Consider the following 57,335-nt stretch of genomic DNA (forward strand, 5'->3'; position numbering starts at 1 on the left):
GTGTCGGCAGGAAGCCAACGGCGCAGGCGTTGAAGACGGGGTGCCGGTGGCGGCGGCAGTTCGCTGTCCTGGACCTGGCTGCGCCAGTCGAGCGTGGGGATCTCCGCTTCCGTTACGGCAGGCAACCCATCCTCTGACTGGTCGATCGAACCATCGGGCAGCGAATCGACGCCATAGCGATGCACCCACTGCAATTCCAACAGGGCAGCAGCGCGGTGGTCACCGCGATCCCGGCACGAGGCCAGCAGGCGCTTGAGGGTGTCCTGACGCTGATGGGGTTGGCGAAACGGAGAATCGAGCACGGAATCAGGCGAGCTTGCGGTTCAGGAGGGGGCGGATCAGCAGGAACAGCCCAAGAGTGAGGCCAGCGAGGACCAGCAGACAGGTGGTGCCACTGACGGGCCCATAGGGCGCCTCAAGCAACACATTGGACAGGTCGAGGGGACCGGCGTAAGCGGCCCGAATCGGTTCAATCGCGAAGGTAAGCGGATTCAGGGCTGCAAGCCAGCCCATCCAGGTGGGCATGAAAGACAGTGGCGCCAGAGCAGTGCTCGCAAACAGCAGCGGCAGGTTGGCCACGAAGATCACCGCGATCAACTCGATATGACCCGGCAGGGCGAACGCGAGGCCCAGACTCAGCGCAGTGACCGCAAACACCAGCATCAAGAGCGTGAGCATCACCAGCCCCAGGCCAGCCAGACCGGGCCAGCCATAGCCGAGGACAGCGGCCATCAACATGATCGCCAGGCTCTGCACCAGGCTGAGGGTGGTGATGTAGAGCACCGAGGCCAACACAATCGAACTGCGACTGCGCAGGGGAGCGACGAGCAGACGGTTGAGAAACCCGAATTCACGGTCAAACATCACCGGCAAACCGGCATTAAGTGCGCCGCTGAAGGCGGTGAACACGATCACGCCAGCCCCGAGAAAACGTCCATAACTCATGCCGCCGGGAAGCAACCCTTCCGGCGCACGCGAAAACAGAGCCCCGAACAACACCAACCAGATCAGGGGCTGCAGGATCCCGGCCACCAGAGTGGAGGGTCTGCGCTGCAACTGCAGGAAAAGGCGACGGGTGAGAGCCGCTGTTTCCTGCATCAGTTCAGAGAGAGCGGAAGGGTCAGACGCGGTCATCGCAACAAGGGGAGAGGTTCGAAGTGGGAGAGAACACAGCCGCCTGGGCTGTCAACGCATGGCCTGCTTACGCTCTTGCTTTGGATCACGCTGACCGGCCACAGCCAGTTCCGCATCCATCAAGGTGCGGCCGGTGGCCTGCAAATACACATCATCGAGGCTCGGGCGGCTCTGGGCCAGGGCGAACACAGGGAGCCCGGCGGCGTCGAGCTCGGCACGCAAGCGCGGCAACACCTCCTCGCCATCCACAACCAGATTGAGCGAATAGCCCTGGGAGCGATTGACCACGATCCGACGCACCCCCTCCAGGGGTTCCAACAGGGCACAGAGGTGGTTCGCCTCCGAAGGATCACTAAATTCCCTGACGCGCAGGGTGACCCGATCCCCCCCCAGTGCCTGCTTCAGAGCCTCAGGCGAACCCTCCGCGATCACTCGCCCTGCATCAATGATCGCCATCTGATCGGCAAGCGCTTCCACCTCCTCGAGGTAGTGACTGCTGAGCAGCACGCTGGTGCCCTGATCCCGCAGGTCCCGCAGCACCTGCCAGATCGCGGCCCGACTCTCGATATCCAGACCCACCGTGGGTTCATCGAGCACCAGCACCCGGGGACGGTGAAGGAGGCCGGAGGCCAGGTCGAGGCGACGGCGCATCCCACCGGAATAGGTCCCGCAGCGCCGGTCGACCCACGCCTCCATGCCCAGACCATTCACCAGCTCGTCAATGCGCCTGTCCCGTTCCCGTCTTGGCAGGTGGTAGAGATCGCCCTGCAGTTGAAGTAATTCGCGGCCGGTGAGGATCTTGTCGATCGCCACCTCCTGGGCGACATAACCGAGGAGACGACGCACAGCGCGAGGATCGGTCAACGCGTCAACCCCCGCCACCCGCACGCTGCCGTGATCAGGGGCGAGCAGGGTGGCGATGATGCGCAGGGTGGTGGTTTTGCCGGCACCGTTCGGTCCCAGCAAGCCATACAACGCTCCCTCTGGAACCGAGAGGGAGAGACCGTCGAGGGCCTTCACCTCGCCATAGGCCTTCTCCAGTTGAACCAGCTCCAAGACAGGCATCGAGCCGTTGCTGCAGGAATCTTGACGGAATCTAGGCAGCTGGCCCGAGGCCGCCGCCCAGCATGGCCTCCAGCACGCTGCGGACCTGCAGATCGAAGCTGGCCGCACCCGACCAACGGCTGAACACCAGCAGCAGACAGATGCCGAAGAGGTAAAGAATCGACCAACGGAAGAGGCCTTTGGCCCGCTCCAGACTGTCGGGATCGGAGGCAAGATTGCCGACCATCTGCAGCAACCGACCGTTGAAAGGAAGCAGCAAGAGGCCATAAAGGAGACCGCCCTCAGGGAGGGCCAGCACTCCAAAACCGCTCAGCACCACCGTGGCCCAGCCGTAGTGGCGGATGGCCCGGGCGGTGACGGTCGACCCCTTGACCACCGGAAGCATGGGGATCCCCACCGCCCGATAGTCCTCACGCAGCAGGAGGGCAAGGGCCCAGAAGTGGGCCGGTGTCCACACCATCACCAGACCGAACAGCCACCAGCTCCCCAGGCCGACGTGGCCGGTGGCAGCTGCGGCCCCCACCAGGGGTGGGATGGCGCCTGCCACACCGCCGATCACGATGTTCTGAGGCGTCCTCGGCTTGAGCAACGCGGTGTAGAGCAGCACATAGCTGCAAAGCCCGAGCAGCGAAAGACCCGCGGCCAGACAATTGACGCCACTCACCAGCAACACGGCTGCTGCGAGCGTGCAGGAAACCGCGCCGGTGAAGGCGGCTGCCGGCGACAAGCGACCCGAGGGCAGAGCCCGGCCGCTGGTGCGCTGCATGCGCCCATCCAGATCTTGCTCCCAGAGGCAATTGAGCACGCCCGCCGCAGCCGCCGCCAGGGCACCGCCGCCAAGGGTGCAGGCCAGGCGAGGCGAGGAAAGCGGCCAGCCTTCCGTGAGAGCCATCCCTCCCAGGGTGGTGGCGAGCAACAGGGGAATCAGCCGCGGTTTGGCCACCTCGAGCCAGGCGGGCAACTTGATCCGGCGCCTGGACGGCACCACCTGCTCGCGGCTGATCGCCACGGCGGATGTCTGAACGGAACTAGCCATGCGCAGGCTCCAGAGAAGAGGACTCAACAACGACTGGCAGCGGTTGCTCCGACGCCGCCTCGGGACGACGACAGAGCAGGGCCGCCAGCAGGGCAACCAGAAGAGAGGCGATCAACTGATGGGCCACGGTGACCGCGGGCTGACTCAGCCCCAGGCGCAACGTGAGAACCCCCAGCGCGATTTGAGCCCCCACCAGGCCACTGGCGAGAAGCAGCAGGGGCCATTGACGACGAGCCCAACCGCCGGCGAGGAGGGCGACGGCCGCCAGCAACAGCACGCTCAGGGCCGCCGGAGTGGCGAAACTCCGATGCCAATGGAGCCATTGGCAGGACTGGCCTGCCTCAAGACAGCGCTGCGCCGCCCAGGAGGTGGACATCCGAGCACCGAGCAGGCACTGGCCCATCACCGCAGCGAGGCTGATCGCCGCAAGCACTCGCCACCAGAGCGGTGCTGAAGCGGCACTGCTGTCGGCTGGAGCGAGAAGCAGCTGACTGCACCCACTGACGATGGCCACCAGGGTGAGGGCCAGGAGCAGATGGGCGGTGACCACCCCCGAGGGCAGAAGCTGCAAAACCGTGAGAGCCCCCAGACCGCCCTGGGCAGCAACGAGCACAAGCAGAAGGCCGCTGATCGGAAGCAGCCAGCGGGGCAATTGGGCCCGCCACCAGGCGGCGGCAGCGAGCTGAACCACCAGCGCGATGCCGATCACAAAAGCATCGAGGCGATGAAACCACTCCAGAAACACCTGAACGTTCATCTGACGCCCCGGCAGGAAGCTGCCGTAACAGAGCGGCCAATCGGGACAGGCCAGACCGGCCTCCATGACCCGGGTCGCTCCACCGATCACCACAAGGGCCACGAGGGCGACGACCAGATGGGTGCTCAGAAGAGCGAGGCGGTGACGAATGGGAACCAGGGGTGTGCTGACCAAAGCCATCGCGTTGCCCAAAGGCAACTGGAGTGTGTTCGGAACGTAGCGATTGGATTCCGGCGCGCACGTTGTGTGGCTTACTGCAACACAAACCCGGCGCCAACATCTCGCTTCCCTGACAGGCCACCCCATCCCTGGGCATCCATGCACACCAAAACCAGGGGATTGAAGTGGATGACGCGCCACCAAGCAGAGGATTTTCCACCCCTCTTAAGAATCAGAACGTGGTGAGGGCATCACCTCCTCCATAGCCTGAAACCATTCACGGACTCGCCGTGCCGATCCCTTCATCGATCATCACACTGGTGCTGGGAATGGTCCTGGTGCTGGGAGGGCTATGGATTGGCCAGAACGTCAATCTTCTGCCGGTTGATGCCAGCGCAAATGCGCCGATTTACGACGAACTCTTTCGGGTTCTCTTCAGCATTGGCGCGATTCTGTTCCTTGGCATCCTCGGCCTGGTGATCTTCAGCCTGATCCGCTTCCGCCGCCGCGAAGGTCAACTGGCCGATGGCCTGGCGATCGAAGGCAATCTTCCCCTGGAAGTTCTCTGGACAGCCGTCCCCGCGATCGTCGTGTTGTTCATCGGCTTGTTCAGCTACGACATCTATGAACGCATGGGAGGGATGGCCCCCCTGGGACATGACGCCATGACCCATGTCAGCGCCAACGCTCCCAGCAGCGATCAAAGAGTGTGGGGAGGGATCGGCACACCCACTCTCAGCACGACAACGGAGGCCGCCCTGGCACCCCCACTACCGGTGGAGGTGACGGCCATGCAATTCGCCTTCCTGTTTCGCTATCCCCAGGGCGATTTCATCTCCGGTGAGTTGCATGTGCCCGTCGGTCAACCCGTGACGCTGGCGATGGAAGCGAAGGATGTGATTCACGCCTTCTGGGTTCCTGAATTCCGCTTGAAACAGGATGTGATCCCCGGCCAGCCAACCGTCCTCAACTTCACGCCCACACGCGCCGGTCGCTATCCGATTGTGTGCGCAGAACTCTGTGGCCCTTATCACGGCGGCATGCGCTCCACCGTGGTGGTCGAAGACCAGCAGGCCTACGACGCCTGGTTTGCCCAAAACGACAAGCTTTCCGCCACCAACACATGACCGCCACCCTGACGCCCCAGGCCGAATCATCCCAGCCGCCCTCCCTGCAACCGCACGGCTGGCTGCGCTATCTGAGCTTCAGCGTCGATCACAAGGTGATCGGGTTGCAATATCTGGTGTGCGGCTTTGCCTTTTACCTGATCGGCGGTGCCCTGGCTGGAGCCATCCGCACGGAACTGGCCAGCCCCCTCTCCGACTTCATGCCACGCGAGGTCTACAACCAGGTGCTGACGCTGCACGGCACGGTGATGATTTTTCTGTGGATTGTCCCCGTCGTGAATGGAGCCTTCGGTAATTATCTAATTCCCTTTTACGTGGGAGCCAGAGACATGGCCTTCCCCCGCCTCAACGCGGTGGCCTTCTGGCTGATTCCGCCTGCGGGTCTGCTGCTGATCAGCAGTTATTTCATCACAGGTGCTGCCCAATCCGGCTGGACGGCCTATCCACCGCTCAGCCTCACGACCCCAGCCAGCGGCCAGATCATCTGGATCCTTAGTGTGCTGCTGTTGGGGGGAAGCTCCATTTTCGGTGGCATTAATTTCATCGCCACCATTCTCAAGCTGAGGCGGCCTGGGCTGAAGCTGATGCAACTGCCGATGTATTGCTGGGCGATGCTCGGCACCAGCATCCTGGTGGTTCTCTCCACGCCGGTTCTCGCCGGAACCCTGATCCTGCTCAGCCTCGACATCGTGGCCCACACCGGCTTTTTCAACCCAGGGATGGGCGGCAATGTGGTGGTCTATCAGCATCTGTTCTGGTTCTATTCTCACCCCGCCGTTTACATCATGGTGCTGCCAGCCTTCGGCTTGGTGAGCGAAATCCTGCCGGTGCACTGCCGCAAACCTCTCTTCGGATACGCCACGATGGTTGTCTCCATCATGGCGATTGTGGTCCTGGGTCTTGTGGTGTGGGCTCACCACATGTTCACCAGTGGAACACCACCCTGGATGCGCCTGTTTTTCACCATCGCCACAGCTTTCATCGCTGTGCCCACAGGCATCAAGTTCTTCAACTGGCTGGCGACGCTCTGGGGAGGCCGGATTTCACTGAACAGTGCCGTGCTGTTCTCCTGTGGCTTCATCGTCAACTTTGTGCTCGGAGGCATCACTGGTGTGGCCCTGGCCCAGGTGCCCTTCGATGTTCATGTGCACGACACCTATTTTGTTGTTGCCCATTTTCACTACATCGTCTATGGCGGCTCGGTGTTTGTGATCTTTGCCTCCATCTATCACTGGTACCCCAAGGTGACTGGTCGCATGCTCAACGAGCCGCTGGGGCGCCTGCACTTTCTGATCACCTTCATCGGCTTCAATCTCTGCTTTGCGCCCCAGCATTGGCTCGGCCTAAACGGCATGCCCCGGCGCGTCGCTGAATATGACCCCCAATTCGCTTTCATCAACCAACTCAGCAGCGTCGGCGCCCTGTTGATGGCGATCAGCACCCTGCCCTTTCTCTGGAACGTGATCGCCAGCGCGTTCCAAGGTGAGATCGCCGGCGACAACCCCTGGCGGGCCCTCACGCCCGAGTGGCTCACCAGTTCGCCACCCCCGGTGGAGAACTGGCGGGGAGACGCCCCCCTGGTGACCGAGCCCTATGGCTATGGCGTCGCCGCCGATGAACTCGATCTGAAGGCCGCCAGCGGCCGTGACCTTTGGAGCAGCGGACGATGACCACCCTCAATCCATCCCAGTCTGAGCTCGATCACGCCGGGGCCAGCGCTGAGCACCACGCCGACCATCGGATCTTCGGTCTGGCGACGTTCCTGGTGGCCGATGCGATGACCTTCGCCGGTTTCTTTGCCGCTTATCTCACGTTCAAAGCCGTCAATCCTCTCCAGCCCGGGGCGATTTACGAACTGGAACTGCCTTTGCCGATCCTCAACACCGTGCTCCTGCTCGTGAGCAGCTTCACGTTTCACCGGGCCGGCGTGAACCTGCGACGGGGCATGAGTCAACGCTGCCGCCAGTGGCTGCTGCTCTCGGCCGTACTCGGGCTCGCCTTCCTGGCCAGCCAGATGGTGGAGTATTTCACCCTCCCCTTCGGCCTGACCGACAACCTCTACGCGAGCACCTTCTACGCCCTCACCGGCTTCCATGGCCTGCACGTGACCCTCGGTGCCCTGATGATCCTGATCGTGTGGTGGCAATGCCGCACGCCGGGGGGCCGGATCACAGCCGACAACCACTTTCCGCTCGAAGCGGCAGAGCTCTACTGGCACTTCGTGGATGGCATCTGGGTCATTCTCTTTGTGATCCTCTACCTGATCTGAACACCGCCAGGGCAAAGTCGCAGGATCGCTTGCCTGGCTTGCGATCGAGGTTCAGAATTCTTGCAACATTCACCGTAGAGATGCTGGTCGGCAAGGAGCTTCTCGACAAGGCGCGCGCACTCAGCAATCGCCCAGAGGATGAGATCGCGAGAGGCTGCGGCTACGTGGGCCCCAGCGGCCGCCTGCTTCGCAAGAGCTTTTACCGGGCCCTCGTGGAAGCGAAGGGATACAAGCTGCCCACCTCTGGGGCTGGCGCTGGTGGTGGCACCCGAGGCCGCCAAGCTGAATTCCGCACCCGTGTGCATGGCAACGGCAATCTGCTCATCGGGCATGCCTACACGCGACGGCTCGGACTAGAGCCGGGCCAGGAGTTCCGGATTGAACTGCATCGGGACTCGGGCTCGATCTGGCTGCTGCCACTCGATGAGCAAGACCTCGATGGGCAAAACGACCACCCGGATCAGAGCGACGAGGCTGCGCTCTGATCCGGGTGGTTGGTCATCAGGCGAGTGCCGGAGGATCCTGATCGTCATGGATGGCCGAGCTGAAGGCGATTAGCTCGATGCCGCTGAACAGGAAGCTGATGCCCACCAGGGTTCCCAGCACCCACAACAGCCCCCAGAACTTCAGGGTCACGATGAGGAGGCCCAGGATGAAGGTGATCACACCATTGGCGATCGCCCAACCGGCACCGGGGCGGTTGCTGTTCGCCAGACCGGTGAAGAAGGCCACCACGCCCTCAACCAGGAAGACGATGCCGATGGCCAGGGCGAAAGCGGCCACCTGTTCGGCGGCCTCAGCCGGATCGCGGAAATTGCCGATCATCGAGGCACCAGCAACGATAAACAGGGTGGACACCACCAAACGCCAGAAACAGATCCAGCGCCCCATGCGGCCGGAACGGGCCAGATTGCTGATCCAGCCAACGACACCGCCCACGAGGAACAGCACCGCAATCACCCCCGTGGTCCAGAAAGAGGCCACCACGGGAAACACCAGGGCCAGAATGCCCAGAACGATCAGAAGAATGCCTTCAGCGATGGCGAAGGCCTTGAAGCTGCCCAAGGAATCCGGGCGGTCATCACCGGTCATGAAAAGTTCGGAATGAACACCCCCTGCAAGGTATTGATCTTTGCTCCAGGAGACCAGGGTTTGTGATCGTTTCTCAGCTCCAGCCCTGCCGGGCCAACCATTCGGAGCTGATCACCTGGCTCCCATCCGCGTGGGATGGCTCGGTTGCCAACAGTCGCTCGGCGTAGCGAGCGATCACATCCACCTCCAGATTGACCCGATCGCCCACCCTGAGGTGGTGCAGGGCGGTGGTCCGCCAGGTGTGGGGAATCACAGCGATCCAGAACTGCCGCCCCGCCGCCGCCAATCCGGCCACGGTGAGGCTGATGCCGTCCACGGCGATGCTGCCCTTCTCGCAGATGTAGCGCTCATGGCCTGGCTCGTGCCAGCGCAGCTCCAGCCGCCAGGACTGGGGCAGGGCCTCAATGGCCATCACCTCGCCGGCGGCATCCACATGGCCACTGACCAGATGACCCCCAAGCCGATCAGATAGCCGCAGGGCAGGTTCCAGATTCACCACCCCCCCGCGCAACGCCTTGGGGCCCAGCGTGGTGCGCTCCAGCGTCTCCTCGCTCACATCGGCCAGAAAGCCATCCCCCACCAGGGAGGCCACCGTGAGACACACCCCATCGACGGCGACGCTATCGCCAAGCTGCAGTGGGGCGAACGGCGCGCATCCGTGCACAAGCACCTGGGAACCACGTCGTTCCAGCCGGCCCACAGCCTGCACGAGCCCCGTGAACATCCTCTCAACCTGTGGCTGCTGACCTGGTCATAATCAAACCAGGGGCAGGAGTGACAGTGGTCGAAATGCATGTCGCCGGGATCGCCCTGGATGCGGCCAGTCGCAGTCCGATCGTGCTGCTGCGGGATCCGGCCGGACGGCGCCAGGTGCCGATCTGGATCGACCAGGCGCAGGCCCACAACATCATGGCCGGGCTCCAGGGGGAGCCAGCGCCCCGGCCCCTGAGCCATGACCTGATGGTGGCCCTGCTCGAGGCGGGCGGCCTGGAGCTAGAGCGGGTCATCATCCATGCGATAGAAGACAACACCTTTCGGGCCGTGTTGCGCCTCGAAGCCTCGACAGAGAAGAGCGAAGAGGCTGACAGCAACAGCACTGAACGCAGCCCACAACCCTCCAACCAGGCCATCACACCATCAGAGCCGACAGGCCCAACCGCTGGAGTGGAAGTCGATGCCCGACCCAGTGACGCGATCGCGCTGGCGGTGCGCACCGGCAGTGGCATCTGGATGCTAGAGGAAGTGGTGGCGGAAGCCTCGATCCCGGTCGATGCCGATGCCGATCACGAGGAACAGGATGCCTTCCGACGGTTCCTTGATCAGGTGAGTCCGGCTGCGCTCGTGCGCCATCTGGAATCGCGCCGCCCCGATGACGGCTCCACCTCGGAGGAGTCATCTGAACCGTGACGGCCACGCGTCGGCCCTTCGGCCGGGGACCGGCCGTGAGCCTGTTCACGCTCGGCACGATGCGGGCCCTGGCCTCCCAGGCACAGATGGATGCGGTGGTGCGGGCCGCACTCGAGGCCGGAATCAACCATCTGGAGACGGCCCCGGCCTATGGCCCGGCGGAAACCTTCCTGGGCGCTGCCCTGGCCAGGCTCGAACGGCAGGGCCGCAGGCCTGACGGGGGGTGGGTGGTCACCAGCAAGATCCTGCCGGGAGTGAGCTTCAGCGAAGGTCGCTCCCAGCTGCAAGCGAGCCTGAAGCGCCTGGGCTTGCACCATCTTCCGAACCTGGCGGTTCACGGCATTAACCGGCAGGAGCACCTTCTGTGGGCCCAGGACGGCGAAGGCCAACAACTGCTCCAATGGGCACGCGACTCCGGCCTGGTGGGGCAGGTGGGATTCAGCAGCCATGGGTCCCATGCCCTGATCGCCGAGGCGATCGCCAGCGGGCTGTTTGAGTTCTGCAATCTGCACCTGCATCTGCTCGATCCCAGCCGCATGGAGCTGGCTCACGACGCCCTGGCCCGAGGCATGGGCGTCCTGGCGATCTCTCCGGCTGACAAAGGAGGGCGGCTGTGGGACCCGAGCCCGACGCTCTGCGAGGACTGCGCTCCTATCCCACCGCTGACACTCGCCTATCGCTACCTACTGGCGGCCGGCATTTCCACCCTGACCGTCGGCGCCACCCAACCGCAGGACCTTGACCTCGCCCATCGGCTTGCCAAAGCCAGCGGCGCCCTCAGCCCGGCGGAACGCAGCGCCCTGACCCGCCTGGAGCAACGCCGGCGGCAGCGACTCGGGCAGGAGCACTGCGGCCAATGCCGCTCCTGCCTGCCCTGCCCCAACCAAGTGCCGATCCCGGAGCTGCTGCGCCTGCGCAATCTTCGCCTCGGCCACGACCTGCAGGCCTTCACCCAGGAGCGCTACAACCTGATCGGTCGAGCCGGGCACTGGTGGGAGCAGCTCGATGCCAGCGCCTGCCAAGGCTGTGGCGACTGTCTGCCCCGCTGCCCCCATGACCTACCGATCCCCGATCTGCTGGCCGAGACCCATCGCTTGCTGGCAGCGCCGCCCCGGCGCCGACTTTGGGGGTGAGCGCCAGCCCTCAAGGAGCGGCCTGGCGCCAACGGCGGCTGAGCTGCGCACGGGCTGCGTCCTGGAGCGGCGGCAGGCTCCAGCAGCGCTCCCAAACCGGCTGCGGTGGGAGCACGAGCGACCGCAAACTGCCAGGAATGACCTTGGCCTGGGCCTGAAGTTGCTGGAATGGCAACGGGGGGCGCCATCCCCGTGCCAACAGCTGCCCGAGCAGGGGGGCCTGCCAGGCCGCCTCCACCCAGGCCTGGGGCAGTGGTTCACGACTGGTCGCCGGCCGCAGCAGCAGCGTCCAATGCAGGGGCGCCCCACTGCGGGGGAGCACGGCATGCAGGCGGGGATCACGCCGAAGCGAGGGCACACAGCGCTGCAACGGCAGCACTGCCACCCTGGCCTTCCCCTGCAACAACCAATTCAGCGCCTGGCGATCGTCGAGCGTGAGGGCAGCACGGCGCAACCTACCTAGGCTCTCGGGCTGATCAAGACGATCGGCAAGCTCAACCACCACCCTGGGGCTGGCCGGCAACACCACCTGCCCGCGCAGGCCGGGATCGAGCAGCACATCCCAGCCCTGTTCGGCGGCGCCTCCAAGCCAGTCGCTACCCCGGAAGAGCATCACCCAGGGGCTGACGCCAACGGGCAGCACCCGAGCGGCACGCACAGGCCCCAAAGCGTCAAGAAAACGCCCAGCCTGGACTCCCAGACGCCCCTGCAGGGGTGCCGCGTCCACCGGTTGTAGCGCCTCATCGGTGAACTCCGGCAACCAACCATCACCGCAGGCGAGCAGATCGGCCGACGGCTCGATCCGCAGGGCCGCCCGTGAGGAGCCAGACTTCGTCTCCAGGGGCTGAAACCGCCAGGGGCGGGGTAAGCGCCGGCGCCACAGAGGGGGGAGCGTTTCCGGTGCTGCCTGGAGCAGGGGCTGCGCCGGGCCGCGGGCACAGCCCCCCAGCAGCCCCAGCCCCGCCGCCAGGCCGAGCTGCAGCAGATCACGACGCCCCAGCCTGGCCTGCTCGGTGTGATGCAACCTGCTCATGGCCAGACCTTACAGGCGTTGCAGTGCATCCAAGGCCTGGTCGCAGTCGCGGCGCAGCAGCTCCAGGCTGCAACCTCTCAACTGGGCCAGCAGGGCGAGAGCACCGGCACCCACGCCCTCCTTCACATAGCCGCGTTCGTAATCGCGCAGAGCCTGATGGCGACTGTCATGGAAGCGAAGGCCGCTATGCAGGGCCAGGATCTCCACCGACAGAGCCCTTTCGAGGCGGGCCAACAGCTCAGCAAGGGCCGGCCGACCGGCCAAGGACTCTGCCGCCAACCAGGCCGTGGTGCCCAGGGTCACCCCAGCCGTCAGGGCGGACCTGTCGGCCCTGGGGAGGGCCCGCAGGGCCAGGGCGAGGACCGCCAGCATCTGGCTGCCGCCGGCCAGCAAAACCGGTTGACCACTCTCCATCGCCCCCAGCAGCAAGCCCGCAGCCACCGCCTGAAATGGATCACCAACGGCGGCCAGAATCGCCTGAGGCGAAGGATCAGGCCCCAAGCCTGCCCGTTGCAGACCAGCCTCCACCAAGCGACGCTTCAGCTGCATGGGCGGATGCAGCGCACTTCCACTCACCAGATCAGCGACGGGCAGGCCGAGGGCGGTCAGAGCCGCCTGGGCAGTGCTCGTTCCGCCGGGAACGCATTCAGCGAGCACCAGCGGCCGGCGCAGGGAGCGGCCAAGGCGCACCCCCCTCTGCCAGAGCCGTTCCACCCGATCGGGAGCCATCGCCCGTCCGCTGCTCAGACAGGCGGCGGGTCCGCAGTCGCAGGCCTCCAGGCGCAGATGGGGGAAGGGGGGCTGCTGTTGCAGGCCAACCGCGGCCACCTGGGGCCTCAGGCCGAGCGCCTGAGCTGCGACCCAGCTGATCAGCGCCGGGCTCACCCCCGCCGGCAGGGGCGGCAGGGACCAGCGGGGCCGGTGGCCGGGGCCGTAGAGCAACAGCTCGGCATCGGCAAGCGCGGTGTAGCGACGGGATGCGGCCGAGGCACCGGCCGCCGAAATCCCCTCCACTTCAGCCGTGGCCGTCGCGGCCAGCACTAGCAGAAGATCGGGCTGAACCTGAGGATGGCGCCAGGGGGCGAGCCGCTGCTTCAGCGCCGTTGCCTCCGGATCAGGCCACACCCGGCCAGCCGTCATCAGAGGGGATCCAGCGCCACCAGGCCTTTCAACTGTGGCGGCGGCTCGGGCAGAGGGGAGCGGAGCCGCGGGAAAATCCAATAGGCCAGGGCGTGCAATGCCAGCACGTACACCAACTGCTGAAAGAGCACCAGGCCCAGCGCCATCAACTGCACCTCCAACAGATCGGGAGCCAAGGGAAGACGAAGCAGATCCACCAGGCGATCGAGCAGACCAGCCCCCGCCCTGGTGATCACGACCCAGAGGTTCTCACCCACCAACAACGAGAGGGCCAGCACCCGCACGAGGAAGCCGATGGCGCCCAGCAACAGGCCGACACCCCAGCTCAACCACCAGCTGAACCTCCGGCTCCAAGCCCAGCCCAACCAGAGCGACAACAGGCCATAGGGGAAGAGCATCAGGGGGCCACGGACCGGCCCCATCAGCGCCGTGAGCAGGAGCAGGGCCACCGCCACTCCCTCAAGCCCGGCTTTCCAGCCCCGACGCAGCACCAGCAGGGCCAGGGGCAACGGCAGCGCCAGACGGAACAGGGCACCCCCGACCGGCAGGTAATAAAGAGCCAGCCAGATCAACGACGCCGCCGCCGCCAGATAGGCCGTTTCCATCATGCGAAGCGCCTGGCGGCGGCTCATGGACGGCGTCGCCGGCGGTGCAGGCGGTGGCGGGGTCATGGCGTTGCAGCAGGGGATGGCGTGTCGCCTGAGGCTGGGCCGCCGGCGGGACTGATCCGTTCGATCGTCTCCACTTCAAACGGAATGCCGGCCTCCCGCAGCGACCGGGTGACAAGCTCAGCCGGTGCGGCCGGATCCGCCCCCGACAGACGAATGGTGATCCGATAGGGCTGGGGGTTGACCGTTGAGGGCTTAGCTGGCGTCTGGGTTTTGGCGGTGTTGGCCGGCTTGGCTGTGCCGTCTGGCTTGGCTGTCGCCGCTGCCGTGTCCTCGCCCGACCCCCGCTTCTGCGGGTCGGGCTCTTCAGGTTTCGGCTGCTCCTGTTTGGGCTGGGCGTTGGCCGTGGCGGCGGGAGGAGCCGGTGGAGGGTCAAAACTGTCGGCCAGCTGCCGACCAAACGGCGTGGTGCTGCAGGCCTGCAACACCAGGAGAATCGGGATCCAGAGGCCGACACGGCGCGGGGCCATCAGCTCTCCCCGGGTTTGATCACCCGCACGGCGCTGGCCCTGAGGCGCCCGGTCTTGGTGGTGGCGGGTGGTTTCTTGGCTGCGGGTTTGCGTGCCGCCGCCTTGCTTCCGGTGGTGCTTTTGGCCGTGCTGCTCTTGGTGCTGGAGCGCTTGCTGGTCTTTTTGCTGGCGGCCTTGGCTTCCAGCAATTCCACCGCTTCCGCCAGGGTGATGGCGTCAGCGCCCTTGCCCTCTGGCAAGGACGCATTCACCTTGCCCTGTTTCACATACAGGCCGTAGGGGCCGTCGAACACTTGCACGGTCTCCTCGCTGCCTTCGGGCTTGCCAAGGTCCTTGAGGGCGGTGCGTCCCCCACGCCCCCGCTTCGGCATCGCCAGCAACTCCAGGGCGCGACTGAGGCCCACCGCCAGCACATCGTCATCGCCCTTGAGTGAGCGGTAGTCCTTCTCACCCTTGCCCTTATCCCAAACCACGTAGGGGCCGAAGCGGCCGAGTCCGGCCTGAACACGCCCTCCCTCGGGATGCTCCCCGAGCAACCGCGGCAACCGCAGCAGACCGAGCGCATCGTCGAGGCTGAGATCCTCCGGCTTCACTCCCTTGGGCAGAGACGCCCGTTTCGGCTTCGGGTTCTCATCACTCACCTGGCCGCGCTGCACATAGGGGCCGTATTGACCAAACAGCAGATACACCAGATCACCGGTTTCCGGATCTTCACCCAGGGCTTCGGGGCCGTCGGCCTTCTGCTTGAGGATGAGTTCAGCCTTGTCGGCATCGAGATCGGCCGGCGTGATCTCCTGGGGCAAGGTGGCCTTGATCAGCTCCTCCTCGCCGTCGTCTCCCACCCGTTTCGCCTCCAGATAGGCGCCGAAGCGGCCGATGCGCACCACGCAGGGCAGCCCCTCCAGGTCGACCGTGCGGGAGGCACCGGCATCAATGTCGCCCTCACGCTTCTGAACCTGGGATTCCAGCCCCTCCTCACCCTTGTAAAACCCTTCCAGGTAAGGCAACCACTGCACCTTGCCCGTGGAGATCTCATCCAGGGTCGACTCCATCCGAGCGGTGAAGCCCGTATCGACGAGATCGGGGAAATGCTCCTCCAGCAGGGCGGTGACGGCAAAGGCCGTGAAACTCGGGGTCAGGGCATTGTTCTGAAGTGAGGCATAGCCCCGGTCGACGATCGTGCCGATGATGCTCGCGTAGGTGGACGGCCGGCCGATCCCTTCCTTCTCCAGCATTTTCACGAGCGACGCCTCGCTGTAGCGAGCCGGGGGTTGGGTCTGGTGACCGAGGGCCTCCACCTCGCGGGGCGTGGGCGCATCACCGGATTTCAGAGCCGGCAGCAGCACCTCCTGGCCTTCCAGAGCCGCATCGGGATCATCGCTGCCCTCCACGTAGGCGCGGAAGAAACCAGGGAAGTCGATGCGTTTGCCGGTGGAGCGAAACCGGGCGTCCGCCACCTGCAGATCCACCGTGAGCATGGTGAGCCGAGCTTCCGCCATCTGACTAGCCACCGTGCGTTTCCAGATCAGCTCATAGAGAGCGAGATCGCGACCATCCAGACCGGTGTCCGCAGGCGCGCGGAAGGTTTCACCGGAAGGCCGAATCGCCTCATGGGCCTCCTGGGCGTTGCGGGCCTTCGTGCTGAACTGCCGCGGCGCCTTGCTCAGATAGTCCTTGCCGTAGCGATGCTCCACGCAATGACGGGCCGCGCTGATCGCCTGCTCGGAGAGGTGCACCGAATCAGTGCGCATGTAGGTGATGAAGCCCCGTTCGTACAGCCCCTGGGCACAGCGCATCGTCTCCCGTGCCGACAGCCGCAATTTGCGGTTGGCCTCCTGCTGCAGGGTGCTGGTGATGAAAGGAGGCACAGGCCGACGCACCGTGGGCTTCTCCTCCACCGACTCCACCCGCCAGGGAGAGGTCTGAACGATGTTCACCAGAGCACGGGCCTCAGTCTCACTGAGCAGCCGCACCTTGCTGCCCTCCTTGAGACCGCCGGTCGACTCATCGAAATCCTGACCGGTGGCGATGCGCTGGTTCTCCAGATGGGTGAGCTTGGCGTCAAAAGCAGACCCAGCCTGCTCCAGTTGCGCCTTCAGATCCCAGTAACTGCCGCTGCGAAAGGCACGACGTGCCCGTTCCCGCTGCACCAGCAGGCGCACCGCCACCGATTGCACCCGACCGGCTGAGAGGCCCCAGGCCACCTTCTTCCACAACAGAGGCGAGAGGGTGTAGCCCACGAGGCGATCGAGGATCCGCCGGGTTTCCTGGGCATGCACCAGCTCCATGTCCAGCTCGCGGGTCTGCTCCAGAGCCCGGGAGATCGCCTCCTTGGTGATCTCGTGAAACACCATCCGCTTCACAGGCACCTTGGGTGCCAGGAGCTGGAGCAGATGCCAGCTGATGCTCTCCCCTTCCCGGTCTTCATCCGTGGCGAGCAGCAACTGGTCAGCGCCTTTGAGCGCGTCCTTGAGCTCTCGCACCACCTTTTTCTTGTCCTTCGGCACCACATACAGCGGTTCGAAGTCTGCCTCGGTGTTGACACCGAGATTGGCCCATTTCTGACCTTTCTGGGCGGCTGGAATCTCGCTGGCGTTATTGGGCAGGTCGCGCACATGCCCCATGGAAGCCTCCACCCGATAGCCCTTGGGCAGAAAGCCACGGATGGTGCGGGCCTTGGTGGGGCTCTCAACAATGACCAGGGTGTTCGCCACAGGCGGCAGGTATCCGTCCCCCTTCTTTATCGCACCATGGTTCCCACTGCAGGGAATGGCGGCCTGGGATGGTGGCCCGGACGCGTGAGCGTGTGCAGCCGGGCAGCGCAGCTACAGTCGCCGCACGGACGGATCCCAAGCGAGTCATGCCCGAGCTGGGTGCACTGTTTCTCTCCACCCAGGCGATGGCCGCTCCAGGGGAGTTGATCAATCTGGCCCTCAATGCTGGAGCCGTGGCTCCTGAGGGCGCTGTGCTGGTCGCCATGCTGGCCACGCTGCTGGTGGATCTGGCGGGCGAACGCGTGGCCGTGCGCTGGGTTCCACCCATTTGTTACGTCGGCCTCGGCACCGCCCTGGTGCTGCTCGCCCTGCAGTGGAATGCGCCGCTGGAGCCCTCATTCCTGGGAGCTTTCCTGTCGGACCGACTCGCCATCGCCTTTCGAGCGATCGTCGCCCTTTCCACCCTGCTGTCGCTGCTGATCAGCTGGCGCTACGCCGAGAAAAGCGGCACACCCGTGGGTGAGTATGCCGCCATCCTTCTTGCCGCCACTCTTGGCGCCATGCTCCTTTGCGGAGCCACCGATCTGGTGAGCGTTTTTGTTTCCCTGGAAACCCTCTCGGTCGCCAGCTACCTGTTATCGGGCTACATGAAGCGGGATGCCCGCAGTTCCGAGGCAGCCCTGAAATACCTGCTCGTGGGCTCAGCCGCTGCTGCCGTTTTCCTCTACGGCGGCTCCCTGCTGTATGGCCTCAGTGGTTCCACCAGCCTGGAGGTGATCGGGGAGGCGCTGCTCACCAGCCCCACGCCACTGGCGGCCCTCGCCCTCGTGTTTGTGCTGGCCACGGTGGCCTTCAAGATCGCGGCGGTGCCCTTCCATCAATGGACACCGGATGTGTATGAGGGATCGCCGACGCCTGTGGTCGCGTTCCTCTCCGTGGGCTCCAAGGCGGCTGGCTTCGCCCTTGCCCTGCGGATCCTGGTGGGTTGCTTCGACTTCTTCGACGCCCAGTGGAAGCTTCTTTTCACAGTGCTGGCGTTGTTGAGCATGACCCTGGGCAACGTGGTCGCCCTGGCCCAGACGTCGATGAAGCGGATGCTGGCCTACAGCTCCATCGGCCAAGCGGGCTTCGTGATGATCGGCCTGGTGTGCGGCACGGAAGATGGATTTGCGGCCATGGTGCTTTACATGGCGGCCTATCTCTTCATGAATCTGGGCGCCTTTGCCTGCATCATCCTGTTCTCGATCCGCACGGGCAGCGATCGCATCGCCGATTACGCCGGCCTTTATCAAAAAGATCCATTGATTACCCTGGGGCTCAGCCTGTGTCTGCTGTCCCTTGGCGGTATTCCGCCGATGCTCGGCTTCTTCGGCAAGATCTATCTCTTCTTTGCTGGCTGGGCCGACCACCAGTATCTGCTGGTGGTGGTGGGCCTGATCACTTCCGTGGTGTCGATCTATTACTACATCGGGGTGATCAAGATGATGGTGGTCAAGGAGCCGCAGGAAGCGTCTGAAGTGGTGCGCAACTATCCCGAGATTCAGTGGACCACCCTCGGACTTCCGCCCCTACGCTTTGCCCTAGTCGCCTGCGTGTTGGTGACCGCCGTGGGTGGCATTCTCTCCAATCCCCTTTTCCAGTGGGCGAACAGTGCGGTGGATGGCACACCGCTGCTGCAGCAAGCGATCGCCCAGGCCAGTCTGCGGGCCCTTGGCTGACCCCGCCCCCGCTGCTCCCTCGCCAACGGCCACCGATGCGCAACCGGTGGCTCTTCTTCATGAGGTGAGCAAGGTTTACGGCACCGGTGCGGCCACAGTGAAGGCTCTCGACCATCTCAATCTCACCGTGCATCAGGGTGATTACCTGGCGGTGATGGGGGCGAGCGGCTCCGGTAAAAGCACGGCCATGAACATCATCGGCTGCCTCGACCGCCCCAGCAGCGGCTCCTACCAGCTCAATGGCATCGCCGTCGAACAACTCGATGACGACGCCTTGGCCGATCTGCGCAACCAGGAGCTGGGTTTTGTCTTCCAGCAGTTCCACCTGCTGCCGCACGCCTCCGCGCTTGAAAATGTGATGCTGCCGATGATCTATGCCGGCGTTCCTGCCGGTGAGAGACGTCGCCGGGCTGCAGCGGCACTGGAACGGGTCGGCCTGGCCGAACGCCTGGAGAATCGCCCCAATCAGCTCTCCGGCGGCCAGCAGCAACGGGTGGCAATCGCCAGGGCGATCATCAATCAACCCGCCCTCCTGCTGGCGGACGAACCCACCGGCGCGCTCGATTCGCGCACCACCAACGATGTCCTCGATCTGTTTGACGATCTGCATCGTCAAGGGATCACGCTCGTGCTGGTCACCCACGAAGACGACGTGGCTGCACGGGCCGCCACGGTGGCCCATTTCCGCGACGGCCGCGTCGAGCGCCTTGAGCGGAATCGCCGCTGATTCAGGGCTGACTAAGCTGATGTGAGGCCGCTGCTCTTGCATGGTTGATGCTGCAGCCAGCCCCCCGAGGGTTCTGCTGGTCGATGACGAGTCTCGCCTGACCGACCTGCTGCGCCTCGAACTCGATGTGGAGGGCTACGCGGTCGACGTGGCCTCCGACGGTGCCTCAGCCCTGATCAAGGCCCGCCAGGACCCGGCTCCGAATCTGATCGTTCTCGACTGGAATCTCCCCGATTTCACCGGCATCGACATCTGCCAGAGGATTCGCAGCAGTGGTGTCACCACGCCGATCCTGATGCTCACCGGCCACGACGACATCGCCGATCGGGTCAAAGCTCTCGATGCCGGCGTGGATGACTACCTCACCAAGCCCTTCTCGATCGAAGAGCTGATGGCTCGCCTGCGGGCCATGCAACGGCGGGCGGAATTCTTCTCCAAGGAGGGCACGAGCGGGCAGCCACTGCTCCTGGAGGTGGGCGATCTCCGTTTGCACACCGGCACGCGCGATGTGCGTCGAGGTGACCGGGAGATTCAACTCTCCGTGAAGGAATACGACCTGCTTCACTTCCTGATGCGGGGGCGGGGCCGGGTGCTGGAACGCGCTGAAATCATGCGCGGTGTATGGGGAGAAAATTTCTATGGAGACGACAACCTTCTCGACGTTTACATCCGCTATCTCCGCCAGAAAATTGAAACCAAGGATCAACCCACCCTGATTCACACCGTTCGTGGCGTTGGCTTCATCCTGCGGGATGAAGCCACGCGATGAAGCCGGGCGTGCTTAGCCGCGGGGCCGCTCCAGCCCCTGCATGAGCTGGGCCACCAACAACGACACGGCATCGTCTCCGCCCGCCGTCAGCGGGTTCAGATCCAGATCACCCGGATCCATCGCCACCCAGCCATCCCCTTCGGGTCGGCGCAGTTCGAAATGGAGATGGGGACCGGTGCTCAGCCCCGTGCTGCCGACCCGGCCGATCACCTCCCCCTGACGGACGGTCTGGCCCGCTTTCACATAGATCTCGGAGAGGTGGCCATACAGCGTGCGCCGGCGGGGCTTGCTGTGTTCGAGCTCAACGGCGATGCCATACCCACCCGCCAGACCACTGCTGGTGACAATGCCGGACAACGCGGCCACAACCGGAGTGCCTTCAGGCGCGGCCAGGTCTTTACCGGCATGCATCAACCAATTGCCGATCACCGGATGGAGACGCCAGCCGAATTCACTGGTGGTGATCGCCGAGCCGATAATCGGAAAGAGGAGACGACGATCTCCGTTGCCCGCCAGCGGCAAGGGGCGAGGCGACACGGCGAACACCGATTCGAGTCGGAAGCCGGGACCGGTTCCACCGAGCAGAGCGGACACCGGCACCGTGATCGGTGGCAGGGGCTGACCATCAGCACCGCGACGCAAGCTGGCGTTCAGACCACCGTCACGGCGGGAACGCCAGGACAAAGGCGTTGGGTCACCGCGCAGGCCACGGCCACGCAGGGCCACACCGGAATGGCATTCCTGCTTCGACAGCGCACCGCTGCGACAGGCCTGCTGCAGGGCCGGCACATGAATGGGCCGAGCCACGGCACCTGCCTCCAGCTGCCGCCGTTCCAGCGGGGTGATCACCCTGTTGCGCTCCAGGCTTTCGAGGGAACGGTCAAAGCGCAACGGTTCCTGAGTCTCCAACCGGGCCGGGGGCAGCACAGGCGGCTCTGCGGCGGGGAGGTCACCCGGGGCCTGAGGGGCCACCGGCAAGGCCAGGAGCCAGGCAGCCGCAAGCCAACGCACGAGCACACACCATTCAGGAACGGCGAGACTCTAGAGACCCTGATCGCGAGCGTCAGCCCAGCGAGTCCAGCTCATGGTCCGGGTTCCCTGTTGGAGCTGCAAAGCCCCATCCGCCCCCAACCCCGTGATCCGCCACGGCTCACCGGTGGCAGGGTCACGCACCTGCCGTTGCCACAGCCTCGCCTCCACGGCCCGCACCAGCGCCTGTGGAGCCAAGGCGAATCCACAGGCACGCTCGAGGCATCGCAGCACCTCGGTCGTCCAGACCTGAGGTCGGCAACGACCACCGGCCAGCACCTGACGCAGAGCCACAGCACCAACCGGCACGGGATTCATCACATTCAGGCCCACGCCGATGCGCGCCAGACGAAGGTGACCGCCGCAGTGCACCATGCGCGGCAGCACACCGGCCAGTTTCCGGTCGCCGATCAGCAGATCATTGGGCCATTTGATCCGGATCGGTACTCCCTCGCTCTCGAGGCGCTCCGCCAAAGACAAGGCAACGGCCAGCCCCAGGAGGCCGGGTGCCGCCGCCGTCGAGGGCCAGGGCAGGGCCGCGCTGATCCAGACCCCTCCCGCCGGGGCCTGCCAGACCCGCCCCCATTGCCCTTGGGCCCGGATCTGATGGCGCGCAATCACCGCCCGGGGCTGCGGCCCCTGCCAGGGCCTGTGCTGCAACCACTGGGTGAGCTCGGTCTCCGTGCTGGCACAGACGGGAAGCACGCGAAGGTTCCAAAGGGGAAGGCCCTGACGGCGCCGTCGCCTCAACAGATCCGCCCCTCGCCGGCCGATCAGCTTTGCTGACGCCACCAGGGCTCCAAACGCTGGATGGCCTGCTCCAGGCTGTCGGTCGGTTGCACCAGGGCAAGGCGCAACCAATGGGCACCGGCGGCACCGAAGCCCGACCCCGGGGTGAGCGCCACACCCGCCTGATCGAGAAGCGCCGCCGCCAGATCCTCGTCGTTCCAGCCCCGCTGCCTAGCCCAGGCGGGTACGGGAAGCCATAGATAGAGCGCCATCGACGGGACGGGCGCCCGCCAGCCGAGGCGGTGAAGGGCCTTCAGGGTGCGATCCCTGCGCTCGCGATAGATGGGCACGATCCGGCGCGGCCAATCGGGAACCTCGGTGAGAGCCGCGATCGCCCCCTGCTGCAGGGCGAGGGATTGGTTGAAATCCACCACCCCCTTGAGCTGGCGGAGCGCGCTGATCAGAGGCGCCGCCCCAATGGCGAAGGCAAGACGGAAGCCACCGAGGCACCAACCCTTCGAGAGGGAAAAGAATTCGATCCCCCGCTCGCGCCAGCCCTGGCTGCGAAGCAGCGCCGGCGCCTCTCCCTCCAGGGCGAGATCGAGATAGGGGTTGTCGTGGGCCAGCACGCAGTCATGGCGCTGGGCCCGCTGCATCGCCTCGTCCAGCCAGGTTTGCTCTCCGACCTGCGCCGTTGGGTTGTGGGGGAAACCCAGCACCATCAACCGCAACTGATCCCATTCGGCACTGCTCAACCTGTCCCAGCAGGGTCGCCATCCCGTCGCCTCCTCCAGAGGCAGCGATGCAATCCGGGCATCAGCCAGCACCAGGCCACCGCGGTGAGAGGGGTAGGACGGATCGAGGATCAAGCCGGCCTCGCCAGGGTTGAGCACGGCTAGGGGCAGATGGGCCGTTCCTTCCTGGGAGCCCACCAGCAGCAGCACTTCCCGCTCTGGATCCACATCCACCGCGAAGCGGGACTGACACCAGGAGGCCACGGCCTCACGCAGGGGCCGGGTGCCGGCATGGAGGCAATAGGTCGCGCTTCCAGGCGCCTCTAGTGCTGCCGCCATGGCGGCCAGCGCCTGAGGTGGCGGCTCCAGATCCGTCGACCCAAGGGAGAGATCCACCAGCGGCAGGCCTTGGGCCGCCTCACTGAGGCGATAGTGATGCTTGCGCTGGTCATTGCGGTCGAAAACACCACTGCCCAGTCGCTCCAGACGCCTAGAGGTGTGCATCCAGGAAAGCCTGCAGCTGAGGCTTGGCGATGGCACCCTCATGGCGTGCCAGCTCCGCACCATTCTGAAAAATGATCAGCGTGGGAATGCCCTGCACCTTGTAGGCATCGCGGGTGGCGGGGTTGCCGTCCACCTCAAGCTTGCCGACGTCGAGGCGGTCGGCGTAGGTCTCGGCGGCCCAGTCCATCAGGGGGGCCATCAGGCGGCAGGGGCCGCACCAGGTGGCCCAGAAATCCACCAGCACCGGCTTGGACGCCTGGAGGACCTCCTGGGCGAAGGCCGCATCGGTGAAGTCGGAGACAACAGGAGCCACGGCAACAGATCAAGCGTGGCCCGATCCTATGGGGGCTCAGAGCTTGTCGATCGACTTGCGCAGCTCCTCGAGATCGGCATCCACCTCCGCCACCTTCACGGGCTCGACCTTGGTTGAATCGGAGGGCTCGCCGGCTGGCAAGGCCACCGCTTCCGGTCCACCCTCCAGTCGCTGCCGTAAGGAAGCCAGTTCATCATCCACATCACTGCCACCCTCGAGGGAAGCGAACTGACTCTCCAGATCGGCGCCAGCCAGCTCGGCTGCAGCCTGGCTGCTGGCCTCCAAGGCCTGCACCTTGTCTTCCATGCGCTCAAACGCTGCCATGGCCGAGTTGGTGCCGAGATTGCCCACAGCACTCTGCAGCTGCTGCTGCGCCTGGGCCGCCTGGGCCCGGGCCTTGAGCATGTCCTTCTTGGTGCGCGCTTCGGCGATCTTGCCCTCGAGGGCCACCAGGCTCTTCTTGAGGGTCTCCACCTGAGCGTCCTGACCCTGCAGCTGGCCTGAGAGCGACGTTGCGGTCTCCTGGAAGGTCTTACGGCGGGCCAGGGCCTCACGGGCCAACCCCTCCTCCCCTTTCTTCAGGGCCAGTTCAGCCCGTTCATACCAGGTAGCCGCCTGGGCCTCGGCCTGATCGGCCTGATTGCGCAACCGCTTCTGACTGGCAATGGCCATCGCCACCGCCTGACGCAGCTTGACCAGGTCGGTCTGCATGTCGGCAACCGACTGATCGAGAATCTTGACCGGATCCTCCGCCTTGCTCACCAGATCGTTGAGGTTGGCCCGAAGCAGACGACTGAGCCGATCGAAGAAACCCATGGGGGAGGAGCTGGTGGGAGCGGCGGTTTGAGGCTAGCGAGAGACCCTCTCAGCGCCGCTTAACATCCACTGGAGCATCGGTACAGGTGGTTAGCCATGGCACGGGCGCCCCGGTCCCAGCGTCGTCGTTTCGGCCGAGGCGAGCTGATGCAGGCGGCGGAACCAGCCGCGGCCAAGCCACTGCTGGGCTGCCTGGAAAGCCTGCAACGCGACTGGCGTTCGCAAGGATCGATCGCCGCGATCTGGCAGGACTGGCCGGGCTTGGCCGGAGCCCAACTCGCTCCGCACTGCCGTCCTCTCAGTTTCCATGGAGGGCTGCTCACCGTGGGAGCCAGCCAACCCCAATGGCGGCAGGCACTCCAGTACAGCCGCCCCCAGCTGCTGGCCGCGCTGCGGAGCGCTGGGCACGCGATTCGCGACCTGCGCATCCAGCAACACCACGCACCGACGCTTCCCGAGCTGGACAGCGAAGAGTCCATCTGGGCGCGCCATCCCAGCCGCATCGATGTGCACGGACTCGCCACCTGTCCGCAATGCCAGAGCCCGGCCCCTGCTGGGGAGATGGCGCTCTGGGGCCATTGCGGCTTCTGCCGGCGCCAGCGGCTGGCCAGCAGCGACAGGGCCTCGCTCAGTAGCGCTCCGGACGAGGCGCGCGCCAATCAGACCTGACGCCATCGGCCTGGAGTTGTTGGGCACGGGCCTCGAGGCGACGGCGATCGAGGCGCCAAAGGCGATAGATGCCATAACGCCCGAGCAGCTGGGGCTCCAAGCCCTGCCAATGCTTCTGAGCCGCCGTGCCGGCATCGATCACAACCAAGGCGGTGGGCATCCGCTCGATCGGGACACCGCTCCACTGCCGCCGTTGCTCGGAGCGCAACCGCTCGGCGACATTCACCAGAGCACTTTTCGAGCGTCCCTCAAACACCACCACCCGATCGGTGTAGAAGTGCAGAGAAGGCTTCATCACCCCCACCATGGCCACCGGCTCCTGAGGAGATGGCGCTGGTGCTCGCTGGCCCTGACGAACGATCTCTGCAGCGGCCTGTCGCACGGGCTGCTGCCGCACCCGATCGCCAAGGTCAATCATCGGCACCAGGGCAACCAACTGAAACAGCAGCAGGGGCCCCTGCATACCGAGCATCGTGGCGGGCCCCTCGTCCGGCTGGCGGCGCCAGGCCAGCACCACGCCCAACACAGCCGCCACGCTGAAACACACCGCCGCTCGCAGCACCAGGCCGCTGGCGAGCAGCTCTGTGGGGAGCGTGGGCATCTCCGGATCACGAATCAGAGGGATCCAGAGGTGAGAAAGCCAGAGCCCCACGGCCAGAACGGCACTAAGACCAGCGCAAGCGAACCAGGCCCACCACTGGGTGTGCCGGGAGCGTAGAGGCGATGGCAGCAAGGACAGACTGATCAACAGTGCCGCCGCCGGCGTGGCCGGCAACCAATAACTGGGCAATTTGGTGGCCGCCGTGGTGAACAACAGCAGCACCGCCAGGAGCCAACAGGCGGCGAAAACCTGGAGCGACTCGTCTCGATCACCGGGCGCTGACCAACGGCCAGCGCCTCTTGCCACCTGAAGCAGACCCAGTGCCAGCAAAGGCGTGAACGGCAGCGCCGCCACCAGCATCACCGGGCCGAAAAACCACCAGGGCTGCAGATGGTTGTTCACCACGGAGGTGAACCGCTGCAGATTGTGATAGCCAAAAAAACTGTTCCAAAAAGGTTCTCCTTCCACCAGCAATTCAGCGGCATACCAGGGCAGGCTCACCAGAGCCGTGAGCGCCAGGCCGCGAAGCGGTCGCAGATGGCTCCAGAGCCCGACAACATCCCGGCGGATGAAGCCGAACAACACCAAGGTGAGGCCAGTGAGCACCACCGCCACCGGTCCCTTGGCGAGCACAGCACAACCGAGCAGCAACCAGGCGATCCACCACTGGCGGCCGCCGGCGCGATCACAACGCCACTGACAGAGCAGGCTCAGGGCCAGGGTGCCGCAGAGAAGGGCATCACTGACGGCGGTGCGACTCCAGATCAGTACCAGAGGCGAGAGGGCAAAGGCCAGGGCTGTGGCGAGCGCCGTCCGACGGGGTGTGCCATCACCGCAGTGGGGATGGCGCATCACCGTGTCGCCAAGCATGAGCATCGCCGCCACCGTCGACAACGCCGAGGGCAGGCGAGCCGCCCAGGTGCCTAGGGGATCCCACTGCCCATGGCCGCGAATGACATAGCCCAGGCCCATGAGCCAGTAAACGAGCGGCGGTTTGTCGTAGCGCGGTAAGCCATTGACGCGCGGCGTGAGCCAATCACCGGTGCGCGCCATGGCCCGACCGGCAGCAGCGAACAATGGCGGGGTCTCATCCACCAGACCGGTGGCACCGAGCTGCCAGCAGCACACCAGCACTCCGAGGGCCAGAATCAGCAGCAGGCCTCGGCGCCGCTGCCTCGGGCTGAGCTGCTGCGCATGGTTTCGGCGGTCCGAAAGGGTCAGGGGCATGTGGAAATGCTGCCATCTCCGGGCGCCAGGCCCCGGGAGATCCACCGCTCCACCCGTTCAGCAAAGATCGCCTGGCTGGCATGGCACTCAACCCAGTGGCGACAGGCGTTGCGGTCGATCGCATCGAGCTGCTGCACCGCCGCCAGCAAACCATCACAGTCATCCGGAGGCACCAACCAACCGGTGACTCCGTGCTGCACCAGCTCGCCGGGGCCGCCACGGTCGTAGGCGATCACAGGCACACCGCAGGCCAGGGCCTCCACCACCACGTTGCCGTAGGCCTCATTCCATTTCGGGGTGTTGATGAGGGCCCGACAGCCCCCCAACTCCTTCTGCAGAGCCGTGGTGGGCAGAAAGCCGCGCCATTGGATCGTGCCTGCTGGAGCGGCGGCTTCCACCCGGGCGGCGTAAGCGGGATCCTCGACCAGCCCCCACACCAGGAGCGGCTCCCCGAGGCGAGCCGCGACCGACACGGCATCCTCAAGCCCCTTCTCGGGGGCGACACGGCCCGCCCAACCCAGGGGTCCACCGGTCTGCACCTGAAGGGCGTAGCGGCTGAGATCAAACCCATTCCCCACCACCACCGGGGGGTTTGGCAGACCGAAATCATCCGCCTGCCTTCGGCTATGAAACGCAAGGCGCCGCTGGTCCCAGCGGGCCAGATCCAGCAGCAACGCATCGATCACCCGCGCCACCGAGCCCATACTCACCAAATGAAAGATCGGCTGGTGCTGGCGGGGCGTCAGCCAGAGGGGGAGCCAGTCGTAGCCGAAATTGAGAACGGCATCGGCTGTGGATGCAAGGTCTAAGGCCCGCTCCCACAACTTTGGCAGGACTCCCTGTGAGGGGATCAGCACCGGCCCATCGGGGTCGGCATGTTGCCAGCTGGGTTGATCCTCACCGGCCACAGGGTGCAAGTGCACCTGCTCACACCCCTCGGGCAGCCGGGAACCCTCCGGGGCCACCAAATGCATGTGGTGGCCGCGCTGGCCAAGTCCTCGCAACAGGGAGGTGATCGTGAGCTCCACCCCACCACCACGCCCGCTGCCTAAATAGCCGATCGGCGTGCTCACCAGCACGAGATCCAGAGGGGTCGATGCCATCAGCCCGATCCCCCTGTGGAGAGAAGCGTCTCGGGCACCGAAGGCTCCCAAAACCGACGCCGCTGACTGACCAGAACCACCGACAGCAGCACGAGGCAGACCCCGATCCACTGGAGGGTCGTCAACCGTTCCTGCAGCCAGATCCCACCCGACAGCAGAGCAAACACCGGCGTGAGAAAGCCCAGGGTGCTGAACCCGGTGAGATCGCGGCGGGTGGCGAACCAGAAGAACAATCCGTAAGCCAAGGCGCTGCCCAGCAGGCTGGCGTAGGCCATCAACCCCCACTCGGGCAAGGTCCAATCCGGCCAGAGCGGGCGGCCTGGCGCGATGGCTTGCAGAAGCAGGAGCGGAACCCCGCCGATCAGCATGTGCCACCCGGTGACAGCAATGGGATGACTGTGGCGGCAGGCATAGCGGCTCAGCACGGTGCCGAACGCCATGGCCACGGCCGCCGCCAGCATCCAGCCCGCCCCACCGCCGAGCAGGCCGGAGAGCGGCACCGGCGCTCCGAACAACCACCAGTGCTGCAAGAGATCGGCCGGAACCCCAAGACAGACGATGCCGGCCAATCCCAGCAACAAGCCAATCCAGCCCACCGGATTGATCGCTTCAGCAAAGAGGGCCCGGGCCAGAAGAGCCACCATCAGAGGCTGGGAGTCAATCAGCACCGAACCAAGACCGGCACCGGTGAACGCCAAACCGCGGGCCAGGCAGAACTGGAACACCGTGGCGTCCACCAGGGTGAAGAGCAGAAACCAAAACCAGTCGGCCGGATCCACCCGTGCGGAGGCACCGAACAGGGGCAGACTCAGTAGCACCGCTATCCCCGCCGGCAACAGTCGCAGCGCAGCCACCAGCAGGGGGCCGCCGGAAGCCACCAGGGGGGCCATCGCCGCCATTGCCGTGCCCCACAGGGCGAAGGGCAACAGCATCAACAGCCCGAGCCGCAGGGACATGGGGGCCTCCAACAGGCTCCTTTTTAAGATCCAGACCACTTTGGATGACGCAGATGGCCTGGCCCTGGCGGCGCAGATCCCGACGACGCATGGCACGCATCGCCATCGAGGGAGCGATCGGAGCCTCCACACGCCGGCGGGTGCTGAAAGCCTTGCGTGAGGTGGAGAAGCGGGAATTCCCGGCCCTGCTTCTGCGGATCGACAGCCCCGGCGGCACGGTGGGGGACAGCCAGGAGATTCATGCCGCCCTGCTCCGTCTGCGCGAGACGGGGTGTCGGGTTGTCGCCAGCTTCGGCAACATCTCAGCCTCCGGTGGGGTGTATGTCGGAGTGGCCGCCGAAACGATCGTGAGCAACCCGGGCACGATCACCGGATCGATCGGCGTGATCCTGCGCGGCAACAACCTCTCCAAATTGCTGGAACGGGTCGGCATCCGCTTCGAAACCGTGAAAAGCGGCGCCTACAAAGACATTCTTTCCCCCGACCGCGCCCTGAGTGCCGAAGAGCGAGACCTGTTGCAATCGCTGATTGACAGCAGTTATGAGCAATTCGTGCAGGCGGTGGCCGTAGGACGCCAGCTGGACGCTGACGTGGTGCGGCAATTCGCCGACGGCCGGGTCTTCAGCGGCGCCCAGGCCAAGGAGCTCGGCCTCGTGGACGCCCTTGGCGACGAAGAAACCGCCCGCCGCAAGGCGGCGGAACTGGCCGGACTCGAGGCCGACAGTCAACCGGTGACACTGGGCAAACCGCGCAAACAGCTGATGGGGCTTCTGCCCGGCTCGGGGCTGCTGCGGCAGTTGGGGCAACTGCTGGAAAGCGAAGTGCTGCTGGCCCACCAACCCCTCTGGCTGTTCCGGCCATGACCGCCTCGCCCAAGCTCTGCGGCCTCCGTGGAGCCACCACCTGCTCCGCCAACACCCGCGACGCGATTGCCGCAAGCGTCGGCGATCTTGTCGGCACCCTGGTGCAACGCAATGGGCTGAGCGCCGAACGCATCGTTTCGGTGACGTTTTCCGTGACCGCAGACCTGGATGCCTGTTTTCCCGCCGCAATCGCCCGGCGCCAGCCGGGCTGGGACAACGTGGCCCTGCTGGATTGCCAGCAGATGGCGGTGCAGGGCGATCTGCCGCGCTGCATCCGTCTGCTGGCCCACGTGTGGTTACCCGCCGATCAACCACCCCATCACGTCTACCTTGGCGAAGCGGCCCGCCTGCGTCCGGACAGATCCGGTCACAACTGACAGCTCCAGGGCCGGCCCAGGCCGCCTCGCTGGCAGAGGCTGGCTCAGGACAATCAACCACAGACTTCCGCCGATGGCCCACGCCATCCGCTTTGCCCATGCTGACTCCCACACTGTCCACACTGCGCCAAACCTGTCGTGGGGCCGGCCTGGCCGGAGCCCTCAGCCTGACGACGGGCCTGCTTGCTGCAACAACGCTGGTCGACGTCGCCGCGCCAGCAGCCACCCGAGCCCAGGGCACTCCCGCCCTGCTGGAATTCCGTTGGGAAAACAGCAAGGATTACCGGAAGCTTTATTACTACCAGAGTTCAACCGCCCAGTTGGAGCGGGCCCAGTACTTTTTCATTCTTCGCCCGAAGGATCGCAAAAGCGCCATCCTCAAACTGAGCATCACGGTGCCCGATTACTTCAACGCCAAGATCACCCCGGATGACTTAACGCTCTGCAGGATGGATCCCGGCGGCATGCTGGCGCGCACCCGGTGCAAGGAAAAACTGCCTGCTGTGTTTGAGGTGAACGAGAAGCAGACGGCGATTGAGGTCTTTCCGGACACCCCCATTCCCACCGGTGGCACCTACGGCGTGGTGATGAACATCTTCAACCCCAACCGCAGCGGCATGTTCCAGTTCAACGCCCTGGCCCAGGCCCCGGGCGATGTGCCCGTGGCCGGTTACCTAGGCAGCTGGCTCATCGACATCGAATGAGGGCGCAGACCGGCTGATACATTGGCGGATCGATGAGAGGCCGGTCGCCGGACGATTTCCATGACCAAACGAACACTCGGCGGTACTAGCCGCAAGCGCAAGCGCGTCTCCGGTTTCCGTGTTCGCATGCGGACCCACACGGGCCGTCGGGTGATCCGCAGCCGTCGTAAACGCGGTCGGGCGCGCCTGGCCGTCTGAGCTGAGCGGCTCGGCGATGGCCTTACCCCCACCGATGCGACTGAGGGGGCATCGGTGCTTTGATCTCCTACACCGGCGCGGCAAACGCCACGACAGCGACCATCTCGTGCTTCGGGTGGTTCAGGCTGACCCCAGGCGCCTGATTCCCTCCCTTCAACGCTGGGAAAGCCTGGATCCGGCGGCACGCCGTTGTCGGTGCGGCGTTGTAATCAGCAGCAAAGTGAGCAAACGATCGGTGAAGCGCAATAGGCTCCGCCGATTTCTCCATCAGTATTTGCGCTCCCGCCTGGAACACGATCCAGGACTGGCCGACCGCTGGTTATTGCTCAGCCTGCGACCCAGTGCCGTCAACGCCGGCCCCGGATTGCTGGAAGAATGCGACAGATTGCTGAAGAAGGCCGGCCTGCTGCCATGACCACCACACCCGTTGAAGAGACCTTTTACGAGGGCGGCCCAGCCCGAGGTGACCTGATTCTCAATCTGCTCTTCGGTCTCACCCTCATCGGCTTGCCCTTCGCCGTCGGCGCCGTGGTCCGGGCGCTCTGGCTGCAGTTCCGCATCACCAGCCGCCGAATTTCCGTGAGTGGTGGCTGGATGGGACGGGATCGCAGCCAGGTGGCCTACAACCAGATTCGGGAAGTCCGCTGTGTGCCCCGCGGCTTTGGCGCCTGGGGCGACATGGTTCTGGTGCTCACCGACGGATCCCGCCTCGAGATGCGGTCCGTGCCTCGCTTCCGAGACACGGAGGCTTACATCCTCGCCAGGATCGAAGCCCGTGGAGACGGTGAGACAACACCCGAAGCCAAGGGCTTCGCAGCCTGAACGCCACGACCGCTGCCGCTGTTGCACACTGGCAGCATTCTTCCCACCACCATCAGGACTTCTGCCGTGATCGGGTACATCTCCGACAACCTGCTGATCCCGATCCTGGATTTCTTCTATGGATTGGTTCCCAGCTACGGCCTGGCGATCGTGGCCCTCACGGTGGTGATCCGCCTCGCCCTCTTCCCGCTCAGCGCCGGCTCGATCCGCAGTGCCCGCCGGATGCGCATTGCCCAACCGGTGATGCAGAAGCGGCAGGCGGAGATCAAGTCACGTTTCGCCAACAACCCTCAGAAGCAGCAGGAGGAACTCGGGAAGCTGATGAAGGAGTTCGGCAGCCCCCTGGCGGGGTGTTTGCCCCTGCTGGTGCAGATGCCAATCCTCTTCGCCCTCTTCGCCACGCTGCGGGGGTCACCTTTCGCCGACGTTCCTTACACCCTGAATCTGAAAGTGCTGCCGGCTGAGCAGATTGCCGCCGTCGACCCGAAACCTTTCAACAGCGCCAGCCATTCGATCTTCATCACCGAAACCAACCATGTGCCGGTGATTGCCAGCCTCCCCGGCGGCACCAAACTCGGCCAGGGCGACAACGCCAAAATCCAGCTCAAAACCAAAGACGGTGAGAGCTTCGCCACCGTTCTCGAAGGCGTGGAGGATGGCCAATCCTTCCTCCCCGACTGGACGGTGACCAAAGGCGAGGGTGTGGTTTCCGTGGCTGCCGACGGCACCATTCAGGCCCTGTCTCCCGGCGATGCGACCGTGGAAGGCAAGATTCCAGGCCTCGCCGCCCGCAGCGGCTTCCTGTTCATCAAAGCCCTTGGCCAGGTTGGCTTTTACACCGATGGAGCGATCAACTGGGACATTGCCATCCTCGTGGGGGCGTTTGGCCTGAGCCTGTTCGTATCTCAGCTGCTCTCAGGCATGGGCATGCCCGCCAATCCCCAGCAGGCGACCGCCAACAAGATCACTCCCGTGATGATCACCGGCATGTTCCTGTTCTTCCCCCTGCCGGCCGGCGTTCTCCTCTACATGGTGATCGCCAACATCTTCCAGGCGCTTCAAACCTTCCTCCTGACCAGAGAAGCCCTGCCTGAGAACCTCCAATCGATTCTCGATGATCAATTGCGTCAACAGGCCGTGACAGCCACGGCCAGTTCCGGCGGTGGCGGCAGTCCGGCCGGGCGCTTGCCCTTCGAACCGCGAAGCAAATGATTCCGGGGCTCGAGCCCGTTCCCCTGCGTGATCTCCAGGCCCTTGGGGCCAACAAACGTTGGCCGATCGAGGGGAGTCTCGAGGATCTGCCAAGCCTGACGCCAGTGCGGGGTGAACTGCAGGCGGAACATCTCGGCAATCTGCTCGCACTGCAGGGTCGGTTCGAAACGATCGTCACTCTCTGCTGTGATCGCTGCCTCGGTCAGTACAACCATCGCCTCCAGGCGGATGTGGAAGAGATCATCTGGCTCGGCGATGCGGAGAACGAAGCGGCCATGGCCGAAGCTGGCCTGGGAGTCGACGGAGCCCAGGGCCTGGTCGAGTGCCTCGACCCCCGCGGCAGTTTCGACCCCGAACGCTGGGTGTTCGAACAGCTGAATCTGCAACTGCCGGTGGTCAACCGTTGCGGTCTGGATTGCCCCGGCATGCCGCCCGAGCAATCCCGGCCCCCTGGGGCTAAAGACCGGAACGACCGCCTCAACGCTGAATCAGGCGATCCCCGTTGGGCCGCCCTGCGCAAGCTCAGAGGGGAAGATCGCTGATGCAGGCGGAGTGGAGCGACCAGCTCGAGCTGTTGATCCGGGCCGCAACCCCCCTGATCTGGATCCGCAGCCAGGAGGAGGAACGGGTGGAAGCGCTGCTCGCTGAGGTCAGTCAGCGGTTTTCCGGACGCCAACTCGCCCGCTGGGACTTCATCACTGGCCTGCAGGGGCCGCTCAATGGTGCGGGAACAGGCGCTCGCCAGCCGATGGCGGTGCTCCAGTGGCTGCAGGAACTGGACGACAGTCGCCCCACCCTGCTGCTGCTCAAGGATTTTCACCGCTTCTGCGACGATCCGGGCGTCGCCCGCATGGTGCGCAACCTCACGGCACGCCTGCGCGAAACACCCCACACCCTGGTGTTGTGTCATGGCGCCTGGACACCGCCGCCGGAACTGGACGAGTGCCTCACCCTTCTGGACCTGCCCCTGCCTCGTGAGCAGGAACTGAAGGCTCTGCTCACGTCGATCGCCCGCGCCTGTGACCAGGAGCTGGACGAAGAGGTGCTCGAAGAACTCACCCATGCCTGCAGCGGTCTGACCGAGGCACGCGTGCGTCATGTCGCGGCGCGAGCCCTGGCACAGCGCGGCCAGCTCAGCCGCCTTGATCTGGAGGATGTGCTCGAGGAGAAACGGCGTTGTCTCGCTCGCAGTGAAGTGCTCGAGTTCTGCCAGACCGATGCCGATCCAGGCGACATCGGTGGCCTGGATGCGCTCAAACACTGGCTCGACCAACGCCATCAGGCCTTCAGTGACGAAGCCCGCCGTTTCGGTCTGCCGATGCCCCGTGGCGTGCTCCTGGTGGGACCGCAGGGCACGGGCAAGTCCCTCACAGCCCGAGCCATTGCCCACAGCTGGTCGATGCCCTTGCTGCGCCTCGATGTGGGGCGATTGTTTGCAGGTCTGGTGGGTGCCAGTGAAGCGCGCACCCGCGACACGATTGAGCGGGCCGAGGCCATGGCGCCCTGCGTGCTCTGGATCGATGAGGTCGACAAGGGCTTTGGGGGAGATGGCCGCAGCGATGGGGGCACCAGCCAACGGGTTTTGGCCACCGTTCTCACCTGGATGGCAGAGAAACGGTCCGCCGTGTTCGTGGTCGCCACGGCCAATGCGGTGGACCGGCTGCCGCCCGAGCTGCTGCGCAAAGGCCGATTTGATGAGATTTTCCTGCTCGATCTCCCCTCAGCCCAGGAGCGGCAAAGCATCCTTGCCCTGCATGTGGCCCGGCGGCGCCCCAATCTGACGCTGCCGCTGGAGACCGTGGTGGATCGCACCGAGGGCTATTCCGGCGCAGAACTCGAACAAGTGGTGATCGAAGCGATGCATCTGGCCTTCGCTGAGCGACGCGAACTGGAGGAAAGCGATCTGATCGTGGCCGCCAACCAGCTGGTGCCGCTCTCACGCACGGCCCGGGAGCAACTAGAGGCCCTGCAGCGCTGGGCGAGCAGCGGCCGAGCCCGACCGGCATCCACCCTCGCGCCAGCCCGTGATGTTGCGGGCAATGAAGAAGCCTGACGCGCCGTAACGAAGGTCAGGGCGTGGGCAGACAGCCCTTCCCACCCTCCGTAGGTTCGCTGCAATACCGACAGAGCCGGCGTGAACCGATCCAGTGAACTCACCAGCCAACTCGCCGTGGCGTGCCTCGGTGCCGGCGTGATCACCACCGTGGCCGTGGCCCAGGGCCAAAACCCACTCACCGCCCTCGGCATCACCATCTTCTCTGCCGTGGCCGCCGTCATGGTCGGTCAGGTGCTCTGAGGGCCTGCACCTAGGCTGCCGGCGCTGCCGTTCCTTTCATCGTGCTTGATCAGCGCCTCGTGCGTGAAAATCCCGACCTGATCGCCCGGGAACTGGGGCGTCGGGGCCTGGAGGTGGACCTCACCGGTCTGCAGCTGATGGCCCAGCAGCAGAGAAACCTCGAGGAACAGCGCAGCAGCCTGCAGGCCGAAGGCAATCGCATCGGCAAGGAGGTTGGCGTTCAGATCAAGGCCGGGGCCGACCCCAAAGGTGAGGAGGTGGCAGCCCTTCGCCAGCAAGGCAATGCGATCAAGCACAAGGTCGCCGTCCTGGAAGACGAAGAGAAACAGCTCCAAGGGCGCCTGCGAGAGCAACTGCTGACCCTGCCGAACCTGCCGTCACCCGACTGTCCCGACGGCAGCGATGAAACCGAGAACCAGGAGGTGCGCCGTTGGGGCACGCCGCGCCTTGGCGACGGACTGCAGGAGCACTGGGCGATCGCCGATCGACTCGGCCTGCTCGACACGGAGCGGTCGGTTCGGATCGCTCAGAGCCGTTTCGTGACCCTGTTCGGCCAGGGGGCGCGACTGGAGCGGGCCCTGATCAATTTCATGCTCGACCTGCACACGAGCAAGGGGTACCGCGAAGTGCTGCCGCCGGTCCTCGTCAACAGTGCCAGCCTCACCGGATCGGGGCAACTGCCCAAATTCGCGGAAGAAAGCTTTCGGTGCGCCGATGATGACCTCTGGCTCACACCCACAGCGGAGGTGCCCGTCACCTCGCTGCACCGCGACGAAATCATTCCCGCTGACCAGCTGCCGCTGCGCTACGTGGCCTACAGCCCTTGTTTTCGACGGGAAGCGGGGAGCTATGGCCGAGACACCCGCGGCCTGATCCGTCTGCATCAGTTCAACAAGGTGGAGCTCTATTGGTTTGCCCATCCCGACCACTCGGATGAGGCCCACGCCCAGATCACGGCCGACGCTGAAGCTGTGCTGCAGGCCCTGGAGCTGCCCTATCGGGTGCTGGACCTCTGCACAGGAGACCTGGGTTTCTCCGCCCGACGCACCTATGACCTCGAGGTGTGGCTGGCCGGAGCGGGCGCCTACCGCGAGATTTCCAGTTGCAGCGTCTGTGGCGATTTTCAGGCGCGGCGCTCCTCCATCCGCACCAAGGAGGGTAAAACCACCCGGCTGCTGCACACCCTCAATGGCAGCGGTCTGGCGATCGGACGCACCATGGCGGCCTTGCTCGAAAACGGCCAGCAGGACGATGGCAGCGTGGTGCTGCCCGAGGCGCTGAGGCCTTACTTCGGCAGCGACTGTCTGCGGCCAGAATGAGTCGATTGACCAAGGCGGTGTGAACGTTCTCTCAGCCCTGATCGCCCTGGGGCTTCTGGTGGTGATTCATGAAGCGGGCCACTTCCTCGCAGCGGTGGGGCAGGGCATCCGCGTGAATGGCTTCTCCGTTGGCTTTGGGCCGGCCCTGATCAAGACGGAGTGGCGGGGTGTCACCTATGCCCTGCGCCTGTTGCCGCTCGGTGGCTTCGTGTCATTTCCCGATGACGACGACGACAGCCCCATCCCAGCCGACGATCCCGATCTGCTGCGCAATCGGCCGATCCCGCAGCGCATCCTGGTGATCAGTGCCGGGGTTCTGGCCAATCTGATTCTGGCCTGGGTTCTGCTGGTCGGTCAGTCAGCCCTGATGGGTCTGCCCGCCGAAGCTGAACCGGGCGTGCTGGTGGTGGCCGTGCAACCCGGGGAAGCGGCAGCCCGTGCCGGTCTCCAGGCCGGTGATCGGATTCTGCGGCTCGACGGTGAGCTGCTGGGCACAGGTCAGGACGCGGTGCGATCGCTGGTGGATCAGGTGCAGAGCGAACCGGGGCAGTCGCTGGCGTTGCTGACCCAGCGCCCAACGGGCAAGGAGCAACCGAGCACGGAGCAGGTCCTGACCCTCACACCTGAGGATCGGGATGGACTCGGACGCATCGGCGCCCAGCTCCAGATCAATCGGGGCAGCGCCCTGCGTCCCGCCCGGGACCCGCTGGAGGCGATCGGTTTCGGCACTGCGGAATTCGGCGGGCTGCTGCGCAACACGGTGGAGGGCTATGGCGGGCTGATCACCCATTTCGGAGAAACCGCCCAGCAAGTGAGCGGACCGGTGAAAATCGTGGAGATGGGGGCCCAGCTCAGCAGCCAGGGCCAAGGTGGACTGGTGCTCTTCACCGCGTTGATTTCGGTGAACCTGGCCGTGCTCAACGCCCTGCCCTTACCTCTGCTCGACGGCGGCCAACTGGTTCTCATCCTGCTGGAAGCGGTGCGGGGCCGCCCCCTGCCGGAGCGTCTTCAGCTGGCGGTGATGCAGTCCGGTCTGCTGCTTCTGCTCGGCCTGAGCGTGGTGTTGATCGTGCGCGACACCAGCCAATTGCCGTTGGTGCAGCAGCTCACCGGCCACTGAGACCTCACAGCCCAGCCAACAGGTATGGTTATGGATTATTCGCAACGCTCTCCCCGCCCGCATGGCCAAGAAGTCGATGATCGCCCGCGACGTGAAGCGGAAGAAAATGGTCGAGCGGTATGCGGCGAAGCGCACGGCGCTGATGGCCGCCTTCAATGCGGCGAACGATCCAATGGAGCGGTTGGAGATCCACCGGAAGATCCAATCCCTCCCTCGCAACAGTGCTCCCACCCGCATCCGCAATCGCTGCTGGGCCACGGGCAAACCCCGCGGTGTGTATCGCGACTTCGGCCTTTGCCGTAATCAGCTGCGCGAACGCGCCCACAAAGGCGAACTCCCTGGAGTGGTGAAGTCGAGCTGGTGATTGTCCGATCGGCCCAGCTTTCGCACGGAAGAGGCAACCCTGTTGCCTCTTTTTTTATGGACGGATGCAGGTGTGGCCAGTTCTTCCTTTCAAATGCGAGACTGGTGAATGACAGAAAGACATAAACGCAAGTGCAAGGACAAACCCAGTCGATCTCCTTTGATGGACGGGAGATTCGACTGACCACAGGGCGGTATGCCCCCCAGGCCGGCGGCTCAGTGATGATCGAGTGCGGCGACACTTCGGTGCTGGTCACCGCCACCCGATCGAGCGGACGCGATGGTATCGATTTCCTCCCCCTCATCTGCGACTACGAAGAGCGGTTGTATGCCGCCGGTCGCATCCCTGGAAGCTTCATGCGCCGGGAGGGCCGTCCTCCAGAACGAGCCACCCTCATCTCCCGACTGATCGATCGGCCCATGCGGCCCCTGTTCCCGAACTGGCTCCGGGACGACCTGCAGATCGTGGCCACCTGCATGTCATTGGATGAGCGGGTTCCCGCTGATGTGCTGGCGGTGACAGGCGCCTCCATGGCCACCCTGCTGGCAGGCATTCCCTTCCACGGGCCGATGGCTGCCGTGCGTGTGGGGTTGCTCGGCGATGACTTCGTGCTCAACCCCAGCTACAGGGAGATCGAACGGGGTGACCTGGATCTTGTGGTGGCTGGCACCCCTGAGGGTGTGGTGATGGTGGAAGCCGGCGCGAACCAGCTCCCCGAACAAGATGTGATCGAAGCGATCGATTTCGGCTACGAGGCGGTCTGCGAACTGATCAAGGCGCAACAGGAGATTTTGAAACAGGCCGGCATTGAGCAGGTCATCCCCCCAGCCCCCGAACAGGACGCCACGCTTCCCACCTACCTGGAGAAGCAATGCAGCAAGCCGATCGGCGAGGTGCTCAAGCAGTTCGAGCAGAGCAAGGCCGACCGGGACGCCAAGCTCGATGCGATCAGGGCTTCCACGGCCGAAACGATCCAGGGCCTCAAGGAGGATGACCCGGTCCGGCAGGCCGTGAGCGCCAACAGCAAGGCCCTGCCGGCGTCGTTCAAAGCGCTCACGAAAAAGCTGATGCGCCAGCAGATCCTCAAGGATGGCAAGCGCGTCGACGGCCGCGGTCTTGATGAGGTGCGGCCAATCAGCGCCGCCGCCGGCGTGCTGCCCAAGCGCGTTCACGGCTCCGGCCTGTTCCAACGGGGTCTCACCCAGGTGCTCTCCACCGCCACTTTGGGCACCCCGAGTGACGCTCAGGAGATGGACGATCTCAATCCGAGCACGGAAAAAACCTATCTCCACCACTACAACTTCCCTCCTTACTCGGTCGGTGAGACCAAGCCGATGCGGTCCCCCGGCAGGCGGGAAATCGGCCACGGCGCCCTGGCTGAGCGGGCGATCCTGCCGGTGCTGCCCGCGAAGGACACCTTCCCCTACGTGGTGCGTGTGGTGAGTGAAGTGCTCAGCTCCAACGGCTCCACCTCCATGGGCTCCGTCTGCGGTAGCACTCTCGCCCTGATGGATGCTGGCGTTCCCCTCAAATCACCCGTGAGCGGCGCCGCCATGGGATTGATCAAAGAAGGCGATGAGGTGCGCATCCTCACCGATATCCAGGGAATTGAGGATTTCCTTGGCGACATGGATTTCAAGGTGGCGGGCACCGACAAGGGCATTACCGCGCTTCAGATGGACATGAAGATCACCGGACTGGCGGTGAGCACGGTCGCCGAGGCCGTGAACCAGGCCAGGCCGGCACGGCTGCACATCCTCGAGAAGATGATGCAGGCGATCGATACCCCCCGGGAGGGCCTCTCCCCCCATGCTCCGCGACTGCTCAGTTTCCGCATTGACCCTGAGCTGATCGGCACGGTGATTGGCCCTGGCGGCCGCACGATCAAGGGAATCACCGAACGCACCAACACCAAGATTGACATCGAAGACAGCGGCATCGTCACCATCGCCTCCCATGACGGGGCGGCGGCAGACGAGGCACAGAAAATCATCGAAGGACTGACCCGCAAGGTGAACGAAGGCGAGGTGTTCAGTGGCGCGATCACCCGGATCATTCCCATTGGTGCCTTTGTGGAAATCCTGCCCGGCAAGGAAGGGATGATCCACATCTCCCAGCTCTCGGAAGCACGGGTCGAGAAGGTGGAAGACGTGGTGAAGGTGGGCGATGAGGTGACGGTGCGTGTCCGTGAAATCGACAATCGCGGCCGCATCAACCTCACCCTGCGGGGCGTCCCTCAGAACGGCGAAGACGCTGAACCCGAACCGGCCCCCACCCCCGTTGCGCCCCTGACCTGAGGGGCGCACACCTCAGCCTTCCCTCAGACCTGAAAGCCAGGATCAATCGAGGCCATCGCCCATGTCGCCTGCTCACAAAGCGCGGCATGGGCTTTTCCATGGCTGGCGATCAGGCTCCGCCTCAACGCACGTTGGCTTCCACGCGGGTTTGCAGCATCAAACCGGACATGCCGAGTCGCGTAAAAGCTGCCGCCGCATCACCCACACCAAAGCAAGACCGATCTCAAGTCAAGACGACACAAAGACTTGCCATATCGGACAAGTAATGACAACCAAGCCTTAATGACTTCATTAACCATGCGGCGGCCCGAACCGGTGAAGTAGCGGAGTTCTATTTGCTCTTAAATGAAATTTCTTCGGACCGCCCTGACCGGCCTTGCCCTGACCTTCTCCGCTTCTGCCGCCTATGCAGCCGAACCGGCGTCAGAGTACAAAGTGCCTCAAGTACGCACCAATGGTGGTCTGCGATTTCAGAGCGAGGGCGCTGGCACCCCGAACACTCTGAGCGGCTACATCTTTGCTCCGCTGTCCCAGAGCGAGGAGGGCAATGTGCTGTTCGTGGATGGTTTTGCCAACTGGAATTTCGGCGGAGATCTCAACGACAGCAACTTCGGCGCCAGCACCCGGCTTGGTTACCGCTGGCTAAGTAACGACAACGGCTGGATGTTTGGCGTTAACGCCGGTGCCGACACCACCCCTTATGAGGGTGATTACAACTGGCAGGCCGGCGTGGGCCTTGAAGCGCTCAACAAAAACGTGGAGCTGCGCGCCAACGGCTACATCCCTTTGAGCGACAGCAATCAAGAAGTGGGGCGGGGGTATTCAGGTGCCTATCTAAGCAATAACAGCCTGTATCTCACTAACACTTATCAAGACTGGATCACCAGCTACGGCGGTCTGGACCTGGAAGTCGGCACTCCCGTGGCCAGATGGGACAAGGGTGGCCTGTGGCTCTATGCCGGCTATTACTACCTCGACGCCACAGTGGCCGACGGCCCTGACAGCTCTGGCTTCAGCGCCCGGGCCGAAGCGCGCATCGCTGACAACTTCGCTGTAGGTGCCACTTACAGCTACGACGACATTTTTGAAAGCAAAGCGACCGGCTACATCCGCTACGGCACCCAGCCGCTCAACGGCGATGCTGCAGCGGAAATCTCCCGCGCCGAACAAGCCCTTCTCGCCCAGCGTGGCCTGCCCGTGGAGCGTGAAATTGATGTGCGCATCAGCCAGGTGCGGATCGAGAAAGGCACCCAAAAAGCTGAAAATCCTGACACCAATGAAGGTTGGGTGATTCGTTGCGTCGGCAGCAATGCCAGCGGCAACGACTGCGACTACAGCAGCCTGACTGCCGCCGTGAATGCTGGCGACAGCGACGTGATCCTGGTGGCGGATGGCAAATCCACCGATCTGGGTGGTGGCAGCCTGGCGATTCCCAAAGGCGCCGTGCTGAGCAACGGCGGCAATGCACCCGATCTCGACACTCAATACGGCACGGCAGACCTGCGCGACATCTATGGCGCCGGCAACGTCAACCGTAGGCCGACCATCAGCAACGGCACCCTGACGGTGGCAAGCGAGAGCGCCATCGAAGGCTTTGACTTCACCAACGCCACAATCACCAATCGCAGCACCAACAACGTCAGCATCCGGAACAACACCTTCACCGGCTCGGTGAATGGTGAAGGTGCCATCGTCTTCGACGGTGCCAACGATGTGGTGATTGCTGGCAACACCATCACCAATCCCACCACCAGCGCCTTAGAGGGTGATGCCAATGGCAGCCTGATCGGCCGCGGTATCGCGGTGAAGAACGGAAACAACATCCGCATCACCGGAAACACCGTGAAGGGTGCCACTGGCGAAGGCATCTACATCGAAAACATCGGCACCAGCCGCAACAACACGGTGAGCAACAACAGCGTGAGCGACATGCGGGTGGATGTTGACACCAACCTCGAAGCAGGCATCTTCGTTCGCAACAACAAAGACGGTTACATCGCCATCACCGGCAATACCGTGAAGGACAACAACCAAACATCCGGAACAGGATTCCCCAATGATCGGGATGACAGAAATGCAGCCGACGGTATCGAGGTGAATATCTGCCGTGGTGGAGTGAACCTAGGTGGCGACGGATTCACAGATGGAGTAGCAGGAGCCTGCGAAAGCAACGCAACTCTGACCGCGGTGATCAACAACAACACGGTCAGCAACCTCCAAGGAGCCGCCGATGGCATCGACTCCAACATCGGTGACAATGGTCGCCTAAATCTCACCGTAAAGGGCAACACTGTCACCGGTGCCGGCGACGAAGGATTCACCCTTGATGCCTTCGGTGCTAACACTCAGGCCACGGCAGTAATCGCCAACAACACCTTCAAAACCTCGGGTTCCAAGGGTTCAATCCCCGGCGAAAATGGATCCACCGACGGCATCGCGATTACTTTGCAGGAGAATGTCTCCGATACCGATTTTGAGGCATCTGGAATCTATGACTTCACAATCACCGGCAATACGATTGCCGCAGACACGGACAATCTGGCCAGCGGGGTTGAAGACGGCGACAAAGCAGAGGGCATAAAATTCACGATTGGCGAAAAACTCAGGGAAGGCAACATTAAAGTTACCGCCTTGATCGACAACAACACCGTGACGACTCGCGTGGGTGATGGAATTGAATTCGACACCCTCACGGAAGCCGAAGGCAACGCCAACGTTACCTACGACGTCACCATCAGCAACAACACAGTCACCCAAACGAATGACGCCACAGGAGCAGGCGCCCCTGACGACAAAGTTAAAGATCTGATCAACATCTACTTCAGCGAAAACGAAGGCGATCAGGCGGCAACAGATAACACCTACGTCACAGGTCAATTCACGATCAACAACAACACATTAAAAACAAATGATGGCAATGTTGCCAAAAACGACGCAATCCAGATTGAAGGCATCGGCACTAGCGACAAGACCAGCGTGAAGGTCACCGTCAAGAACCAGGTTCAAGATCAGGCGGTGAAAATCATCAAGGTGAACGGCCAGATCCTTGCGGACACTGTCACCAACCTTGAGATCGAAGACAACACCATCACCAACCCTGAGCTGAGCCTGCTCGAAGGTTCTTCAGTGGAGAGCTACATCGGTCGCGGCATCGATGTGCGCAACAGCAACAAGGTGACGATCAAAGACAACGTGATCACTGGCGCCACCGGCGAAGGCATCTACATCGAAAACATCGGCACAAGCACCGACAACATCATCACCGGCAACACCGTGTCGGGAATGAAGGCCAGCGAAGACTCCAACCTGGAAGCAGGCATCTTCGTTCGCAACAACAAAGACGGTTACATCGCCATCTCGGGTAATACCGTGAAGGACAACAACCTCACTTCCGGCAAGGGCTTCCCCGCTGACCGTGGCACGAACGCCACCGACGGCATCGAGGTGAACATCTGCCGCGGTGGTGAGAACCTTGGCTCCGATGCCTTCACCGACGGTGTGGCCGGAGCTTGCGACAGCAATGCCACTCTCACCGCAGTGATTGATCAGAACGTTGTGAGCAATCTCCAAGGTGGTGCTGACGGCATCGACGCCAACATTGGTGACAACGGCCGCCTGATCCTCACCGTGGATCAGAACACCGTGACGGGCGTCGGCGACGAGGGCTTCACCCTCGATGCCTTCGGTGCCAACACCCAGGCCACCGTCTCCATCACGAACAACACCCTGAAAACCTCCGGCGCCAAGGGTGCAGCCCCTGGGGAAGACGGCTCCACCGATGGCATCGCCATCACCCTGCAGGAGAACGTGTCTGACACCGACTTCACCGCATCGGGTGTCTACAACTTCACGATCACCGGCAACACAATCGAAGCCGACACCGACAACCTGGCCGGCACCATTGAGCGCGCCGACAAAGCGGAAGGCATCAAATTCACCATCAATGAAGGGCTTAAGAACGGCACCACCAAGGTGACCGCTGTGATCGAGAACAACGACATCCAAACCCGGATCGGTGATGGCATCGAGTTCGCGGTGAACGAGAAAGCCGGTGAGGGTGTGAAGTTCGATGCCGACATCACCATCAACAACAACCGCATCGTCCAGACCAACGACAATCCTGTTGGTTCTGACAACAAGGATCCGCGTGATCTGATCAAGGCCACCTTCGGCGAGGAGGCGGAAGGCTCCATCACCACTGGCACCTTCATGATCACCAACAACACGGTGACCAGCGCCGCTGGAGCCGGTGATGCGTTCGACTACGAGAGCCAGAGCACGTCCACCAGCAACAGCTTCAAGTTCAAGATCGAAGGCAATAATTTCTCCGCTGCCGACGACAAAGACCTGAAGATCGCTGTCCCTGCTGGATTCCTCGGCATCTTTGCCCCCGACGGCACCACCGATTTCGATGCTTATCTCGACAGTGTGAATACTGGAGCCGAAACTGAAATCACTGGTTCCCCCGAAGTGTTCCGCTTCTGATCGCGCAGCATCAAGCGATCTCTAGACCGCAAAACCGGGATCGATCTCGGCCATGGCCCGTGTCGCACGCTCTCCAAGCTCGGCGTGGGCTTTTCCATGGCTGGCGATCAGACAGCCGGCCTGACGAACATCGCCGGTGTTGTAGGTGAGGTTGGCCTGATCGGCGTGGGTGAAGCGACCACCAGCCGCGAGCAGCACCGCTTCCGGAGCCGCCATGTCCCAGTCCTTGGGGGCACTCCGACCGGAGAGGGAGATGTAGAGATCGGTTTCGCCTCTCAGGATCGTGGCCACCTTGAAGCCAACGCTGCCCACTGCTTTGGAACCGCCGAGCTCGAGGGCATCTATCAACCTGACCAGACGCTCGTCGCGGTGGCTGCGGCTGGCCACCAAGATCAGATCTGAAACCGTGGTTCTGTCGCTGAAACGAACCGGTGACCGCTCACCCTGACGGTCTTCACACCAAGCACCCTCACCAACGAGACCGATCCAAAGCTCATCGGCTTCCGGCAGCAACACAACACCAAGTACAGGCCGCTTGTCACGCACCAGAGCCAGATGAACGGCGTATTCGCCTGTGCCCTGCAGAAAATCCTTGGTGCCATCCAGGGGATCAAGAATCCACAGCCATTCGGCCGGCACAGGTTGCCCCTCCGTGAGCTGCTCTTTGGCGGTCTCCTCACTGAGCAGCGTCCAGTCGGCATCGGGGAACGCGGTGGACAGACCGTCCAGCAACCATTTGTTCACGGCCAGGTCAGCCGCAGACACCGGGCCCTCCCCGCCGACATCCACACTCAACGCCTTGGGAAAACCATGCGGGGGCTGCTCGCCGCGGGCATAGGCCCGCAAGATGTCGGAGGCGCCCCAACTCAGTCGACGCAGGGCTTCCAATAGCGACTCCAGATCGATCCCGGCGGGCAAGGTCAGGGGGCTCGGCATCATGGAGATTTCTGGGCGGAGCCATTGTGAAGCAGCGGGCCGAACCGGATGCCGGAGTGCTCTACGTGGTGGGCACACCCATCGGACATCTCGGGGATCTCTCGCCTCGAGCCAAAGCGCTGCTGCTGACCGTTGACACCATTGCCTGCGAAGACACCCGCCACAGCGGCCTACTGCTCAGCACCATCGGCTCGACGGCCCGCCGCTGCAGCTTCCACCAGCACAACACACGAAGCCGGATCCCCCAGCTGCTGGCAGAACTGGCGCAGGGCCTCAGCGTGGCCGTCATCAGTGACGCGGGCTTGCCGGGCATCAGCGATCCAGGCGAAGCGCTGGTGGCGGCAGCCCGCAGCGCCGGCCATGCCGTGATCTGCATTCCCGGTCCCTGCGCTGCCACCACAGCCCTGGTGAGCAGTGGCCTGCCCAGCGACCGCTTCTGCTTCGAGGGCTTCCTGCCCACCAAAAGCAAGGAGCGGCGCGAGCGCCTGGCAGCCCTTGCAACGGAGACACGCACAACCGTGCTCTACGAGGCTCCGCACCGACTCCTGCAGCTGCTGGAGGAACTGGCAGGTCCATGCGGCGGCGAGCGCCGCCTGCAGGTGGCGCGAGAGCTGACCAAGCGGCATGAAGAACAGGTGGGGCCCACGATCAGCGCAGCGCTCCAACACTTCCGCCGCCACCCCCCCCAGGGGGAATGCACCCTGGTGCTGGGCGGAGCAGCACCACAGGAGCAACCGGAGCGGGATGCAACGGCCTGGCGCCAGGAGCTGGAGGCCCTGATCAGGGCAGGAATGAGCGCCAATGCCGCTGCCAAACATCTGGCAAGCCGCAGTGGTCGGTCCAAACGGGAGCTCTATGCCTTGCTGCACCACACGGCTGAGGCAGCAGACTGGCCTGAGCCCAATGGGACGTGAATGCTGCAACGCCTGCGCCTGATGCTGATCAGCCTGAGCGGGGCAGGACTTCTGTTGCTGGTGCTGTGTCTTGGAGCCCAGAACCTGAGCGATCGTGAACGCCTGAACCTCGGCATCGGATACACAGCTCCATTGCCCTCGGGGTTTCTGGTGGGCGTGAGCGTGGTGATCGGCGTGCTCAGTGGCGGCAGCCTGGCTGCGGCATGGCTGCCCACCAGGGAGCGCTGATCAAGCGGGGCTCAGCCATCGAGGGCAATCAGGGACCCATCCAGCACCAGTCGGGTGATGCCTCGGGCGAGCAGGTAACGGGAGGTCCGCTCAAACACCTGGCTATCGGGCACCTTGATCACCCGTTGATTGCGGCCGCACTGGCGCTTGGCCGTTCGCGGGCTGGCATACAGACCGATTGCTTGCCGATCCTGATCGGCAGCCACCAGAGCGCCCAGATCCTTAAAAGCGCTGAGGGGTTGCGGATCAAGTTCCACCAACTTGTCGACCAGCATGTAAACGCTTTCCGGCAAGACGCCTGGACCAAGCGGCCGGCAATCAGGTGCCGGAGACTCCATCTCCAGAGAGATCTGTCCGGTCAGCACCGCAACGGTGTGGAATTCCTGCTCCGGTTCATGTTCCTCGTCCGCCTCTCCCGCATCCTCCAGCGCGTCGCCGAAGTCGTCGGCGTCATCCAGGGCGAGGGTGGCTGGATCCTGATCGTCGATGGGTTCGGCAGGCGTGGCCTCGGCCTGGATGCGATCGGATTGCACGGCGGCTTGGCTGCCTGACTCCAACGCGGCTTGGCTGGCGGCACCACCTCCCCGAGCGCGTTCCTTCTTCAGCGCCTCATACGCTTCGGGCGTCAACAAGGCGCGCGCCGTTCGGCTCACGGTGTTGACGCTACAACCGAAAGCTGCGGCCAACGCTGCCGTGCTTTCACCGGAGCGATAACGCTCCACAAGCTCCCGTTTCTGGCTGTCGGTGAGCCGGCTGGGGGCCATTGGTTCTGGCGTTCAAGCTCTCCACCATAAGTGCTCAGAATCCCGCAGACTGCCAGGATGGTGCCGTGCTCCCTTAGCTCAGCTGGATAGAGCAGCTGCCTTCTAAGCAGCCGGTCGTTGGTTCGAATCCAACAGGGGGCGTTCAGTTACTGCAAGGCTTTTCAGACAAATCGCACAGCCACCTACAGACCGCATTCGGCGCTCCAGGGGCGTACGCCCCTAGAGGTCATCCAGCAATGGAAAGCGGCCTGACTACCTACCAGCTCTCAGAAGAACTGGACCAGCAAGAGGGGTCACGTCAGACGCTGGTGGCCACCGACATCGCCACCGGTTGGAGCGAGAGCGTGCCGATCCTGGTGCGCGATGGCGCCGTCGTGCTCACCGCTCAGCAGCTGATTCGGCGGCAACTGCCTTTTCCGCTGCGTGGCATCGATGCCGACAACGACCCCGTGTTTATGAACAGAGATGGAGGCCTGGTGTGACCGCCCAGGCCATCAGATCGTGCTAACCCGGTCGAGCACATACCAGAGCAACGACCAGGCCTGGGTGGAGCAGAAGAGCGGGATGCTCGTCCGCCATGCGAATAACGCATAGAACAGCAGTGGCGAGCAACACCAAACCATTTAATGATAGCCTATGTAAAACAAATAAATTACGCCGAAAGCATGCTTAGCAAAATTCCTCTTTTACCAAAAGGGTTGGCTCTTGGTGTATATCTCACATTAAGCCCTCAGAAAGCCTTAATAGCCATCTCTGCTGAAACTCAGTTGCCGTCAACCAACAAGCTGGCAGCGAGCAAATCCCTGCAAACATTCCCGGAATCCACGTAACTTAATCCGCTTATTCCGAATATCCAGTTCTTAAAATTTAAAATCATGCGTTCACTGGAATTCCTCCTTGAAAGCCTTCAAGGCAAAAAAACCAATCACTTAGTCGACAAAGGCCAAACAGCTGAACCCTCAGAATCAGCCCCCACGCAGCATTTCTCTTTTGTCAAAGGCAAGCCAGCTGAGACCAACCTTAAACAAACTGTTCAAGAAGCTCTCCGCGAAGCGGGTGTGGACCGCCAGCCGAACAAACTATTTGACGAAATCAATGGTTTCACTGTTGACTTAAGTCCATCAGAAGCCACTCAGCTGCGCGAGGTTCCCAGCATCAAGAGCGTGGAGGCGGATCGCCCGCTGCCGCTGAGCCCACCGGTTGAGGTCAAACCAGTCAACAGCTCTGGCAGCACAACAGCGCCTGTTGCCGCCTCTTCAGAAAGCAGCGCGCTGGAGCAAGAGGTGCGGCTGGAGAAGGTGTTTGTGGGCAATGTTATCGCTAGTAGTGAGTCGGATCTCGGCGCTCAGGGAGGCATCTCCACATCCGCCCTGCCGGTGTACAGCAATGGCACCGCCAGCACCGGTGAGGTGTTGCCCTATGGCGTTAAAGCGGTTTGGGGCGGCACGGATATCAGCAGCAAAGGCAATGTCGGCAGCGGCACCTATGCCTTTGTAATCGATTCCGGCGTGCTCGACACCACCGGTGATCTGCTGGTCAACAAGGCCTGGTCTAAGAGCTGGGTGAGCGGCGAAGGCGCCTTCACCGATGGCAACGGCCATGGCACCCATGTGGCCGGAACAATTGCCGCCCTCGCCAATGGCAAAGGTGTTGTGGGCGTCGCACCCGGCGCTGAAGTGATTTCACTGAAGGTGTTCAACAGCTCCGGGGGTGGTGCGAACTACAGCACGATCATCGATGCGGTGAATTACGCCACGCAGGTCATCAACAGCAATGGCCTGGATAAATCAAAGTGCGTGATCAACATGAGCCTGGGCGGTGGCTTCAGCTCAGGTCTCGATAGCGCAGTTAAAGCAGCTGCCAATCAAGGCATCAAATTCGCCATTGCTGCTGGTAATAGCGGCCGTGATGCGGATGGTTATTCACCAGCTGCTGCCGGTGATCACCCGAACGTTTACACCATCTCAGCGGTCGATAATCGCTATCAGATGGCGAGTTGGTCGAACTGGGATGACCCCAGTGGCGGCGACGATGTTGATTTTGCAGCACCCGGTGTTGCGGTGCGCTCGTATTACAAAGGCGGAGCCTTAGCTGATCTCAGCGGCACCTCGATGGCAGCCCCCCATGTGGCGGGTTTGCTGCTGATGGGGAATGTCAAAACCGGCGACATGGTGAAAGCCAATGGCGGCGGCTATGCCGATCCCTTTGCGCTGGGAACATTGCCAAGTGGGGGAACACCAACGCCTCCTGCTCCCAAGCCTCCAGCCAAGACAGAAACGGTATTTGCATGTTTTGATTTTAATAACTTGAATGGCAATCCTGGCGAACAAGGGAATGTCAGAAGTCTGATTCAGAGGCAGATCAATGCCGGCGAGAAATACAGGATTGATACAGGGATCAAGAATTTTACGGATATCAACAAGCTGAGGAGCGTGCTCTCCATGTCGGACGTCTTTGTGATGACAGACATGGAAAATCAAGACCCAAACAATAACGGCTTTTTCCCATCTAGTGCAGCCTCTGAGCTAAGAAGCTTTGTGCAAAATGGCGGTCAGATCTTGCTTACTGCAGATGACGGAGATAGCGACGCTATCTTTTTAAACAAGATTTTTGGCTGGGATTTAAAAGGGGCATCTGATAATCGCAATGCACGAAAGACTCAATACGCAAAAGGCACGCATTTTGACTCCTTAACTTCAAGCATAGACGGAACTTATGATGGGTCGTTATCACGGGGCTCTGTCAAGGACTTTCAAGCAATATTTGGCACTGATAGCCAGGCAGAAGTTGCGTTGATTGGATATGGAAAGGGGCAAGTTCTATTCCTAGGGAATGACTTCGCCTCTGCAAATTATGCAAATGGCTATTGGGACAATAACGTGATGCCCGCGGCTCTAAAAGAGCTAGCTGCTAATGCAGGGAGAGTCCAGCCACCGGCCACCAGAATTTTTGAAGACGACTTTTCTTCTGGCAGTGCAGGAAGTCTCTGGAGCTCTATTTCGGGGTCTCCAGGGGTCAACAATAACTTCAGAGGGCGCAGCAATTCACTGTTCTTCGGAAGAAGCAGTAATTACAGACAGGCAACAACCATCGGAATTGAGGCAGGACGGGGCGGAAGCATCAATTTCGATTACATCAATGGGAATGGCAGTAATGGCGGAGAGCGAGTGGACAGTGGAGAAAATATTGTTCTTGAATACAGCACAAATAATGGGCAGAGTTTTAAAAAGCTATATACATTCAGTATCTACACACACTCGTGGACTAACTTCAAATTTGACATCCCGCAAGATGCTCAGTCAGCCGGCATAAAGACCCAGTTCCGCTGGCGTCAGCTAAGAAACAGCGGATCCTCTTTCGACCACTGGGCGATTGACAATATCCGCATCGAAGCCCGCTCTGGCCGAGATGACGGCGATGCTGAGTTCAAAATCAGTGGCAGCGTCAAAGTTGGCCAAACAGTCACTGCCGTCAAAACCAAAGACGATCCTGATGGAAATGGCACCTTTGCTTACAGCTGGGAAACTTCAGCCGATAAAGGCTCCATATGGAAGACCGTTGGTACTGGCCAAAACTTCAAGATTCCTGCCACCCAATCTGGCCAGCAACTGCGCCTAAGAGTTCAATACCAAGACGGGGAAGGATTTAAGGAGAACATTGCTACGGCGGCAGTTTCCATTCCGCTCAATGAAGTCATCGGCACCCCTGGCGGTGATTACATCGTTGGCGAGAATGGATCGAGCAAATACACCTTTGGTGGCGGCTACGACATCATGGACTATTCGTCCATGTCAGCCCCGATCACCTTGGTGCGTGGCGGCAAAGTCGATAAAGGCGTCAATGGCACCGACACCTTTGCTGATTTCCCAGAAGAACTGATTGCCACCAGTTCACTCAATGATTGGGTCGATGGCCTTACCGGTGGCGGCAAGATCGCCAGCCTCGATGTCAATCTCGCTGCTGACTCCCTCAAGGTGTCTGGCATTCCAGGGATTGGCTCTGCCTCGATCACGATCCGTGATTTTGAGCATGTCAAAGGCAGCGACACCGCCGACACGATGGTGGGCAATACCCTGGCCAACAAGCTCTATGGCAATGGCGGTAATGACGTCATTGATGGCGGCACCGGCAACGACGACATCCAAGGCGGAACTGGTGATGACGTCTTAAAAGGCGGCACCGGCAACGACAGCCTCTCCGGTGGGGATGGCGCCGACCGGATTGATGGCGGCACCGGCAACGACACCATCAATGCAGGCAATGGCAACGATGTGATGTTGGCCAGTGTCGGCAACGACACCTGCACTTTTGGCTCCGGTTACGACACCGCTGATTACACCAGCTTCTATCGCGATATCACCCTGGTCAAAGGCGGCAGCGTCAACAAAGGCGACCTCGGCACTGACATCTTCAAAGACTTTGTTGAAAGCATCAAGGCCACCACACGGGCCAATGACTGGATTGATGCCTCCACCGGCTCAACCGCCAGCATCGATGTCAACCTCGCTAGCCAATCGCTGAAGGTCAGCGGCCTGCCTGGTGTGGGCACCTTCACCTTCAACGTGCAGAACTTTGAGCACGTCAAAGGCAGCAACACCAATGACCGGATTCAAGGCGACAGCAAGGCCAACATCCTGATCGGCAATGGCGGTAACGACGTCATGACCGCCAGCGCTGGCAATGACACCTACACCTTTGGCAGTGGTTACGACACCATCGACTACTCAGGTCTTGGTCAGTCGATTCGTTTGGTGCGTGGCGGCACCGTTGATAAAGGCAGTAAAGGCAAAGACACCTTCACCGACTTCTACGAAAGCATCAAAGCCAGCACTGGCAGTGGTGACTGGATTGATGGCCTCACCGGCGGCGGCTTCACCGCCAGCCTCAATGCTGATCTGCAAAGCAATTCGCTGAAGATCACCGGCCTGCCTGGGGTTGGCACGGTCAGCGTCAATGTTCAGAACTTTGAAAACATCGATGGCAGCGATACCGCTGACCGGCTCAAAGGCGATAGCAAGGGCAACATCCTGCGCGGCAATGGCGGTAACGACGTCATGCTCGCCAGCGCTGGCAACGACACCTACACCTTTGGTTCCGGTAGCGACACGATTGATTACTCCAGCCTGGGGCAAGCAATCACGCTGAACAAAGGCGGCACCGTCAGCAAAGGCAGCGCCGGCAAAGACACCTTCACCGATTTCTTTGAAACCATCCGCGCATCCAGCAGCAGCAATGACTGGATTGATGGTTCCGGCGGCACCACCGCCAGCATCGACGCCAATCTGGCCAGCCAAAAACTCACGATCAAAGGCATTCCTGGCCTCGGCACCGTGAACACCACGGTGCAGAACTTCGAGAACGTTCGCGGCACCAATTACAGCGACACCATCGCTGGTGATTCCGGCAACAACACCCTGATCGGTGATGGCGGTAACGACACCATCTCAACCGGTGGCGGGCGCGACAGCGTTGATGCCGGCAGCGGCAATGACAGCATCACGGTGACCAGTGCCCAAGGGGGCAGCACCAGCGTCACCACCGGCAGCGGCCAAGACACGGTGGTGTTCACCAAGGGGTATTACCAGTCGCTGTTCTTGGGTGGTGCAGCAGCGCTCACGATCACGGACTTCACCACCGGTGTTGGCGGAGACCTGCTGGATCTCAGTCAGCTCTTCCGTGATGTGGCCGTTGGTTTTGATGGCAGCAATCCATTCCTCAATGGCTACCTCGACTTCGTCAAGAGCGGAACTGATCTACAACTGCAGTTTGATGCTGATGGTGCATTTGATACGGCCTTTAGCGCTAAAACCATTGCCCTGCTGAAGAACACCAAGCGCACGGATCTTGATAAAAGCAACTTCAACCCGGCCTATGACATCCCGCCACCAATCATTCAGGGAACGAACCGCTCTGAGCGAATCAATGGCACCGATGAGGGTGAGTGGATTTATGCCTACAACGGCTTTGACACTATCAATGCGCAGGGTGGTGCTGATCGCCTGTATGGCGGCTATGGCAATGACACCCTCAATGGTGGCGATGGCAATGATGAGCTATACGGCGAGCTTGATGACGACAACCTCTATGGCGGCAATGGAGATGACCGACTAACGGGCGGGGATGGTGCTGATTACCTCGATGGTGGTAATGGCAGTGATCTCTACATCGTTGATGACGAGCGCGACACAATTAAAGACACCGGCACAGATGGTGGCATCGACACGGTCATCTTCCGCTACTACTCAGATAAATACACGATGGGCGAGGGCATCGAGAAGGTCGTCACGCCAAGCTTTACGCCAAAAGCATTTAACATTCAGGGCAACAACGAACACAATACGATCATCGCTAACAGCCATAGCAATGTTATCAATGGAGGTGCTGGCAACGACATAATTAAGGCCGGAGGAGGAAATGACATCCTTATAGGTGGCAGTGGCAATGACACCCTCTTCGCAGAAGCTGGTGACGACAAGGTTGATGCCGGCTCTGGCAATGACCTAATCATTGGCGGCAGTGGACTTGGCGACGACATCTACAACGGTGGGGCCGGCACAGACACCCTGAAATACACCTCTGCGACAGCAGGGATCACCGTTAACCTCCTAAAAGGCAAAGCCACATCAACTGCAGGAAAAGACAAAGCCAAGATTGGCAACGACACCATCAACAGCGTTGAAAATCTGATCGCTGGCTATTACTCAGACCGGCTCACAGGCACCAACGGCAGCAACTCAATCCAGGCCCTATCTGGCAATGACTGGATCTATGGCGCACTCGGCAACGACACCATCAATGGTGGCTCAGGGCGAGATACCGCTCAGTTCTCCTCACGTTCCAACCGCATCAACCTCAACACCACCCGCTGGCAAAACACTGGCGACGGCAAAGACCGACTCATCTCCATCGAAAACGTCAATGCTGGATCCGGTAATGACATAGTCACTGGCAACAAAGCCAGCAACGCCCTCAACGGGCAGGCCGGCAATGACCGCCTCTACGGAGGAGGTGGTAACGATCTCCTCATCGGTGGTGGCGGCAAAGACCGCGTCTGGGGTCAGGGTGGTCGGGACACCTTCCACATTCAGCGGGGTGACGGCTACACCATCATCGAAGACTTCAACAATGGCCAAGACCGAATTCAACTTGGCTCAGGTGCATCAGGGCTCAAGATGCAGAACCGAGGCGATGACGTCTTCCTCTACCAACGTGGTGACCTCATGGCCATCGTTGAAGATGCAGCTGGTGATCTCCAGCGCAGCGGCAACTACCTGGCTTGATCCTTAATCGAAAAGCTCACGAGCGAGAGGGTCAAAAGGTCTACAAATCCCGCAAAGGCAAGCAGGGGGCGTGTTTGTCGCTATCGATCTCCGGACAAAGCATTCACCCCGTCAGCAATGGCGAGTTTTTTGTTGGCAATAAACTGATGGTATGACTAGTATCACGAAGGCTGAAAAACTCAAGCGCGTGAATATGGTGCGTGCAATCCTTTCACGCAGTGGGACTCGCTCCGAATGCCTTGAGCTTGCGGCAACGGAATGGGGACTAAAACCCCGTTCGGCCGACTTCTACATCAATGAGGCCAATCAGCAGATCTTTCAAGATTTCGACATCGATCGCAAGGAGTACATCGCGCAACTGCTGCAGGTGCTGCACCGCGTGATGGAGAAGGGCACTGAGACCAACCCGATGGGCGCTGTCACCGCAGCCATAGCCCAGGCCATTAAGCCAGCTCGCCTCGACCGATGAACTGCAAGTCCGGCCTCTACCCAACACCAGCCATCAAAAAGTGACCCCACCCCCAAAAGAGGGGGGCACTTTCGCCCTATTTCGGGGTCACCTAGGGAAGCTCTGGGCAACGCCGGTTTGAGCGGCGCGGGGCCGCCAAAAGTTGTCTGACGTGGCCTTTGTGTTGCATTGAGACTTGAATCAGCCCCTGGATAGCTGATTACGGGCTCTTTGCCTTCTCTTTTGGCACCCTGTTCATCCCAACAGCCACACCAGTTCTGTGTTCATGCTGCAGCCAGTAGATGGCCACGAGCGAGAAACAGATTGGTCAGTGCGGCCATCACATTAATCTTGCATCGATTCTTGGCCAGGCCACGCAGTCGGGTCTTTTGAAAGCCGAACTGTTGTTTGATCACCCTGAATGGGTGCTCAACCTTGGCGCGGACGTGTGCCTTTGCAGCCTCGATCAGATCCTCAAGCCTTCCTTCTGGAGTGTCAGGTAGCGCTCGGCGTTTGCCTGGTCGCATCGCCACCCGAAACACTGCTGAATGGCCCGCCATTTCAGGTCGTTTAGTGATGCCCTGGTAGCCGGCGTCGCCGTAGACGACCTCCTCATCGCCATGCAACAGCTCAGCCGCTGGGGTGAGGTCGTGCACGTTGGCGGCTGTGGCGACGACTGAATGGATCAGGCCGGAGTCCTTGTCGACGCCGATATGGACTTTCATCCCGTAGGCGCAGCCTTCCGCGCAGCGGTGATACCACTGGTTTCCCTTCTTGGTCTGGTGCATCTCGGGATCGCGCTTCCCTTCTTTGTTCTTGGTGGAACTGGGTGCCGCAATCAAGGTGGCATCGACGATCGTGCCTTGGCGCATCGTCATGCCCCTTGTGCTGAGATGGGCTTTGACCGTCTCAAAGATCTGCTGGCCCAGATCGTGCTTCTCCAGCAGGTGGCGGAAGGTCAGGATCGTCGTCTCATCAGGGATCCGGTCGCTGATCAACTCGATGCCGGCAAAGCGGCGCATGGTGGGCACCTCGATCAGGGCCTCTTCCATGGCCGGATCGCTGAGTGAATACCACTGCTGCAACAGGTGGATCCGCAGCATGGTGGCCAACGGATAGGGAGGCCTACCGCCTTTCTTGCTCGTCTTTGGGTAGTGGGGCTCGATCAAGTCGATCAGCGCCTGCCATGGCACCACCACCTCCATCTCAGAGAGAAACTTCTCCCGTTTGGTCTGCTTCTTGGCCGTGGTGAGCTCGTAATCCAAGAAGCCGAGCTGTTTGCCGCCCATCAACCCAGTCCTGGCCTGCGATCACAGGGACATTGTCCCGCGAATGGCCCTGGTTTTCCAGAGTCTCCCTAGGGCACCCTCCACATCCAACAACCGAGACATAGCCTCAAAAGCCCAGTCCACGAATGTAAACTTTTTTCATCATCTAAGCAGCCGGTCGTTGGTTCGAATCCAACAGGGGGCGTGATGTCAGAGAAAGTCGAATTCATCGTCGTTTTCCTTGGCCAAGGCCTGGATCACGAGGGTGGACAGGGGGATGGCCAGGGCCGCCAGAACCAGAAGTTCCATCAAAGGTTTCAGATCGCCATTCAGTCAATCGC

Annotated in this window: 53 protein-coding genes and 1 tRNA gene (1 of these 54 running past the window's edge); 31 read left to right on the top strand and 23 right to left on the bottom strand. The window is 62.5% G+C overall.

Features of this window, described 5'->3' with window-relative positions; genetic code table 11:
• The 5 genes in view from SynWH8101_RS10775 to SynWH8101_RS10795 are tightly spaced (at most 51 nt apart) and all read right to left on the bottom strand, a layout consistent with a single transcriptional unit that may run on beyond the window.
• Window positions 1–302, bottom strand: partial view of a hypothetical protein gene (locus tag SynWH8101_RS10775; RefSeq protein ID WP_130129763.1) — the 5' portion only. The gene continues 25 nt to the left of window position 1, outside the view; 302 of the gene's 327 nt are visible here — the first part of the coding sequence; the start codon lies at window positions 300–302; its stop codon lies beyond the left edge, outside the window.
• A gap of 4 nt (window positions 303–306) precedes the next feature.
• Entirely contained in the window at window positions 307–1,134 is an 828-nt protein-coding gene (locus tag SynWH8101_RS10780; protein WP_130129764.1) for an ABC transporter permease, read from the bottom strand.
• Between the two features lie 51 nt (window positions 1,135–1,185).
• Window positions 1,186–2,199: an ATP-binding cassette domain-containing protein gene (locus tag SynWH8101_RS10785; RefSeq protein WP_130129765.1), complete on the bottom strand. Its 1,014-nt coding sequence runs from the start codon at window positions 2,197–2,199 to the stop codon at window positions 1,186–1,188.
• A gap of 31 nt (window positions 2,200–2,230) precedes the next feature.
• Complete coding sequence (locus SynWH8101_RS10790) at window positions 2,231–3,235, bottom strand: heme o synthase (RefSeq protein WP_130129766.1); 1,005 nt, start codon at window positions 3,233–3,235, stop codon at window positions 2,231–2,233.
• Window positions 3,228–4,172 (bottom strand): heme A synthase, encoded by a 945-nt coding sequence (locus SynWH8101_RS10795; RefSeq protein WP_174719514.1) that lies wholly within the window; start codon window positions 4,170–4,172, stop codon window positions 3,228–3,230. Before SynWH8101_RS10795 ends, SynWH8101_RS10790 begins: the two co-directional genes overlap by 8 nt.
• 269 nt (window positions 4,173–4,441) lie before the next feature.
• Here SynWH8101_RS10795 and SynWH8101_RS10800 point away from each other — a divergent pair, with 269 nt between their 5' ends.
• The 4 genes from SynWH8101_RS10800 (at window position 4,442) to SynWH8101_RS10815 (ending at window position 8,032) form a co-directional block, all read left to right on the top strand.
• Window positions 4,442–5,278, top strand: coding sequence for a cytochrome c oxidase subunit II (locus SynWH8101_RS10800; RefSeq protein WP_130129767.1), 837 nt, complete (start codon window positions 4,442–4,444; stop codon window positions 5,276–5,278).
• Complete coding sequence (gene ctaD / locus SynWH8101_RS10805) at window positions 5,275–6,948, top strand: cytochrome c oxidase subunit I (protein ID WP_130129768.1); 1,674 nt, start codon at window positions 5,275–5,277, stop codon at window positions 6,946–6,948. Before SynWH8101_RS10800 ends, ctaD begins: the two co-directional genes overlap by 4 nt.
• Window positions 6,945–7,547, top strand: coding sequence for a cytochrome c oxidase subunit 3 (locus SynWH8101_RS10810; RefSeq protein WP_130129769.1), 603 nt, complete (start codon window positions 6,945–6,947; stop codon window positions 7,545–7,547). The genes ctaD and SynWH8101_RS10810 overlap by 4 nt, the downstream gene beginning before the upstream one ends.
• An 80-nt stretch (window positions 7,548–7,627) precedes the next feature.
• The gene (locus SynWH8101_RS10815) at window positions 7,628–8,032 is read left to right on the top strand and encodes an AbrB family transcriptional regulator (protein WP_130129770.1); all 405 of its coding nucleotides are present in this window, start codon (window positions 7,628–7,630) and stop codon (window positions 8,030–8,032) included.
• Between the two features lie 16 nt (window positions 8,033–8,048).
• On the opposite strand, the gene SynWH8101_RS10820 is transcribed toward SynWH8101_RS10815, so the two are convergent.
• Entirely contained in the window at window positions 8,049–8,639 is a 591-nt protein-coding gene (locus SynWH8101_RS10820; protein WP_130129771.1) for an HdeD family acid-resistance protein, read from the bottom strand.
• 73 nt (window positions 8,640–8,712) lie between these two features.
• Entirely contained in the window at window positions 8,713–9,363 is a 651-nt protein-coding gene (locus SynWH8101_RS10825; protein ID WP_130129772.1) for a riboflavin synthase, read from the bottom strand.
• Between the two features lie 65 nt (window positions 9,364–9,428).
• On the opposite strand from SynWH8101_RS10825, the gene SynWH8101_RS10830 reads away from it, so the two are divergent.
• Complete coding sequence (locus SynWH8101_RS10830) at window positions 9,429–10,046, top strand: bifunctional nuclease family protein (RefSeq protein WP_174719515.1); 618 nt, start codon at window positions 9,429–9,431, stop codon at window positions 10,044–10,046.
• Complete coding sequence (locus SynWH8101_RS10835) at window positions 10,043–11,179, top strand: aldo/keto reductase (RefSeq protein ID WP_130129774.1); 1,137 nt, start codon at window positions 10,043–10,045, stop codon at window positions 11,177–11,179. Before SynWH8101_RS10830 ends, SynWH8101_RS10835 begins: the two co-directional genes overlap by 4 nt.
• Window positions 11,180–11,189: 10 nt before the next feature.
• Here SynWH8101_RS10835 and SynWH8101_RS10840 read toward each other — a convergent pair whose 3' ends face one another.
• The 5 genes from SynWH8101_RS10840 to topA are packed head-to-tail and all read right to left on the bottom strand — an operon-like array spanning window position 11,190 to window position 17,204.
• A complete protein-coding gene (locus SynWH8101_RS10840; RefSeq protein WP_130129775.1) occupies window positions 11,190–12,212 on the bottom strand; it encodes an ABC transporter substrate-binding protein in 1,023 nt (340 codons plus the stop codon).
• A 9-nt stretch (window positions 12,213–12,221) separates the two neighbouring features.
• Window positions 12,222–13,352, bottom strand: coding sequence for a nicotinate-nucleotide--dimethylbenzimidazole phosphoribosyltransferase (locus tag SynWH8101_RS10845; protein WP_130129776.1), 1,131 nt, complete (start codon window positions 13,350–13,352; stop codon window positions 12,222–12,224).
• On the bottom strand, window positions 13,352–14,023 hold the full coding sequence (locus SynWH8101_RS10850) for a DUF2232 domain-containing protein (RefSeq protein WP_130129777.1): 672 nt from the start codon (window positions 14,021–14,023) through the stop codon (window positions 13,352–13,354). Before SynWH8101_RS10850 ends, SynWH8101_RS10845 begins: the two co-directional genes overlap by 1 nt.
• Window positions 14,020–14,490: a hypothetical protein gene (locus tag SynWH8101_RS10855; protein ID WP_130129778.1), complete on the bottom strand. Its 471-nt coding sequence runs from the start codon at window positions 14,488–14,490 to the stop codon at window positions 14,020–14,022. Before SynWH8101_RS10855 ends, SynWH8101_RS10850 begins: the two co-directional genes overlap by 4 nt.
• Window positions 14,490–17,204 (bottom strand): type I DNA topoisomerase, encoded by a 2,715-nt coding sequence (gene topA / locus SynWH8101_RS10860; RefSeq protein ID WP_130129779.1) that lies wholly within the window; start codon window positions 17,202–17,204, stop codon window positions 14,490–14,492. The genes SynWH8101_RS10855 and topA overlap by 1 nt, the downstream gene beginning before the upstream one ends.
• A 146-nt stretch (window positions 17,205–17,350) precedes the next feature.
• On the opposite strand from topA, the gene SynWH8101_RS10865 reads away from it, so the two are divergent.
• Genes SynWH8101_RS10865 through SynWH8101_RS10875 form a run of 3 tightly spaced genes read left to right on the top strand, consistent with a single transcriptional unit; the run spans window position 17,351 to window position 20,418 of the window.
• The gene (locus SynWH8101_RS10865; protein WP_130129780.1) at window positions 17,351–18,922 is read left to right on the top strand and encodes an NAD(P)H-quinone oxidoreductase subunit N; all 1,572 of its coding nucleotides are present in this window, start codon (window positions 17,351–17,353) and stop codon (window positions 18,920–18,922) included.
• Window positions 18,915–19,649 carry an ABC transporter ATP-binding protein gene (locus SynWH8101_RS10870; RefSeq protein WP_130129781.1) on the top strand — a complete coding sequence of 245 codons (735 nt, stop codon included), beginning with the start codon at window positions 18,915–18,917 and terminating at the stop codon, window positions 19,647–19,649. Before SynWH8101_RS10865 ends, SynWH8101_RS10870 begins: the two co-directional genes overlap by 8 nt.
• A 40-nt stretch (window positions 19,650–19,689) precedes the next feature.
• Entirely contained in the window at window positions 19,690–20,418 is a 729-nt protein-coding gene (locus SynWH8101_RS10875) for a response regulator transcription factor (protein ID WP_130129782.1), read from the top strand.
• A gap of 12 nt (window positions 20,419–20,430) precedes the next feature.
• Here the strand turns inward: SynWH8101_RS10875 and SynWH8101_RS10880 are convergent, their stop codons facing one another.
• The 5 genes from SynWH8101_RS10880 to SynWH8101_RS10900 are packed head-to-tail and all read right to left on the bottom strand — an operon-like array spanning window position 20,431 to window position 24,543.
• Window positions 20,431–21,435: a M23 family metallopeptidase gene (locus tag SynWH8101_RS10880; protein ID WP_130129783.1), complete on the bottom strand. Its 1,005-nt coding sequence runs from the start codon at window positions 21,433–21,435 to the stop codon at window positions 20,431–20,433.
• A 24-nt stretch (window positions 21,436–21,459) separates the two neighbouring features.
• Window positions 21,460–22,239 carry a biotin--[acetyl-CoA-carboxylase] ligase gene (locus SynWH8101_RS10885; protein WP_130129784.1) on the bottom strand — a complete coding sequence of 260 codons (780 nt, stop codon included), beginning with the start codon at window positions 22,237–22,239 and terminating at the stop codon, window positions 21,460–21,462.
• Window positions 22,221–23,414, bottom strand: a complete 1,194-nt coding sequence (locus tag SynWH8101_RS10890; protein ID WP_130129785.1) for an aminotransferase class I/II-fold pyridoxal phosphate-dependent enzyme — start codon at window positions 23,412–23,414, stop codon at window positions 22,221–22,223. Before SynWH8101_RS10890 ends, SynWH8101_RS10885 begins: the two co-directional genes overlap by 19 nt.
• Window positions 23,401–23,727 (bottom strand): thioredoxin, encoded by a 327-nt coding sequence (gene trxA, locus SynWH8101_RS10895; protein WP_130129786.1) that lies wholly within the window; start codon window positions 23,725–23,727, stop codon window positions 23,401–23,403. The genes SynWH8101_RS10890 and trxA overlap by 14 nt, the downstream gene beginning before the upstream one ends.
• A gap of 36 nt (window positions 23,728–23,763) precedes the next feature.
• The gene (locus SynWH8101_RS10900) at window positions 23,764–24,543 is read right to left on the bottom strand and encodes a PspA/IM30 family protein (RefSeq protein WP_130129787.1); all 780 of its coding nucleotides are present in this window, start codon (window positions 24,541–24,543) and stop codon (window positions 23,764–23,766) included.
• 96 nt (window positions 24,544–24,639) lie between these two features.
• Between SynWH8101_RS10900 and SynWH8101_RS10905 the strand changes: the two genes are divergently transcribed.
• A complete protein-coding gene (locus SynWH8101_RS10905; RefSeq protein WP_130129788.1) occupies window positions 24,640–25,212 on the top strand; it encodes a DUF721 domain-containing protein in 573 nt (190 codons plus the stop codon).
• Here the strand turns inward: SynWH8101_RS10905 and SynWH8101_RS10910 are convergent.
• From SynWH8101_RS10910 to SynWH8101_RS10920, 3 genes are read right to left on the bottom strand one after another with little or no spacing between them, the layout of a single operon-like run.
• Complete coding sequence (locus tag SynWH8101_RS10910; RefSeq protein WP_130129789.1) at window positions 25,172–27,040, bottom strand: glycosyltransferase family 39 protein; 1,869 nt, start codon at window positions 27,038–27,040, stop codon at window positions 25,172–25,174. The genes SynWH8101_RS10905 and SynWH8101_RS10910 overlap by 41 nt on opposite strands.
• A complete protein-coding gene (locus SynWH8101_RS10915) occupies window positions 27,031–28,143 on the bottom strand; it encodes a glycosyltransferase (RefSeq protein WP_130129790.1) in 1,113 nt (370 codons plus the stop codon). The genes SynWH8101_RS10910 and SynWH8101_RS10915 overlap by 10 nt, the downstream gene beginning before the upstream one ends.
• Window positions 28,143–29,099: a DMT family transporter gene (locus SynWH8101_RS10920; RefSeq protein WP_130129791.1), complete on the bottom strand. Its 957-nt coding sequence runs from the start codon at window positions 29,097–29,099 to the stop codon at window positions 28,143–28,145. The genes SynWH8101_RS10915 and SynWH8101_RS10920 overlap by 1 nt, the downstream gene beginning before the upstream one ends.
• 53 nt (window positions 29,100–29,152) lie before the next feature.
• On the opposite strand from SynWH8101_RS10920, the gene sppA reads away from it, so the two are divergent.
• The 15 genes from sppA to SynWH8101_RS10990 all read left to right on the top strand — a co-directional run bounded on the left by sppA (window position 29,153) and on the right by SynWH8101_RS10990 (window position 45,156).
• Window positions 29,153–29,962, top strand: coding sequence for a signal peptide peptidase SppA (sppA, locus tag SynWH8101_RS10925; RefSeq protein WP_130129792.1), 810 nt, complete (start codon window positions 29,153–29,155; stop codon window positions 29,960–29,962).
• Complete coding sequence (aroH, locus tag SynWH8101_RS10930) at window positions 29,959–30,339, top strand: chorismate mutase (protein ID WP_130129793.1); 381 nt, start codon at window positions 29,959–29,961, stop codon at window positions 30,337–30,339. The genes sppA and aroH overlap by 4 nt, the downstream gene beginning before the upstream one ends.
• A 98-nt stretch (window positions 30,340–30,437) precedes the next feature.
• Window positions 30,438–31,043: a DUF2808 domain-containing protein gene (locus tag SynWH8101_RS10935; RefSeq protein ID WP_130129794.1), complete on the top strand. Its 606-nt coding sequence runs from the start codon at window positions 30,438–30,440 to the stop codon at window positions 31,041–31,043.
• 60 nt (window positions 31,044–31,103) lie between these two features.
• A complete protein-coding gene (gene rpmH / locus SynWH8101_RS10940) occupies window positions 31,104–31,241 on the top strand; it encodes a 50S ribosomal protein L34 (protein ID WP_071933957.1) in 138 nt (45 codons plus the stop codon).
• Window positions 31,242–31,257: 16 nt separating this feature from the next.
• Window positions 31,258–31,656, top strand: coding sequence for a ribonuclease P protein component (locus SynWH8101_RS10945; protein WP_130129795.1), 399 nt, complete (start codon window positions 31,258–31,260; stop codon window positions 31,654–31,656).
• Entirely contained in the window at window positions 31,653–32,063 is a 411-nt protein-coding gene (locus tag SynWH8101_RS10950; RefSeq protein WP_130129796.1) for a PH domain-containing protein, read from the top strand. Before SynWH8101_RS10945 ends, SynWH8101_RS10950 begins: the two co-directional genes overlap by 4 nt.
• 66 nt (window positions 32,064–32,129) lie before the next feature.
• Window positions 32,130–33,275, top strand: a complete 1,146-nt coding sequence (gene yidC / locus SynWH8101_RS10955) for a membrane protein insertase YidC (protein ID WP_130130497.1) — start codon at window positions 32,130–32,132, stop codon at window positions 33,273–33,275.
• On the top strand, window positions 33,272–33,817 hold the full coding sequence (locus SynWH8101_RS10960; protein WP_130129797.1) for a DUF177 domain-containing protein: 546 nt from the start codon (window positions 33,272–33,274) through the stop codon (window positions 33,815–33,817). Before yidC ends, SynWH8101_RS10960 begins: the two co-directional genes overlap by 4 nt.
• The gene (locus SynWH8101_RS10965) at window positions 33,817–35,328 is read left to right on the top strand and encodes an AAA family ATPase (protein WP_130129798.1); all 1,512 of its coding nucleotides are present in this window, start codon (window positions 33,817–33,819) and stop codon (window positions 35,326–35,328) included. Before SynWH8101_RS10960 ends, SynWH8101_RS10965 begins: the two co-directional genes overlap by 1 nt.
• An 81-nt stretch (window positions 35,329–35,409) precedes the next feature.
• On the top strand, window positions 35,410–35,571 hold the full coding sequence (locus SynWH8101_RS14190; RefSeq protein ID WP_165380985.1) for a hypothetical protein: 162 nt from the start codon (window positions 35,410–35,412) through the stop codon (window positions 35,569–35,571).
• Between the two features lie 41 nt (window positions 35,572–35,612).
• On the top strand, window positions 35,613–36,890 hold the full coding sequence (gene serS / locus SynWH8101_RS10970) for a serine--tRNA ligase (protein ID WP_130129799.1): 1,278 nt from the start codon (window positions 35,613–35,615) through the stop codon (window positions 36,888–36,890).
• A gap of 19 nt (window positions 36,891–36,909) precedes the next feature.
• Window positions 36,910–38,010, top strand: coding sequence for an RIP metalloprotease RseP (rseP, locus tag SynWH8101_RS10975; protein ID WP_130129800.1), 1,101 nt, complete (start codon window positions 36,910–36,912; stop codon window positions 38,008–38,010).
• Between the two features lie 61 nt (window positions 38,011–38,071).
• Complete coding sequence (gene rpsN / locus SynWH8101_RS10980; RefSeq protein WP_130129801.1) at window positions 38,072–38,374, top strand: 30S ribosomal protein S14; 303 nt, start codon at window positions 38,072–38,074, stop codon at window positions 38,372–38,374.
• A 131-nt stretch (window positions 38,375–38,505) separates the two neighbouring features.
• Entirely contained in the window at window positions 38,506–40,671 is a 2,166-nt protein-coding gene (locus SynWH8101_RS10985; protein ID WP_130129802.1) for a polyribonucleotide nucleotidyltransferase, read from the top strand.
• Between the two features lie 345 nt (window positions 40,672–41,016).
• Window positions 41,017–45,156 (top strand): right-handed parallel beta-helix repeat-containing protein, encoded by a 4,140-nt coding sequence (locus SynWH8101_RS10990; protein ID WP_130129803.1) that lies wholly within the window; start codon window positions 41,017–41,019, stop codon window positions 45,154–45,156.
• A 21-nt stretch (window positions 45,157–45,177) separates the two neighbouring features.
• Here SynWH8101_RS10990 and SynWH8101_RS10995 read toward each other — a convergent pair whose 3' ends face one another.
• Window positions 45,178–46,095 (bottom strand): 3'(2'),5'-bisphosphate nucleotidase CysQ, encoded by a 918-nt coding sequence (locus SynWH8101_RS10995; protein ID WP_130129804.1) that lies wholly within the window; start codon window positions 46,093–46,095, stop codon window positions 45,178–45,180.
• 23 nt (window positions 46,096–46,118) lie between these two features.
• On the opposite strand from SynWH8101_RS10995, the gene rsmI reads away from it, so the two are divergent.
• Entirely contained in the window at window positions 46,119–47,006 is an 888-nt protein-coding gene (gene rsmI / locus SynWH8101_RS11000) for a 16S rRNA (cytidine(1402)-2'-O)-methyltransferase (protein WP_130129805.1), read from the top strand.
• Window positions 47,007–47,234 carry a hypothetical protein gene (locus SynWH8101_RS11005; protein WP_130129806.1) on the top strand — a complete coding sequence of 76 codons (228 nt, stop codon included), beginning with the start codon at window positions 47,007–47,009 and terminating at the stop codon, window positions 47,232–47,234.
• Between the two features lie 11 nt (window positions 47,235–47,245).
• Here SynWH8101_RS11005 and SynWH8101_RS11010 read toward each other — a convergent pair whose 3' ends face one another.
• Window positions 47,246–47,998: a helix-turn-helix domain-containing protein gene (locus SynWH8101_RS11010; protein WP_130129807.1), complete on the bottom strand. Its 753-nt coding sequence runs from the start codon at window positions 47,996–47,998 to the stop codon at window positions 47,246–47,248.
• Between the two features lie 67 nt (window positions 47,999–48,065).
• Between SynWH8101_RS11010 and SynWH8101_RS11015 the strand changes: the two genes are divergently transcribed.
• The 4 genes from SynWH8101_RS11015 (at window position 48,066) to SynWH8101_RS11030 (ending at window position 55,747) form a co-directional block, all read left to right on the top strand.
• Window positions 48,066–48,139, top strand: a tRNA-Arg gene (locus SynWH8101_RS11015).
• 95 nt (window positions 48,140–48,234) lie between these two features.
• Window positions 48,235–48,480 (top strand): hypothetical protein, encoded by a 246-nt coding sequence (locus tag SynWH8101_RS11020; RefSeq protein WP_254427950.1) that lies wholly within the window; start codon window positions 48,235–48,237, stop codon window positions 48,478–48,480.
• Between the two features lie 393 nt (window positions 48,481–48,873).
• A complete protein-coding gene (locus SynWH8101_RS11025) occupies window positions 48,874–55,278 on the top strand; it encodes a S8 family serine peptidase (RefSeq protein WP_130129808.1) in 6,405 nt (2,134 codons plus the stop codon).
• A gap of 151 nt (window positions 55,279–55,429) precedes the next feature.
• Window positions 55,430–55,747 (top strand): hypothetical protein, encoded by a 318-nt coding sequence (locus SynWH8101_RS11030; RefSeq protein ID WP_130129809.1) that lies wholly within the window; start codon window positions 55,430–55,432, stop codon window positions 55,745–55,747.
• Between the two features lie 263 nt (window positions 55,748–56,010).
• On the opposite strand, the gene SynWH8101_RS11035 is transcribed toward SynWH8101_RS11030, so the two are convergent.
• Window positions 56,011–57,015, bottom strand: coding sequence for an IS5 family transposase (locus SynWH8101_RS11035; RefSeq protein ID WP_130129433.1), 1,005 nt, complete (start codon window positions 57,013–57,015; stop codon window positions 56,011–56,013).
• Window positions 57,016–57,335: the final 320 nt, after the last annotated feature.

The organism is Synechococcus sp. WH 8101, assembly GCF_004209775.1.
Classification (GTDB): Bacteria; Cyanobacteriota; Cyanobacteriia; order PCC-6307; family Cyanobiaceae; genus Synechococcus_C.

Coding starts and splice junctions, on each gene's coding strand:
- SynWH8101_RS10795 (WP_174719514.1), bottom strand. CDS start 4,172: ATGGCTTTGGTCAGCACACCCCTGGTTCCCATTCGTCACCGCCTCGCT.
- SynWH8101_RS11020 (WP_254427950.1), top strand. CDS start 48,235: ATGGAAAGCGGCCTGACTACCTACCAGCTCTCAGAAGAACTGGACCAG.
- SynWH8101_RS10990 (WP_130129803.1), top strand. CDS start 41,017: ATGAAATTTCTTCGGACCGCCCTGACCGGCCTTGCCCTGACCTTCTCC.
- SynWH8101_RS11010 (WP_130129807.1), bottom strand. CDS start 47,998: ATGGCCCCCAGCCGGCTCACCGACAGCCAGAAACGGGAGCTTGTGGAG.
- SynWH8101_RS10950 (WP_130129796.1), top strand. CDS start 31,653: ATGACCACCACACCCGTTGAAGAGACCTTTTACGAGGGCGGCCCAGCC.
- SynWH8101_RS10965 (WP_130129798.1), top strand. CDS start 33,817: ATGCAGGCGGAGTGGAGCGACCAGCTCGAGCTGTTGATCCGGGCCGCA.
- ctaD (WP_130129768.1), top strand. CDS start 5,275: ATGACCGCCACCCTGACGCCCCAGGCCGAATCATCCCAGCCGCCCTCC.
- SynWH8101_RS10785 (WP_130129765.1), bottom strand. CDS start 2,199: ATGCCTGTCTTGGAGCTGGTTCAACTGGAGAAGGCCTATGGCGAGGTG.
- SynWH8101_RS10915 (WP_130129790.1), bottom strand. CDS start 28,143: ATGGCATCGACCCCTCTGGATCTCGTGCTGGTGAGCACGCCGATCGGC.
- SynWH8101_RS10995 (WP_130129804.1), bottom strand. CDS start 46,095: ATGATGCCGAGCCCCCTGACCTTGCCCGCCGGGATCGATCTGGAGTCG.
- SynWH8101_RS10855 (WP_130129778.1), bottom strand. CDS start 14,490: ATGGCCCCGCGCCGTGTCGGCCTCTGGATCCCGATTCTCCTGGTGTTG.
- SynWH8101_RS10905 (WP_130129788.1), top strand. CDS start 24,640: ATGGCACGGGCGCCCCGGTCCCAGCGTCGTCGTTTCGGCCGAGGCGAG.
- SynWH8101_RS11025 (WP_130129808.1), top strand. CDS start 48,874: ATGCGTTCACTGGAATTCCTCCTTGAAAGCCTTCAAGGCAAAAAAACC.
- SynWH8101_RS10865 (WP_130129780.1), top strand. CDS start 17,351: ATGCCCGAGCTGGGTGCACTGTTTCTCTCCACCCAGGCGATGGCCGCT.
- SynWH8101_RS10910 (WP_130129789.1), bottom strand. CDS start 27,040: ATGCCCCTGACCCTTTCGGACCGCCGAAACCATGCGCAGCAGCTCAGC.
- rpsN (WP_130129801.1), top strand. CDS start 38,072: ATGGCCAAGAAGTCGATGATCGCCCGCGACGTGAAGCGGAAGAAAATG.
- rpmH (WP_071933957.1), top strand. CDS start 31,104: ATGACCAAACGAACACTCGGCGGTACTAGCCGCAAGCGCAAGCGCGTC.
- SynWH8101_RS11035 (WP_130129433.1), bottom strand. CDS start 57,015: ATGGGCGGCAAACAGCTCGGCTTCTTGGATTACGAGCTCACCACGGCC.
- SynWH8101_RS11005 (WP_130129806.1), top strand. CDS start 47,007: ATGCTGCAACGCCTGCGCCTGATGCTGATCAGCCTGAGCGGGGCAGGA.
- SynWH8101_RS11030 (WP_130129809.1), top strand. CDS start 55,430: ATGACTAGTATCACGAAGGCTGAAAAACTCAAGCGCGTGAATATGGTG.
- SynWH8101_RS10900 (WP_130129787.1), bottom strand. CDS start 24,543: ATGGGTTTCTTCGATCGGCTCAGTCGTCTGCTTCGGGCCAACCTCAAC.
- SynWH8101_RS10935 (WP_130129794.1), top strand. CDS start 30,438: ATGCTGACTCCCACACTGTCCACACTGCGCCAAACCTGTCGTGGGGCC.
- SynWH8101_RS10890 (WP_130129785.1), bottom strand. CDS start 23,414: ATGCACACCTCTAGGCGTCTGGAGCGACTGGGCAGTGGTGTTTTCGAC.
- SynWH8101_RS10840 (WP_130129775.1), bottom strand. CDS start 12,212: ATGAGCAGGTTGCATCACACCGAGCAGGCCAGGCTGGGGCGTCGTGAT.
- SynWH8101_RS10815 (WP_130129770.1), top strand. CDS start 7,628: ATGCTGGTCGGCAAGGAGCTTCTCGACAAGGCGCGCGCACTCAGCAAT.
- SynWH8101_RS10825 (WP_130129772.1), bottom strand. CDS start 9,363: ATGTTCACGGGGCTCGTGCAGGCTGTGGGCCGGCTGGAACGACGTGGT.
- SynWH8101_RS10920 (WP_130129791.1), bottom strand. CDS start 29,099: ATGTCCCTGCGGCTCGGGCTGTTGATGCTGTTGCCCTTCGCCCTGTGG.
- SynWH8101_RS10960 (WP_130129797.1), top strand. CDS start 33,272: ATGATTCCGGGGCTCGAGCCCGTTCCCCTGCGTGATCTCCAGGCCCTT.
- SynWH8101_RS10845 (WP_130129776.1), bottom strand. CDS start 13,352: ATGACGGCTGGCCGGGTGTGGCCTGATCCGGAGGCAACGGCGCTGAAG.
- SynWH8101_RS10810 (WP_130129769.1), top strand. CDS start 6,945: ATGACCACCCTCAATCCATCCCAGTCTGAGCTCGATCACGCCGGGGCC.
- SynWH8101_RS10945 (WP_130129795.1), top strand. CDS start 31,258: ATGGCCTTACCCCCACCGATGCGACTGAGGGGGCATCGGTGCTTTGAT.
- sppA (WP_130129792.1), top strand. CDS start 29,153: ATGGCCTGGCCCTGGCGGCGCAGATCCCGACGACGCATGGCACGCATC.
- SynWH8101_RS10850 (WP_130129777.1), bottom strand. CDS start 14,023: ATGACCCCGCCACCGCCTGCACCGCCGGCGACGCCGTCCATGAGCCGC.
- SynWH8101_RS10780 (WP_130129764.1), bottom strand. CDS start 1,134: ATGACCGCGTCTGACCCTTCCGCTCTCTCTGAACTGATGCAGGAAACA.
- SynWH8101_RS10875 (WP_130129782.1), top strand. CDS start 19,690: ATGGTTGATGCTGCAGCCAGCCCCCCGAGGGTTCTGCTGGTCGATGAC.
- SynWH8101_RS10820 (WP_130129771.1), bottom strand. CDS start 8,639: ATGACCGGTGATGACCGCCCGGATTCCTTGGGCAGCTTCAAGGCCTTC.
- SynWH8101_RS10790 (WP_130129766.1), bottom strand. CDS start 3,235: ATGGCTAGTTCCGTTCAGACATCCGCCGTGGCGATCAGCCGCGAGCAG.
- aroH (WP_130129793.1), top strand. CDS start 29,959: ATGACCGCCTCGCCCAAGCTCTGCGGCCTCCGTGGAGCCACCACCTGC.
- SynWH8101_RS10830 (WP_174719515.1), top strand. CDS start 9,429: ATGCATGTCGCCGGGATCGCCCTGGATGCGGCCAGTCGCAGTCCGATC.